This window comes from Cellulosimicrobium sp. I38E (assembly GCF_001647255.1).
GTDB lineage: Bacteria > Actinomycetota > Actinomycetes > Actinomycetales > Cellulomonadaceae > Cellulosimicrobium > Cellulosimicrobium cellulans_E.
Map to the genome: position 1 here is coordinate 1 of NZ_LUAZ01000083.1, position 57,671 is coordinate 57,671.

44 protein-coding genes and 3 rRNA genes (1 of these 47 running past the window's edge) are annotated in these 57,671 nt (G+C 72.0%); 39 read left to right on the forward strand and 8 right to left on the reverse strand.

The window, feature by feature from the left end:
• Nucleotides 1-245: 245 nt before the first annotated feature.
• The 10 genes from A0J59_RS19590 to pucL all read left to right on the forward strand — a co-directional run bounded on the left by A0J59_RS19590 (nucleotide 246) and on the right by pucL (nucleotide 12,285).
• Nucleotides 246-1,767: ribosomal RNA gene (locus A0J59_RS19590) — 16S ribosomal RNA — on the forward strand.
• Between the two features lie 454 nt (nucleotides 1,768-2,221).
• A 23S ribosomal RNA gene (locus A0J59_RS19595) occupies nucleotides 2,222-5,328 on the forward strand.
• 51 nt (nucleotides 5,329-5,379) lie between these two features.
• A 5S ribosomal RNA gene (gene rrf, locus A0J59_RS19600) occupies nucleotides 5,380-5,496 on the forward strand.
• Together the 16S, 23S and 5S rRNA genes form the textbook arrangement of a ribosomal RNA operon.
• A 716-nt stretch (nucleotides 5,497-6,212) precedes the next feature.
• Entirely contained in the window at nucleotides 6,213-6,509 is a 297-nt protein-coding gene (gene gatC, locus A0J59_RS19605; RefSeq protein ID WP_047232578.1) for an Asp-tRNA(Asn)/Glu-tRNA(Gln) amidotransferase subunit GatC, read from the forward strand.
• A gap of 1 nt (nucleotide 6,510) precedes the next feature.
• Nucleotides 6,511-8,052, forward strand: a complete 1,542-nt coding sequence (gene gatA / locus A0J59_RS19610) for an Asp-tRNA(Asn)/Glu-tRNA(Gln) amidotransferase subunit GatA (RefSeq protein WP_047232503.1) — start codon at nucleotides 6,511-6,513, stop codon at nucleotides 8,050-8,052.
• Nucleotides 8,049-9,554, forward strand: a complete 1,506-nt coding sequence (gene gatB / locus A0J59_RS19615; protein ID WP_053371398.1) for an Asp-tRNA(Asn)/Glu-tRNA(Gln) amidotransferase subunit GatB — start codon at nucleotides 8,049-8,051, stop codon at nucleotides 9,552-9,554. The genes gatA and gatB overlap by 4 nt, the downstream gene beginning before the upstream one ends.
• A gap of 4 nt (nucleotides 9,555-9,558) precedes the next feature.
• Entirely contained in the window at nucleotides 9,559-10,164 is a 606-nt protein-coding gene (locus tag A0J59_RS19620) for a GNAT family N-acetyltransferase (RefSeq protein WP_082380041.1), read from the forward strand.
• 318 nt (nucleotides 10,165-10,482) lie between these two features.
• Entirely contained in the window at nucleotides 10,483-10,980 is a 498-nt protein-coding gene (gene uraD, locus A0J59_RS19625; RefSeq protein ID WP_064317206.1) for a 2-oxo-4-hydroxy-4-carboxy-5-ureidoimidazoline decarboxylase, read from the forward strand.
• Nucleotides 10,977-11,345 carry a hydroxyisourate hydrolase gene (uraH, locus tag A0J59_RS19630; RefSeq protein WP_047232506.1) on the forward strand — a complete coding sequence of 123 codons (369 nt, stop codon included), beginning with the start codon at nucleotides 10,977-10,979 and terminating at the stop codon, nucleotides 11,343-11,345. Before uraD ends, uraH begins: the two co-directional genes overlap by 4 nt.
• A gap of 1 nt (nucleotide 11,346) precedes the next feature.
• Nucleotides 11,347-12,285: a factor-independent urate hydroxylase gene (gene pucL, locus A0J59_RS19635; protein WP_047232507.1), complete on the forward strand. Its 939-nt coding sequence runs from the start codon at nucleotides 11,347-11,349 to the stop codon at nucleotides 12,283-12,285.
• A gap of 91 nt (nucleotides 12,286-12,376) precedes the next feature.
• On the opposite strand, the gene A0J59_RS19640 is transcribed toward pucL, so the two are convergent.
• Entirely contained in the window at nucleotides 12,377-13,189 is an 813-nt protein-coding gene (locus A0J59_RS19640; RefSeq protein ID WP_053371401.1) for an IclR family transcriptional regulator, read from the reverse strand.
• Nucleotides 13,190-13,320: 131 nt separating this feature from the next.
• Here A0J59_RS19640 and A0J59_RS19645 point away from each other — a divergent pair, with 131 nt between their 5' ends.
• The 8 genes from A0J59_RS19645 to allB all read left to right on the forward strand — a co-directional run bounded on the left by A0J59_RS19645 (nucleotide 13,321) and on the right by allB (nucleotide 23,984).
• Nucleotides 13,321-14,817 carry an NAD-dependent malic enzyme gene (locus A0J59_RS19645; protein WP_082919209.1) on the forward strand — a complete coding sequence of 499 codons (1,497 nt, stop codon included), beginning with the start codon at nucleotides 13,321-13,323 and terminating at the stop codon, nucleotides 14,815-14,817.
• 42 nt (nucleotides 14,818-14,859) lie between these two features.
• Nucleotides 14,860-16,506 (forward strand): malate synthase A, encoded by a 1,647-nt coding sequence (gene aceB, locus A0J59_RS19650; protein WP_064317207.1) that lies wholly within the window; start codon nucleotides 14,860-14,862, stop codon nucleotides 16,504-16,506.
• Nucleotides 16,506-17,876 carry an aldolase/citrate lyase family protein gene (locus A0J59_RS19655; RefSeq protein WP_156533202.1) on the forward strand — a complete coding sequence of 457 codons (1,371 nt, stop codon included), beginning with the start codon at nucleotides 16,506-16,508 and terminating at the stop codon, nucleotides 17,874-17,876. Before aceB ends, A0J59_RS19655 begins: the two co-directional genes overlap by 1 nt.
• 95 nt (nucleotides 17,877-17,971) lie before the next feature.
• Nucleotides 17,972-18,802 (forward strand): bifunctional allantoicase/(S)-ureidoglycine aminohydrolase, encoded by an 831-nt coding sequence (locus A0J59_RS19660; protein WP_064317208.1) that lies wholly within the window; start codon nucleotides 17,972-17,974, stop codon nucleotides 18,800-18,802.
• Nucleotides 18,803-19,004: 202 nt separating this feature from the next.
• Nucleotides 19,005-19,811, forward strand: coding sequence for a hydroxypyruvate isomerase family protein (locus tag A0J59_RS19665; RefSeq protein ID WP_064317209.1), 807 nt, complete (start codon nucleotides 19,005-19,007; stop codon nucleotides 19,809-19,811).
• Between the two features lie 62 nt (nucleotides 19,812-19,873).
• Nucleotides 19,874-20,758, forward strand: coding sequence for a 2-hydroxy-3-oxopropionate reductase (locus A0J59_RS19670; RefSeq protein WP_064317210.1), 885 nt, complete (start codon nucleotides 19,874-19,876; stop codon nucleotides 20,756-20,758).
• Nucleotides 20,759-20,801: 43 nt separating this feature from the next.
• A complete protein-coding gene (gene gcl / locus A0J59_RS19675; protein ID WP_064317211.1) occupies nucleotides 20,802-22,577 on the forward strand; it encodes a glyoxylate carboligase in 1,776 nt (591 codons plus the stop codon).
• Between the two features lie 42 nt (nucleotides 22,578-22,619).
• Entirely contained in the window at nucleotides 22,620-23,984 is a 1,365-nt protein-coding gene (allB, locus tag A0J59_RS19680) for an allantoinase AllB (protein WP_064317250.1), read from the forward strand.
• A gap of 162 nt (nucleotides 23,985-24,146) precedes the next feature.
• On the opposite strand, the gene A0J59_RS19685 is transcribed toward allB, so the two are convergent.
• The 3 genes from A0J59_RS19685 to A0J59_RS19695 all read right to left on the reverse strand — a co-directional run bounded on the left by A0J59_RS19685 (nucleotide 24,147) and on the right by A0J59_RS19695 (nucleotide 26,488).
• Nucleotides 24,147-24,635: an SRPBCC family protein gene (locus A0J59_RS19685; protein ID WP_053371409.1), complete on the reverse strand. Its 489-nt coding sequence runs from the start codon at nucleotides 24,633-24,635 to the stop codon at nucleotides 24,147-24,149.
• Nucleotides 24,632-25,000: a helix-turn-helix transcriptional regulator gene (locus tag A0J59_RS19690; RefSeq protein WP_047232516.1), complete on the reverse strand. Its 369-nt coding sequence runs from the start codon at nucleotides 24,998-25,000 to the stop codon at nucleotides 24,632-24,634. Before A0J59_RS19690 ends, A0J59_RS19685 begins: the two co-directional genes overlap by 4 nt.
• Nucleotides 25,001-25,108: 108 nt before the next feature.
• The gene (locus A0J59_RS19695; protein WP_064317212.1) at nucleotides 25,109-26,488 is read right to left on the reverse strand and encodes a deoxyribodipyrimidine photo-lyase; all 1,380 of its coding nucleotides are present in this window, start codon (nucleotides 26,486-26,488) and stop codon (nucleotides 25,109-25,111) included.
• Between the two features lie 51 nt (nucleotides 26,489-26,539).
• On the opposite strand from A0J59_RS19695, the gene A0J59_RS19700 reads away from it, so the two are divergent.
• Complete coding sequence (locus A0J59_RS19700; protein WP_082141150.1) at nucleotides 26,540-28,171, forward strand: peptide MFS transporter; 1,632 nt, start codon at nucleotides 26,540-26,542, stop codon at nucleotides 28,169-28,171.
• Nucleotides 28,172-28,264: 93 nt separating this feature from the next.
• On the opposite strand, the gene A0J59_RS19705 is transcribed toward A0J59_RS19700, so the two are convergent.
• Nucleotides 28,265-28,870: a hypothetical protein gene (locus A0J59_RS19705; RefSeq protein ID WP_064317213.1), complete on the reverse strand. Its 606-nt coding sequence runs from the start codon at nucleotides 28,868-28,870 to the stop codon at nucleotides 28,265-28,267.
• A 319-nt stretch (nucleotides 28,871-29,189) separates the two neighbouring features.
• Between A0J59_RS19705 and ilvD (A0J59_RS19710) the strand changes: the two genes are divergently transcribed.
• The 4 genes from ilvD (A0J59_RS19710) (at nucleotide 29,190) to A0J59_RS19725 (ending at nucleotide 34,648) form a co-directional block, all read left to right on the forward strand.
• On the forward strand, nucleotides 29,190-31,055 hold the full coding sequence (ilvD, locus tag A0J59_RS19710; protein WP_047232519.1) for a dihydroxy-acid dehydratase: 1,866 nt from the start codon (nucleotides 29,190-29,192) through the stop codon (nucleotides 31,053-31,055).
• A gap of 216 nt (nucleotides 31,056-31,271) precedes the next feature.
• The gene (gene ilvD, locus A0J59_RS19715; protein ID WP_064317214.1) at nucleotides 31,272-32,990 is read left to right on the forward strand and encodes a dihydroxy-acid dehydratase; all 1,719 of its coding nucleotides are present in this window, start codon (nucleotides 31,272-31,274) and stop codon (nucleotides 32,988-32,990) included.
• Between the two features lie 80 nt (nucleotides 32,991-33,070).
• Nucleotides 33,071-33,745 carry a 4a-hydroxytetrahydrobiopterin dehydratase gene (locus tag A0J59_RS19720; protein ID WP_053371412.1) on the forward strand — a complete coding sequence of 225 codons (675 nt, stop codon included), beginning with the start codon at nucleotides 33,071-33,073 and terminating at the stop codon, nucleotides 33,743-33,745.
• Nucleotides 33,746-33,826: 81 nt separating this feature from the next.
• Nucleotides 33,827-34,648, forward strand: coding sequence for a hypothetical protein (locus A0J59_RS19725; RefSeq protein ID WP_156533204.1), 822 nt, complete (start codon nucleotides 33,827-33,829; stop codon nucleotides 34,646-34,648).
• A gap of 38 nt (nucleotides 34,649-34,686) precedes the next feature.
• Here the strand turns inward: A0J59_RS19725 and A0J59_RS19730 are convergent, their stop codons facing one another.
• On the reverse strand, nucleotides 34,687-36,006 hold the full coding sequence (locus A0J59_RS19730; RefSeq protein WP_255365374.1) for a cytochrome P450: 1,320 nt from the start codon (nucleotides 36,004-36,006) through the stop codon (nucleotides 34,687-34,689).
• A gap of 128 nt (nucleotides 36,007-36,134) precedes the next feature.
• Here A0J59_RS19730 and A0J59_RS19735 point away from each other — a divergent pair, with 128 nt between their 5' ends.
• The 13 genes from A0J59_RS19735 (at nucleotide 36,135) to A0J59_RS19795 (ending at nucleotide 51,648) form a co-directional block, all read left to right on the forward strand.
• The gene (locus A0J59_RS19735) at nucleotides 36,135-37,226 is read left to right on the forward strand and encodes a 3-oxoacyl-ACP synthase III family protein (RefSeq protein ID WP_255365375.1); all 1,092 of its coding nucleotides are present in this window, start codon (nucleotides 36,135-36,137) and stop codon (nucleotides 37,224-37,226) included.
• Nucleotides 37,223-38,014 (forward strand): glycosyltransferase family 2 protein, encoded by a 792-nt coding sequence (locus tag A0J59_RS19740; protein ID WP_053371414.1) that lies wholly within the window; start codon nucleotides 37,223-37,225, stop codon nucleotides 38,012-38,014. The genes A0J59_RS19735 and A0J59_RS19740 overlap by 4 nt, the downstream gene beginning before the upstream one ends.
• Nucleotides 38,011-39,315: a cytochrome P450 gene (locus A0J59_RS19745; RefSeq protein ID WP_255365376.1), complete on the forward strand. Its 1,305-nt coding sequence runs from the start codon at nucleotides 38,011-38,013 to the stop codon at nucleotides 39,313-39,315. The genes A0J59_RS19740 and A0J59_RS19745 overlap by 4 nt, the downstream gene beginning before the upstream one ends.
• Nucleotides 39,312-41,108, forward strand: coding sequence for a class I adenylate-forming enzyme family protein (locus A0J59_RS19750; protein WP_064317217.1), 1,797 nt, complete (start codon nucleotides 39,312-39,314; stop codon nucleotides 41,106-41,108). The genes A0J59_RS19745 and A0J59_RS19750 overlap by 4 nt, the downstream gene beginning before the upstream one ends.
• On the forward strand, nucleotides 41,105-42,085 hold the full coding sequence (locus tag A0J59_RS19755; RefSeq protein ID WP_064317218.1) for an NAD(P)-dependent oxidoreductase: 981 nt from the start codon (nucleotides 41,105-41,107) through the stop codon (nucleotides 42,083-42,085). The genes A0J59_RS19750 and A0J59_RS19755 overlap by 4 nt, the downstream gene beginning before the upstream one ends.
• A 47-nt stretch (nucleotides 42,086-42,132) precedes the next feature.
• Entirely contained in the window at nucleotides 42,133-42,684 is a 552-nt protein-coding gene (locus A0J59_RS19760; RefSeq protein WP_064317219.1) for a DUF4037 domain-containing protein, read from the forward strand.
• Nucleotides 42,685-42,703: 19 nt separating this feature from the next.
• A complete protein-coding gene (locus A0J59_RS19765) occupies nucleotides 42,704-44,557 on the forward strand; it encodes an alpha-glucosidase (protein ID WP_082919210.1) in 1,854 nt (617 codons plus the stop codon).
• Between the two features lie 120 nt (nucleotides 44,558-44,677).
• Nucleotides 44,678-45,661 carry an ABC transporter ATP-binding protein gene (locus A0J59_RS19770; RefSeq protein ID WP_064317220.1) on the forward strand — a complete coding sequence of 328 codons (984 nt, stop codon included), beginning with the start codon at nucleotides 44,678-44,680 and terminating at the stop codon, nucleotides 45,659-45,661.
• Entirely contained in the window at nucleotides 45,658-46,665 is a 1,008-nt protein-coding gene (locus A0J59_RS19775; protein WP_064317221.1) for an ABC transporter permease subunit, read from the forward strand. The genes A0J59_RS19770 and A0J59_RS19775 overlap by 4 nt, the downstream gene beginning before the upstream one ends.
• Nucleotides 46,666-47,102: 437 nt before the next feature.
• Nucleotides 47,103-49,016, forward strand: coding sequence for an acetolactate synthase large subunit (locus tag A0J59_RS19780; protein ID WP_064317222.1), 1,914 nt, complete (start codon nucleotides 47,103-47,105; stop codon nucleotides 49,014-49,016).
• Nucleotides 49,017-49,022: 6 nt separating this feature from the next.
• Nucleotides 49,023-49,547 (forward strand): acetolactate synthase small subunit, encoded by a 525-nt coding sequence (ilvN, locus tag A0J59_RS19785; protein WP_047232530.1) that lies wholly within the window; start codon nucleotides 49,023-49,025, stop codon nucleotides 49,545-49,547.
• Between the two features lie 120 nt (nucleotides 49,548-49,667).
• Nucleotides 49,668-50,693 carry a ketol-acid reductoisomerase gene (gene ilvC, locus A0J59_RS19790; RefSeq protein ID WP_064317223.1) on the forward strand — a complete coding sequence of 342 codons (1,026 nt, stop codon included), beginning with the start codon at nucleotides 49,668-49,670 and terminating at the stop codon, nucleotides 50,691-50,693.
• 415 nt (nucleotides 50,694-51,108) lie between these two features.
• Nucleotides 51,109-51,648 carry an ASCH domain-containing protein gene (locus tag A0J59_RS19795; RefSeq protein WP_064317224.1) on the forward strand — a complete coding sequence of 180 codons (540 nt, stop codon included), beginning with the start codon at nucleotides 51,109-51,111 and terminating at the stop codon, nucleotides 51,646-51,648.
• Nucleotides 51,649-51,717: 69 nt separating this feature from the next.
• Here the strand turns inward: A0J59_RS19795 and A0J59_RS19800 are convergent, their stop codons facing one another.
• The gene (locus tag A0J59_RS19800; RefSeq protein ID WP_064317225.1) at nucleotides 51,718-52,935 is read right to left on the reverse strand and encodes an ROK family transcriptional regulator; all 1,218 of its coding nucleotides are present in this window, start codon (nucleotides 52,933-52,935) and stop codon (nucleotides 51,718-51,720) included.
• A gap of 131 nt (nucleotides 52,936-53,066) precedes the next feature.
• Between A0J59_RS19800 and A0J59_RS19805 the strand changes: the two genes are divergently transcribed.
• Nucleotides 53,067-54,110, forward strand: coding sequence for a 3-isopropylmalate dehydrogenase (locus A0J59_RS19805; protein WP_047232534.1), 1,044 nt, complete (start codon nucleotides 53,067-53,069; stop codon nucleotides 54,108-54,110).
• A gap of 207 nt (nucleotides 54,111-54,317) precedes the next feature.
• The gene (locus A0J59_RS19810; RefSeq protein WP_047232589.1) at nucleotides 54,318-55,451 is read left to right on the forward strand and encodes a branched-chain amino acid aminotransferase; all 1,134 of its coding nucleotides are present in this window, start codon (nucleotides 54,318-54,320) and stop codon (nucleotides 55,449-55,451) included.
• Between the two features lie 100 nt (nucleotides 55,452-55,551).
• Here the strand turns inward: A0J59_RS19810 and A0J59_RS19815 are convergent, their stop codons facing one another.
• Nucleotides 55,552-56,064, reverse strand: a complete 513-nt coding sequence (locus A0J59_RS19815; RefSeq protein WP_064317252.1) for a hypothetical protein — start codon at nucleotides 56,062-56,064, stop codon at nucleotides 55,552-55,554.
• Between the two features lie 337 nt (nucleotides 56,065-56,401).
• Here A0J59_RS19815 and cimA point away from each other — a divergent pair, with 337 nt between their 5' ends.
• Nucleotides 56,402-57,671: the 5' portion of a citramalate synthase gene (cimA, locus tag A0J59_RS19820; protein ID WP_047232535.1), read on the forward strand. 389 nt of this gene lie beyond the right edge of the window; 1,270 of the gene's 1,659 nt are visible here — the first part of the coding sequence; it begins with the start codon at nucleotides 56,402-56,404; the stop codon falls past the right edge of the window.

The window sequence follows — 57,671 nt, forward strand, 5'->3', positions numbered from 1 at the left end:
GGTGTGTGTCGGTTGTTTGAGAACTCAACAGTGTGCTTGTTAGTCAATGCCAATTTTTTGTCCCTGTGGCATGGCTGATCGTCTTCGCCCGTCGGGTGGGGTGGTTGGTTGTGTCTGGGATTCCTTTGGTTGATTTCGGAAGATGATGTCATCTTTCGTGTTGATGCCAGTTTTGTGAACCCGGTTGGGTTCGCTTCGTATGGATTGTTCACTGCCGGGCTGTGCTTGGTGGTGGGCGTTGTTCATTTACGGAGAGTTTGATCCTGGCTCAGGACGAACGCTGGCGGCGTGCTTAACACATGCAAGTCGAACGATGATGCCCAGCTTGCTGGGTGGATTAGTGGCGAACGGGTGAGTAACACGTGAGTAACCTGCCCTTGACTTCGGGATAACTCCGGGAAACCGGGGCTAATACCGGATATGAGCTACCTTCGCATGGGGGTGGTTGGAAAGTTTTTCGGTCAGGGATGGGCTCGCGGCCTATCAGCTTGTTGGTGGGGTGATGGCCTACCAAGGCGACGACGGGTAGCCGGCCTGAGAGGGCGACCGGCCACACTGGGACTGAGACACGGCCCAGACTCCTACGGGAGGCAGCAGTGGGGAATATTGCACAATGGGCGAAAGCCTGATGCAGCGACGCCGCGTGAGGGATGAAGGCCTTCGGGTTGTAAACCTCTTTCAGCAGGGAAGAAGCGCAAGTGACGGTACCTGCAGAAGAAGCGCCGGCTAACTACGTGCCAGCAGCCGCGGTAATACGTAGGGCGCAAGCGTTGTCCGGAATTATTGGGCGTAAAGAGCTCGTAGGCGGTTTGTCGCGTCTGGTGTGAAAACTCGAGGCTCAACCTCGAGCTTGCATCGGGTACGGGCAGACTAGAGTGCGGTAGGGGAGACTGGAATTCCTGGTGTAGCGGTGGAATGCGCAGATATCAGGAGGAACACCGATGGCGAAGGCAGGTCTCTGGGCCGCAACTGACGCTGAGGAGCGAAAGCATGGGGAGCGAACAGGATTAGATACCCTGGTAGTCCATGCCGTAAACGTTGGGCACTAGGTGTGGGGCTCATTCCACGAGTTCCGTGCCGCAGCAAACGCATTAAGTGCCCCGCCTGGGGAGTACGGCCGCAAGGCTAAAACTCAAAGGAATTGACGGGGGCCCGCACAAGCGGCGGAGCATGCGGATTAATTCGATGCAACGCGAAGAACCTTACCAAGGCTTGACATGCACGGGAAGCCACCAGAGATGGTGGTCTCTTTGGACACTCGTGCACAGGTGGTGCATGGTTGTCGTCAGCTCGTGTCGTGAGATGTTGGGTTAAGTCCCGCAACGAGCGCAACCCTCGTCCCATGTTGCCAGCGGGTTATGCCGGGGACTCATGGGAGACTGCCGGGGTCAACTCGGAGGAAGGTGGGGATGACGTCAAATCATCATGCCCCTTATGTCTTGGGCTTCACGCATGCTACAATGGCCGGTACAAAGGGCTGCGATACCGTAAGGTGGAGCGAATCCCAAAAAGCCGGTCTCAGTTCGGATTGGGGTCTGCAACTCGACCCCATGAAGTCGGAGTCGCTAGTAATCGCAGATCAGCAACGCTGCGGTGAATACGTTCCCGGGCCTTGTACACACCGCCCGTCAAGTCACGAAAGTCGGTAACACCCGAAGCCCATGGCCCAACCGTTCGCGGGGGGAGTGGTCGAAGGTGGGACTGGCGATTGGGACTAAGTCGTAACAAGGTAGCCGTACCGGAAGGTGCGGCTGGATCACCTCCTTTCTAAGGAGCTACCAACACTCGCCTGGCCGGCTTTGCTGGTGGGTGGGTTGTTCAGGTGCCACGCCATCGCCGCACGTGTGGTGGGTGGTTGCTCATGGGTGGAACATTGACGAAAGAGTCTTCTGGTCTTGCTGGTGTCAGTACCTGCCGGCCCGTCCGGTCCTTCGGGGTCGGGTGGGGTGGTGGTGGAACATCACGGGTGAGGGTGGGGGGCTTGTCGAGCACACTGTTGGGTCCTCAGGTCACCGGCCACCGGTTGGTGGGGTGCCTGGTACGGGCCGGTCTCCGGACCACGAACCGCTCGATCTCCTCCTGGGAGGTTGGGTAGGCGGGTCCTGGTGGGGGTCGGGGTCGTTGGTTGTTTGAGAACTGCACAGTGGACGCGAGCATCTTTGTAAAGATCAAGACACACCTTCGGGTGTGGTTCTTGGTTCTCTGCAGTTTTGTTGTTTTTGTTGAAGTTTTTAAGGGCACAGGGTGGATGCCTTGGCACTAGGAGCCGAAGAAGGACGTGGTAGCCTGCGATAAGCCTCGGGGAGCTGGCAAACGAGCTGTGATCCGAGGGTTTCCGAATGGGGGAACCCCGCACGAGTCATGTCGTGTGACCCGCACCTGAATATATAGGGTGTGTGGAGGGAACGTCGGGAAGTGAAACATCTCAGTACCGACAGGAAGAGATATTCCGTGAGTAGTGGCGAGCGAAAGCGGATGAGGCCAAACCGGGCGCGTGTTAAAGCTGTCAGGCGTTGCGTGTTCGGGGTTGTGGGACCCTTCTGGTGGATCTGACAGTCCGCCGGGGAGTCAGAAAGTCGTGTCATAGTCGAACCGCATTGAAAGGCGGACCACAGACGGTGCGAGTCCGGTAGACGAAATGGTGCGGCCTCCCGAAGGGGATCCCAAGTAGCACGGGGCCCGAGAAATCTCGTGTGAATCTGGCAAGACCACTTGCTAAGCCTAAATACTACCTAGTGACCGATAGCGGACCAGTACCGTGAGGGAAAGGTGAAAAGTACCCCGGGAGGGGAGTGAAATAGTACCTGAAACCGTGTGCCTACAATCCGTTGGAGCCTCCTTGGTTGGGGTGACAGCGTGCCTTTTGAAGAATGAGCCTGCGAGTTAGTGCTCAGTGGCGAGGTTAACCCGTGTGGGGAAGCCGTAGCGAAAGCGAGTCCGAATAGGGCGCCCATAGTCGCTGGGTCTAGACCCGAAGCGAAGTGATCTAGCCATGGGCAGGTTGAAGCGCGGGTAAGACCGCGTGGAGGACCGAACCCACCAGGGTTGAAAACCTGGGGGATGACCTGTGGTTAGGGGTGAAAGGCCAATCAAACTTCGTGATAGCTGGTTCTCCCCGAAATGCATTTAGGTGCAGCGTCACGTGTTTCTTGCCGGAGGTAGAGCTACTGGATGGCCGATGGGCCCTACAAGGTTACTGACGTCAGCCAAACTCCGAATGCCGGTAAGTGGAAGCGTGGCAGTGAGACTGCGGGGGATAAGCTCCGTAGTCGAGAGGGAAACAGCCCAGACCACCGGCTAAGGCCCCTAAGCGTGTGCTAAGTGGGAAAGGATGTGGAGTTGCACAGACAACCAGGAGGTTGGCTTAGAAGCAGCCACCCTTGAAAGAGTGCGTAATAGCTCACTGGTCAAGTGATTCCGCGCCGACAATGTAGCGGGGCTCAAGTACACCGCCGAAGCCGTGGCATCTGCGCTCAACTCAGGCCTTCGTGGTCCAGAGGCGCAGGTGGGTAGGGGAGCGTCGTGTGGGCAGTGAAGCCGCGGGGGAACCCAGTGGTGGAGCCCACACGAGTGAGAATGCAGGCATGAGTAGCGAAAGACGGGTGAGAAACCCGTCCGCCGAATGACCAAGGGTTCCAGGGCCAGGTTAATCCGCCCTGGGTAAGTCGGGACCTAAGGCGAGGCCGACAGGCGTAGTCGATGGACAAGGAGTTGATATTCTCCTACCGGCGAAGAACCGCCCATACCGAGCCCGGTGATGCTGACCGCCCAAACCTGTCCACCGGCCCTTCGGGGCCACCGGACAGGGGCGCGCGGGACCCGAACCGGTAGTAGGTAAGCGTATTAACAGGGGTGACGCAGGAAGGTAGCCCGGCGTGGCGATGGTAGACCACGTCCAAGGCTGTAGGCCGTCTGGTAGGCAAATCCGCCAGACATGAGGCTGAGAGCTGACGGTGAGCGCACAAGCGCGAACTGGGTGATCCTATGCTGCCAAGAAAAGCCTCGGCGCGAGGTTCTAGCCGCCCGTACCCCAAACCGACTCAGGTGGTCAGGTAGAGAATACTAAGGCGATCGAGAGAATCGTGGTTAAGGAACTCGGCAAAATGCCCCCGTAACTTCGGGAGAAGGGGGGCCCGAAGCGTGAACACCCTCGCGGTGGGAGCGTGGACGGCCGCAGAGACCAGGGAGAAGCGACTGTTTACTAAAAACACAGGTCCGTGCGAAGTCGCAAGACGATGTATACGGACTGACGCCTGCCCGGTGCTGGAAGGTTAAGAGGACGGGTCAACCCCTCGGGGTGAAGCTCAGAATTTAAGCCCCAGTAAACGGCGGTGGTAACTATAACCATCCTAAGGTAGCGAAATTCCTTGTCGGGTAAGTTCCGACCTGCACGAATGGCGTAACGACTTCTCCGCTGTCTCAACCGCGAACTCGGCGAAATTGCACTACGAGTAAAGATGCTCGTTACGCGCAGCAGGACGGAAAGACCCCGGGACCTTTACTATAGCTTGGTATTGGTGTTCGGTGCGGCTTGTGTAGGATAGGTGGGAGACTGTGAAGCCCGTACGCCAGTGCGGGTGGAGTCAACGTTGAAATACCACTCTGGCCGCTTCGGATGTCTAACCTCGGTCCGTGATCCGGACCAGGGACAGTGCCTGGTGGGTAGTTTAACTGGGGCGGTTGCCTCCTAAAATGTAACGGAGGCGCTCAAAGGTTCCCTCAGCCTGGTTGGCAATCAGGTGTCGAGTGCAAGTGCACAAGGGAGCTTGACTGTGAGACTGACAGGTCGAGCAGGGACGAAAGTCGGAACTAGTGATCCGGCGGTGGCTTGTGGAAGCGCCGTCGCTCAACGGATAAAAGGTACCCCGGGGATAACAGGCTGATCTTGCCCAAGAGTCCATATCGACGGCATGGTTTGGCACCTCGATGTCGGCTCGTCGCATCCTGGGGCTGGAGTAGGTCCCAAGGGTTGGGCTGTTCGCCCATTAAAGCGGTACGCGAGCTGGGTTTAGAACGTCGTGAGACAGTTCGGTCCCTATCCGCTGCGCGCGCAGGAAACTTGAGAAGGGCTGTCCCTAGTACGAGAGGACCGGGACGGACGAACCTCTGGTGTGCCAGTTGTTCCGCCAGGAGCACCGCTGGTTGGCTACGTTCGGAAGGGATAACCGCTGAAAGCATCTAAGCGGGAAGCCTGCTTCAAGATGAGGTTTCCATACCCTACGGGGTGAGAGGCACCCAGCAGAACACTGGGTCGATAGGCCGGACGTGGAAGCGGGGACGAAAGACCCGTGCAGCTGACCGGTACTAATCAGCCGACAACTTCAACACCAACAACTTTTTGCTACGCGTCCACTGTGCGGTTCCCGAACCACCAAGAGTTACGGCGGTCACAGCGAAGGGGAAACGCCCGGTCCCATACCGAACCCGGAAGCTAAGCCCTTCAGCGCCGATGGTACTGCCCTGGAGACGGGGTGGGAGAGTAGGACGCCGCCGGACAACCCTTCACCGAAGGCCCACCCCACACGGGGTGGGCCTTCGGCATTTCCGGACTCTTTTCACCGATCTCACGGCCGGCCGAGACTGACACGCGCTCACGCGAGGTAGACCCGCGCCTACGCGAGGTAGAGCCGTGATCACCGTGCTCGACGGCGGTCCGGTCGCCCTGGGTGGCCGGGGTGGGTGGTGGTGCCGCGTCTACCATCCGCCGCTCGTTCCTCGCGGCTCCCGCCAGGCCCGCCACGACGCGGCACCACCACCCACCCCGTCCGGCGTCGTCTCACCCTGGTCTCCGCTCACCCGGGCGCCCGCCCGCGGTGTCGACTTCGCGAACGAAGCTCCGCCGCCACCTCCGGTCGCCGCATGTCGCTGCCCACCGCCTTCCGCACTGCTGCGACGTGCGCCGATGGCTGAGCGGTGGGGGTGAGCTCGGATGCGAAGGGGCGTCAGAGCGGCGCTCCTAGTACTTACGGCCGAAGGGCTGGGGTGACGGCGCCGCAGCCCCGAGCACCGAGACCACCCGCGCCGCGGACCCGACCCCGCGGGCTTGGGGCCCGACCGCGCCCACTTCGCCGAACCACGGTTCTACCTCGCGCTACCACGGTTCTTCCTCGCGGGGCTGGGGTTCCCTTCGGCGGCACGGTCTCGGTCGCCCGCGTGGTGGGAGGGCCGGCGGCGCGGTGGGCACGGCGTCGGTCCCCACTAGAATGGCGACCATGTCCACCATCTCCCGTGACGAGGTCGCGCGCGTCGCCGCGCTGGCCCGCATCGATCTGCGACCCGAGGAGCTGGACCGGCTCTCCGGCGAGCTCGACGTGATCGTCGACGCCATCGCCAAGGTCAGCGAGGTCGCGACGCCCGACGTCCCTGCGACGAGCCACCCGCTCCCGATGACCAACGTCTTCCGGGACGACATCCCCGAGCCGCCGCTGCCGGTCGAGGACGTGCTCGCCGCGGCGCCGTCGGCCGAGGACGGGCGCTTCGCCGTCCCGCAGATCCTCGGGGAGGAGTGAGATGAGCGAGGACCTGACCCGACTGTCCGCCGCGGAGCTGGCGGAGGGGCTGACCGCACGTGACTTCTCGAGCGTCGACGCCACCCAGGCGCACCTCGACCGGATCGTCGCCGTCGACGGCGCCGTGAACGCGTTCCTCCACGTGAATGCCGAGGAGGCGCTGGCGACCGCGCGCTCGGTCGACGAGCGACGCGTCGCGGGCGAGGAGCTGCACCCGCTGGCAGGTGTCCCGATCGCCGTCAAGGACGTCGTCGTGACCCGGGGCATGCCGACGACCGCCGGCTCCAAGATCCTCGAGGGCTGGATCCCGCCCTACGACGCCACGCTCGTCGAGAAGATCCGCGCCGCGGGGCTGCCGATCCTCGGCAAGACGAACATGGACGAGTTCGCGATGGGCTCGTCGACCGAGCACTCGGCGTTCGGCAACACGCGCAACCCGTGGGACCTCGACCGCATCCCGGGCGGGTCGGGTGGCGGTTCGGCCGCCGCGGTGGCCGCGTTCGAGGCGCCGCTCGCGATCGGTACGGACACGGGCGGCTCGATCCGCCAGCCCGGTGCCGTCACCGGCACCGTCGGCGTGAAGCCCACCTACGGCGGGGTCTCGCGCTACGGCCTCATCGCGATGGCGTCGTCGCTCGACCAGGCGGGTCCCGTCACGCGTACCGTGCTCGACTCGGCCCTGCTGCACGAGCTCATCGGGGGCTACGACCCGCGCGACTCGACGTCGATCCCCGGCCGCGCGCCGGCGCTCGTCGACGCGGCGGTCCAGGGCGCCACGGGCGACCTGTCGGGCGTGCGCGTCGGCGTCGTCAAGGAGCTCAACGGCGAGGGCTACCAGGAGGGCGTCAGCGCGCGGTTCGCGCAGTCGCTCGACCTCCTGCGCGGTCTGGGCGCGGAGATCGTCGAGGTCTCCTGCCCGCACTTCGAGTACGCGCTCGGCGCGTACTACCTCATCATGCCGTCGGAGGCGTCGAGCAACCTCGCGAAGTTCGACGGCATGCGCTTCGGCCTGCGCGTCGAGCCGGAGGAGGGCCCGGTGACCGCCGAGCGCGTCATGGCCGCGACCCGCGGCGCGGGCTTCGGCGACGAGGTGAAGCGCCGCATCATCCTCGGCACGTACGCGCTGTCGGCGGGCTACTACGACGCCTACTACGGGAGCGCGCAGAAGGTCCGCACGCTCATCCAGCGCGACTTCGCCGCTGCCTTCGAGCACGCGGACGTCCTCGTCTCCCCGACGGCGCCGACCACGGCGTTCCGGTTCGGCGAGAAGCTCGACGACCCGCTGGCGATGTACCTCAACGACGTCGCGACGATCCCCGCGAACCTCGCGGGCGTCCCCGGCATGTCGGTCCCGGCGGGCCTGTCGGACGACGGCCTGCCCGTCGGGTTCCAGATCCTCGCGCCGGCCAAGGCCGACGATCGCATGTACCGGGTGGGCGCCGCGCTCGAGTCCGCGCTCCTGAGCGCGTGGGGCGGCCCCCTGCTCGACCGCGCGCCGGCGCTGCCCACGGCCACCATCGAGAAGGAAGGCCAGGTCGGATGACCGCCACGACCGTCGACCTCGTCGACTACGCCGACGCCACGCGCCGCTACGACCCCGTCATCGGGATCGAGGTGCACGTCGAGCTCGGCACGCTGACCAAGATGTTCTGCCCCGCCGAGGTGAGCTTCGGCGCGGAGCCCAACACCCAGGTGACCCCGGTGTCCCTCGGGCTCCCGGGCGCGCTGCCGGTCGTCAACGGCAAGGCCGTCGAGTACGCGATCCGCATCGGCCTCGCGCTCAACTGCCAGATCGCCGAGACCTGCCGGTTCGCGCGCAAGAACTACTTCTACCCGGACGTCCCGAAGAACTTCCAGACGTCGCAGTACGACGAGCCCATCGCGTACGACGGGTGGCTCGACGTCGAGCTCGAGGACGGCACCGTGTTCCGCGTCGAGATCGAGCGCGCGCACATGGAGGAGGACGCCGGCAAGAACACCCACGTGGGTGGCGCGACCGGCCGCATCCACGGCGCGGAGTACTCGCTCGTCGACTACAACCGGGCCGGCATCCCGCTGGTGGAGATCGTCACGCGGCCGATCACGGGCGCGGGCGACCGCGCCCCCGAGGTCGCGCGTGCCTACGTCCAGACGCTGCGTGACATCTTCCGTGCGCTCGACGTGTCCGAGGCCCGCATGGAGCGCGGCAACGTCCGCGCCGACGTGAACCTCTCCCTGCGTCCGACGCCCGAGTCGCCGCTCGGCACCCGGACGGAGACGAAGAACGTCAACTCCTTCCGCTCCGTCGAGCGGGCCGTCCGGTACGAGGTCTCGCGCCAGGCCGCCGTGCTCGACGCGGGCGGCACCGTGATCCAGGAGACGCGGCACTGGCACGAGGACACCGGCATCACGACGTCCGGGCGCGTGAAGTCCGACGCCGAGGACTACCGGTACTTCCCGGAGCCGGACCTCGTGCCGATCGCGCCGCCGCGCGAGTGGATCGAGGAGATCCGTGCCGGGCTCCCGGAGCTCCCGGTCGCGCGCCGCCGTCGCCTCCAGGGCGAGTGGGGCTACGCGGACGCGGAGATGCGCGACGTCGTCAACGCGGGCGCGATCGACCTCATCGAGGCGACCGTCGCCGCAGGGACGAGCCCGGCCGGCGCGCGCAAGTGGTGGATGGGCGAGCTCGCCCGTCGCGCGAAGCAGGACGAGGTCGCGCTCGAGGAGCTGCCCGTGACGCCCGCCCAGGTCGCGGCGCTCCAGGGGCTGGTCGACGCGGGCCGGATCAACGACAAGCTCGCGCGCCAGGTCCTCGACGGCGTGCTCGCCGGCGAGGGGGACCCGGAGGCGGTCGTGACCGCCCGGGGGCTCGAGGTCGTGTCCGACGACGGCGCGCTGCTCGCCGCGATCGACGAGGCGCTGGCCGCGCAGCCGGACGTCGTCGAGAAGGTCCGGGGCGGCAACCTCGGTCCGGTCGGCGCGATCATCGGCGCCGTCATGAAGGCGACGCGCGGTCAGGCGGACGCCGGTCGGGTGCGCGAGCTCATCCTCGAGCGGATCGGCTGACGCCGTGACGCGCGGACCGGTCCTGCTCGGGGAGATGGTGCGCCTGCGCCCGATCGAGGCGCGGGACGCCGACCGCATGTGGGAGTCGCTCCAGGACCCGGAGTCGAACCGGCTCACGGGGACGACCGCGACGTTCACGCGCGACCAGATCGACGAGTGGTCGGCGACGATCAGCGACCGCGAGGGTCGTTACGACTGGGCGATCACCGCGGGCGCCGTGCGCGACGGCCAGCTGGTGAGCGACGAGATGATCGGCGAGATCGTGCTCAACGACCTCGACGAGGACGCCCGTTCGGCGAACCTCCGCCTCGCGCTGCTCCCGAACTACCGGGGCCGCGGCTACGGTCGTGAGGCGATCTTCGAGGTGCTGCGGTTCGCGTTCGAGGGCGCGACCGACGTCGAGGGGGAGCACCACGAGGGGCCGCACCTGCACCGCGTGAGCCTCGACGTGCTGAGCATCAACCCGCGGGCGCGGATGCTCTACGAGTCCCTCGGCTTCCGTGAGGAGGGCCGGCTGCGCGACGTCTACCGCGACGGCGACGGGTGGGCGGACGCGACGGTCATGAGCATCCTCGAGGACGAGTTCAGGGCGGGCCTCGGCGCACCCTGAGCCGTCGGACGACGCTTTCGCGCGCACGGACGAGACGGGAGGGCCCGGCAGCATCGGCTGCCGGGCCCTTCGCCGTCCCCCGAGGCGTGCGGTTCTCGCGGGCGTGCGGTCCTTGCGGCGTGCTGCGGGAGCGCCCGGGTCCCGTGGCGCTCGGGCTCGTGACGTGCGGTGGTGCCCGCAGCGGGAGACCGTGGTTGACATGACCGAGCGATCCGACGTACATTCATAAGACGGAAACAAACTTCCGAGATGTGGAATCTAGGTCCGGGCGGTGTCGCACACGCCGACCGGGCCGGACGTCGAGAGGGACACGCGGCGATGACGCTGGACGAGTTCAACCGGTTGTCACCGGAGGAGGCGCGCGATGCGCTCCTGGCGTGCGCGCACGTCGGGCGGTGGGCCGACGCGGTCGCCGCCGGCCGCCCGTACGCGAGCGTCGAGGACGCGGCCGACGCCGCCCTCGCCGCGGCGGACCCCTGGACGGACGCCGAGATCGACTCGGCGCTGTCCCGGCACCCCCGGATCGGGGAGCGCGCACAGGGCGACGCGGCGGACGCGAGCATGTCGCGGTCCGAGCAGTCCGGCGTCGACACGTCCGACGACGACGTCCAGCGCCGGCTGACCGAGGGCAACCGCGCGTACGAGGAGCGGTTCGGGCACGTGTTCCTCATCCGCGCCGCCGGCCGCAGCGCCGAGGAGATCCTCGAGCAGCTCACCGAGCGGCTCGGCAACGACGCCGACACCGAGCGGGCGAACGCCGCCCGCAACCTGCGCGAGATCGCCGCGCTGCGGCTGAAGGGAATGCTGACCCCATGAGCACCCACGCCAGCCACATCACCACGCACGTACTCGACGCGGCCAGCGGTAGGCCCGCCGAGGGGATCGCCGTCCGCCTGGAGGCGGCTCCGGAGATCGCGGACAGGACGACGGGGCAGGGCTGGTCCCTGGTGGCGTCCTCCCGCACGAACGACGACGGCCGCGTGCCCCAGCTCGGGCCCGAGACCCTCGTCCCCGGTACGTACCGGCTCGTGTTCGACACGGCCGAGTACTTCGACCGGCGAGACACCGTGTCCTTCTACCCGGAGGTCGTCATCGTCTTCCGGGTGGCGAGCGCTGAGCAGCACTACCACGTCCCCGTCCTGCTCAGCCCGTTCGCCTACTCGACCTATCGAGGGAGCTGACATGAGCACCACCACGACCGCCGAGCAGCCGGCGGCCACGCAGAGCAGCGGGGCCATCGTCCTGGGCGACAACCAGTGGGGCAAGGCGGAGGTGCGCCTCGTGCGCGTCGACCGCGCCACGCCTCGCCACGAGATCACGGATCTCAACGTCTCCTCGCAGCTGCGGGGCGGGCAGGAGGCCACGCACCTGGAGGGCGACAACTCCAGGTGCGTCGCCACCGACACCCAGAAGAACACGATCTACGCGTTCGCCCGCGACGGCGTCGGCGCGATCGAGGACTTCGCGATCCGCCTCGGCCAGCACTTCGTCGAGGACTTCGAGTGGATCGAGGGTGGTCGCTGGGAGATCGAGCAGTACACCTGGAACCGCATCGAGACCGCGGACGGCGAGCACGACCACGCGTTCGTCCGGAACAACCAGGAGACGCGCACGACGGTCGTCCAGCGCGACGGCGACGAGGTCTTCGTCGTCTCGGGCCTCACGGACCTCGTCGTGCTCAAGTCGACGGGCTCGGAGTTCCACGGGTTCCCGCGCGACCGCTACACGACGCTCGTGGAGACGAACGACCGCATCCTCGCGACGTCGGTCACCTCGCGGTGGCGCTACACGACGACGGACGTCGACTTCGACGCCGTGTACGCGAAGGTCCGCGCGATCCAGCTCGAGGCGTTCGCGACGACCCACTCGCTCGCGCTCCAGCAGACGCTGTTCGCGATGGGCAAGGCGGTCCTCGAGGCCATCCCGGAGATCGCCGAGATCAAGTTCTCGATGCCGAACAAGCACCACTTCCTCGTGGACCTCGCGCCGTTCGGCCTCGACAACCCGAACGAGGTCTTCTACGCGGCGGACCGCCCGTACGGCCTCATCGAGGCCACGGTCCAGCGCGAGGGCGAGCCGGCCGAGCCGCGCGCCTGGGCGACCGTCACCGGGTTCTGCTGAGCCGACCGTGACGGACGGACGCGCCCTGCCCGACCGCGGAGCACCCGCGGTCCGGCAGGGCGCGCCCGCACCGTCGCACCCCGGCGCCGCCTCAGGGCGCGGCGGTGATGAGCTCGCGCGTGAGCTCGCTCGCGACGCGGTGCAGCACCGGCACGGCACGCTCCCCGAACTCGTACGTCACCCGGGCCGCGGGGCCCGAGACGGACAGGGCCGTGGGGGTCGGGGCGTCGGGCACCGCGACAGCGAAGCAGCGCACGCCGAGCTCCTGCTCGCCGTCGTCGATCGCGTACCCGCGCTCGCGCGTCGCCGCGAGCTCCGTGAGGAGCGCGTCGACGTCGGTGATCGACTGGTCGGTCGCGGGCGGCATGCCGACCCGGCCCATGATCTCGCGCACCGTCTGGTCGGGGAGCTGGGCGAGCACGGCCTTGCCGACGCCCGTGCAGTGGGTGAAGACGCGCCGGCCCACCTCGGTGAACATCCGCATCGAGTGGCTCGACGACGCCTGGGCGACGTAGACCGCCATGTCGCGGTCGATCATCGCGAGGTTCGCCGACTCGCCGAGGTCGCGGGCGAGCTGCTCGAGGTAGGGGCGGGCGCCGGCGCCGAGCTGGCGGCCCGCCGACTCGCCGAGCCGGATGAGGCGCGGGCCGAGGGTGTACCGCCGCGACGGCGTCTGGCGCACGTAGCCCTGGGCGAGCAGCGTCCGGAGCAGCCGGTGGATCGTCGGCAGGGGCAGCCCGGCGTGCTGCGCGAGCTCGCTGAGCCCCGACTCGCCGCCGAAGTCGGCGAGCAGCTCGAGCAGCTCGATCGCCCGGTCCACGGACTGCACGCCCCCGGCGGGCTTCGCGGGCCGTGCGCCCGGCTGGCTCTCCGTCGGCTCCGTCGCCGCCGAGATCTCGGCCATCTCACGATCTCCTGTCCACCTGGTGCCGCCCGACGCAGGGTGCGTACCTCGTCAGAGCAGTGCGGGACCGTCCCGCGCTCCCTTCCGCATCACGGAAGACACGCCTCAGCATACGAGAAGAAGGAACGAACATGACGTCCGAGACGAAGGCCCCGGAGACGCAGGCCCCGACGGCGAAGGCCGCCGCGACCAGCCCGAGCTACTCCATCACGCTGCGGGTCGAGGCCCCGAGCGGGCACCGCACCGCGAGCGACCTCGTCGCCGCGGTGAGCGCGACCGGCGCCGCGATCACGGGTGTCGACGTGTCGGAGTCGGGCGCGGACCGCCTCGTCGTCGACGTCACGGCGGACACCGTCGACGCAGCGCACGTGGAGCGCATCCGCGACGCGCTGAGCGCGCTCGACGGCATCACCGTGCGCCACGTGAGCGACGCGACGTTCCTCATGCACCTCGGCGGCAAGCTCGAGGTCAACCCCAAGGTGCCGCTGCGCCACCGCGCCGACCTCGCCCGCGCCTACACGCCCGGCGTGGCGCGCGTGTGCCTCGCCATCGCCGAGCGCCCCGAGGACGCACGCCGGCTGACGGTCAAGCGCAACACCGTCGCGGTCGTGACCGACGGGACCGCCGTCCTCGGCCTGGGCGACATCGGCCCGGCCGCCGCGCTCCCCGTCATGGAGGGCAAGGCCGCGCTGTTCAAGCAGTTCGCGGGCGTCGACGCCTGGCCCGTGTGCCTCGACACGACCGACACCGAGGAGATCATCCGCACGGTCAAGGCGATCGCCCCCGTGTACGGCGGGATCAACCTCGAGGACATCTCGGCGCCGCGCTGCTTCGAGATCGAGCGCCGGCTGCGCGAGGAGCTCGACATCCCCGTGTTCCACGACGACCAGCACGGCACGGCTATCGTCGTCCTCGCGGCGCTGACCAACGCGCTGCGGGTGGTCGGCAAGACGATCGAGGACGTGCGCATCGTCGTCTCCGGCGTGGGCGCGGCGGGCAACGCGATCATCTCCCTGCTCCAGGGGCAGGGTGCGCGGCACATCGTCGCGTTCGACCGCCACGGCGCGATCCACCCGGGCGCGAACCTCACGGACGACCACCGCCGTCGCCTCGCCGAGACGACCAACGCCGAGGGCTTCACCGGCACGCTCCGCGAGGGTCTCGCCGGGGCCGACGTGTTCATCGGCGTCTCCGGTCCCAACATCCTCACGGGCGACGACGTCGCGACGATGACCGACGACGCGATCGTCTTCGCGCTCGCGAACCCGACGCCCGAGGTCGACCCCATCGCCGCGGCGCAGCACGCGACCGTCGTCGCGACGGGCCGCAGCGACTACCCGAACCAGATCAACAACGTGCTCGCCTTCCCGGGGCTGTTCCGCGGCCTGCTCGACGTCGGCGCGAGCGAGATCACCGACGAGATGCTGCGCGCTGCGGCCGTCGCGATCGCGGACGCCGTCGCGCCCGAGGAGCTCAGCGCGAGCTACATCGTGCCGAGCGTGTTCGAGCCCGCGGTCTCCAAGGCCGTCGCGCGCGCCGTCGCCGAGGTCGCGGAGCGCGGCCGCGCGGAGCAGGCTCAGGGGAGCACCACGTCGGGCCACCACGTCGGGTCGGCGTCCCGGTCCTGACGCACCGTCGTCAGCCCGGCCGCCCCGCAGAAAGGACACACCATGACCACCACCACGGCCGTCGCCGTCCACGGACCCGCCGTCGAGCGGTCCGACGAGATCCTCACCCCGGACGCGCTCGACTTCGTCGCGGGGCTCCAGCGCCGGTTCGGCGGACGCCGCGACGAGCTCCTCGCCGCTCGCGCCGCGCGGCGCGAGGAGGTCGCCCGCACCGGTCGTCTCGACTTCCTGCCCGAGACCGCCGACGTGCGCGCGGGGGAGTGGACGGTCGCCGGCGCGCCCGCCGACCTCCGGGACCGCCGCGTCGAGATCACCGGGCCTCCGACGCCGAAGATGGCGATCAACGCGCTCAACTCGGGCGCGAAGGTATGGCTCGCGGACCTCGAGGACGCGTCGACGCCGCACTGGGCCAACGTCGTCGGGGGCCAGGTCGCCCTGCACGACGCCACGCGCCGCACGCTCGCGTTCACCTCGCCGGAGGGCAAGCAGTACGCGCTGCGCCCCGAGGCCGACGGCGACGCGCTCGCCGTCATGGTCGTGCGACCGCGCGGGTGGCACTTCGACGAGGTGCACCTGACGGTGGACGGGACGCCCGCCGTCGGCGCGCTCGTCGACTTCGGCCTGCACTTCTTCCACAACGCCGCGGAGCTCCTCGCGCGCGGCTCGGGCCCGTACTACTACCTGCCGAAGATGGAGTCGCACCTCGAGGCGCGCCTGTGGGACGAGGTCTTCACGTACGCGCAGGAGGCGCTCGGGATCCCGCACGGGACGATCCGCGCGACGGTGCTCATCGAGACCATCCCGGCCGCGTTCGAGATGGACGAGATCCTCTACGAGCTCCGCGACCACGCGTCGGGGCTCAACGCGGGCCGCTGGGACTACCTGTTCTCCGTCATCAAGTACTTCCGCGACTCGGGCCCGTCGTTCACGCTGCCCGACCGCGGCGCGATCACCATGACCGCGCCCTTCATGCGCGCGTACACCGAGCTGCTCGTCCAGACGTGCCACAAGCGTGGGGCGTTCGCGATGGGCGGCATGGCCGCGGTCATCCCGAACCGTCGCGAGCCCGAGGTCACGGCCCAGGCGTTCGACAAGGTGCGCGCCGACAAGCAGCGCGAGGCCGGGGACGGGTTCGACGGCTCGTGGGTCGCGCACCCGGACCTCGTGCCCGTGTGCCGCGAGGTGTTCGACGGCGTGCTCGGCGACCGGCCCAACCAGCTCGACCGACAGCGCCCCGAGGTCCACGTCACGGCCGACCAGCTCCTCGACGTGTCGTCGGCGCAGGGCGACGTCACCGAGGCCGGGCTGCGCAACAACCTCTACGTGTCCGTCGCGTACGTCGCGGCGTGGCTCGCGGGCAACGGCGCGGTCGCGATCCACAACCTCATGGAGGACGCCGCGACCGCGGAGATCTCGCGGTCGCAGGTGTGGCAGTGGGTGCGCTCGGGCGCGTCGTTCACCGCGGGCGAGAGCGCGGGCACGACGGTCACCGCGGACCTGGTCCGCACGCTCCTGCGCGAGGAGACCGCGCGGCTGCGCGACGACGTCGGGCACGAGGCGTACGACGCCGGTCCCTACGACCGGGCCGCCGCGCTCGTCGAGGACATCGCGCTCAACGAGCACTACGTCGACTTCCTCACGCTCCCGGCGTACGAGGACGTCGTCGCGCACGAGCAGGACGCCTCCTGATGCCGGCGGGGTTTCCCGAGGGTTCGGGCTCGGCGTCGCGGCGGGCCTTCAGCGAGCAGGGCGTCGCCGCGCTGCACGCGACGCTCGACGGTCTGCTCGCGCCGTGGGACGCGGAGCTCGAGGCGCGGTACCCGGGCGACGACGGCTCGCGCCAGCCCGTGCACACCGTCTACGTGCCGGGGGACCGGTACACCGCGGGCCTCGTGCCCGAGTGGGCGGCCCGGGCGCGCGAGGCGGTCGACGCGGCGGGCGGCGGGGCCGAGGGGGTACGCCGCCTCGTCGACCTGCTCGGGATCGGTGCGGAGGCCGGGGGCGACCTCGCCGACGCCGTGGCCGAGCGCGTGCGCGCCAAGCTCGCCGTCGAGGCGATCGAGGACCTGCGGATCGACTTCGAGGACGGGTTCGGTGACCGCGGCGACGCGGCCGAGGACGCCGCGGTCGCGGCGGCCGCGCGCGAGCTCGCTCGCGCCGAGGCGCAGGGCACGGCGACGCCGTTGAGCGGGATCCGCATCAAGTGCCTCGAGGCCGCGACGCGCCGGCGCGGCGTGCGCACGCTCGCGCTGTTCGTCGCGGAGCTCGTCGCGGCCCGCGCCGCCCAGGGCCAGACGGGCCTGCCCGACGGCTTCGTCGTCACGCTCGCCAAGGTCACCGCGCCGCAGCAGGTCGAGGCGATGGCGGTCGCGTGCGAGCGCGTCGAGCAGGCGAACGACCTGGAGCCGGGCAGCCTGCGGTTCGAGGTGCAGGTCGAGACGCCGCAGGCGCTGCTCGCGGCGGACGGCACGGCGACCGTGGCGCGGCTCGTGCACGCGGCGCCCGGGCGGGTCACCGCGCTGCACTACGGCACGTACGACTTCTCGGCGTCGCTCGGCATCGCGGCGGCGTACCAGTCGATGGAGCACCCCGCGGCCGACCACGCGAAGTCGGTCATGCAGCTCGCCGTCGCGGGCACGGGCGTGCGCCTGTCGGACGGCTCGACGAACGTGCTCCCCGTCGGCGACCCGCAGGCCGTCGACGCGGCGTGGCGCCTGCACGGGCGGCTCGTGCGCCGCTCGCTCGAGCGCGGCTACTACCAGGGCTGGGACCTGCACCCCGCGCAGCTCCCGAGCCGGTTCGCGGCGACGTACGCGTTCTACCGCGAGGGCGCGGCGTCGGCGCTCGCGCGCCTCGCGGCGTACGTCGGGTTCGTGCCCGACGCCGGCGGCGTGCTCGACGAGCCCGCCACGGCCAAGGCGATGGCCTGGTTCCTCGGGCGCGGCGTCGACTGCGGCGCGCTCACCGAGGCCGAGGTCCGCGCCGCGACCGGTCTCGACCGCGCCGGGCTCGACGCCGTCCGCGTCTCGGGGCACGCCCCGCAGCCCGTCGCGGGCTGACCGACGCCCTCCGCACCGTCCCGTCCACCCCGCCCCGTCCAGCCCGCCGCGACCGACCGTCGTCGGCCCGGGCCATCATCTCGAGGAGTGAACCCATGACCCAGACCACCCCCTACTACACCCCGCAGGGTGGCCTGCCCGGGCAGACCGAGCTGCTCACCGACCGCGCGATCGTCACCGAGGCCTACACGGTGATCCCGCGCGGCGTGCTGCGCGACATCGTCACGAGCAACCTGCCGGGCTGGGAGACGACCCGGCTGTGGGTGCTCGCCCGGCCGATCGAGGGTTTCGCGACGACGTTCGCGCAGTACGTCATGGAGGTCTCGCCCGGCGGCGGGTCGGACCAGGGCGAGGACGAGGAGACGGTGCAGTCCGTCGTCTTCGTCACCGAGGGCACGCTCGTGCTCACGCTCGCCGGGGTCGAGCACGTGCTCGAGCCGGGCGGGTACGCGTACCTGGCGGCGGGGGAGCGGTGGGCGCTGCACAACCGGTCGGACGCCAAGGCGGCGTTCCAGTGGATCCGCAAGGTGTACGAGCCGATCCCGGGTCACACCGCGACGTCGTTCGTCACGCGGGAGCAGGACGTCGAGCCGCGCGCGATGCCGGACACCGACGGCGTCTGGGTGACCACGCGGTTCGTCGACCCCGACGACCTCGCGCACGACATGCACGTCAACATCGTGACGTTCCAGCCCGGCGGGTCCATCCCGTTCGCGGAGACGCACATCATGGAGCACGGCCTGTACGTCCTCGAGGGCAAGGCCGTCTACCGCCTCAACGGCGACTGGGTCGAGGTCCAGGAGGGCGACTTCATGTGGCTCCGGGCGTTCTGCCCGCAGGCCTGCTACGCGGGCGGCCCCAAGCCGTTCCGCTACCTGCTCTACAAGGACGTGAACCGGCAGGTCAAGCTCGACCGCCGCCGCTGACGCAGCACCCGGTTGTGGGCATGGAAAGGGCCCGGTTCCGCACGCGGAACCGGGCCCTCTCCATGCCCACAACCGGACGGAGTGCCGCGCCGGCTGTTGACGCTCCGCCGTGGGCGTGCCTACACTTCCATACAGCAGAAGAAAAGTTCCGCAGAATGGAATCGCAAGGTAGCGAGACGCGGACGGACCCAGGGAGACGACGATGAGCCCCGCACCGACGTACACCGTCAACTGCTCGATCCTGCTCACGGACCTGCCGCTGCTCGAGCGGCCGGCCGCCGCGGCGGCCGCGGGCTTTCGCGGCGTCGAGTTCTGGTGGCCGTTCGCGTCGCCCACGCCGGCGCAGGACGAGGTCGACGCGTTCGTCGGTGCGATCGAGGCGGCGGGCGTCCAGCTCACGGGCCTCAACTTCGACGCCGGCAACATGCCCGGCGGCGACCGCGGCCTCGTGTCGTGGCCCGCGCGCTCGGCCGACCTGCGCGCGAACCTGGACGTCGTCACCACGATCGGCGAGCGCACCGGCTGTCGCGCGTTCAACGCCCTCTACGGCAACCGCCAGGAGGGCGAGACGCCCGAGGCGCAGGACGCGCTGGGGGCCGAGAACCTCGCGCTCGCCGCCCGGGCCGTCGGGCGCATCGGGGGCACGGTGCTCGTCGAGCCCGTGAGCGGCGCCCCGGCCTACCCGCTCAAGACCGCCGCCGACGCCGTGCGCGTCATCGACCGGGTCGCGGCCGACCACGGCGAGACGAACCTGGGTCTCCTGTTCGACGTCTACCACCTGTCCGTCAACGGCGACGACGTCGACGCGGCGCTCTCGACCTACCGCGGGCGCATCGCCCACGTGCAGATCGCCGACGCCCCCGGGCGCGGCGAGCCCGGCACGGGCGACCTGCCGATCGACCGCTGGACCAAGGAGCTGCGGACCGGCGGCTACGACGGCTGGATCGGCCTCGAGTACAAGACGGAGGCCGCCGACCCGTTCGCGTGGCTCCCGGCTGCCGAGCGCTGACCTTCCGCGGTCGTCCGCCCCCGACACAGACCCCCGACCCGAACCACCCAGAGGAGCACACCATGGCCTCCATCGCCTTCATCGGACTCGGCATCATGGGCAGCCCCATGGCCGTCCACCTGCAGGACGCCGGGCACGACGTCGCGGGCTACAACCGCAGCCCCGAGAAGACCGCGCCGCTCGTCGCGGCCGGCGGTCGCGCGGCGGAGTCGGTCGCCGACGCCGTCTCCGGCGCCGACGTCGTCGCGATCATGGTCCCCGACTCGCCCGACGTCGAGGCCGTCCTCACCGGCGACGACGGCGTCCTCGCGAACGCCAAGCCCGGCGCGCTCGTCATCGACTTCTCCTCGATCCGTCCCGACGTCACGGTCGCGCTCGCGCGGCAGGCGACGGACGCGGGACTGCGCATCGTGGACGCGCCCGTCTCGGGCGGTGAGCCCGGCGCGATCAACGCCGCGCTGTCGATCATGGTCGGCGGCACGCCCGAGGACTTCGAGGCGGCCAAGCCGTTCCTCGACGTCGTCGGCAAGACGGTCGTGCACGTGGGCCCGAACGGTTCCGGGCAGACCGTCAAGGCCGCGAACCAGCTCATCGTCGCCGCGAACATCCAGGCACTGGCCGAGGCGATCGTGTTCCTCGAGGCGTACGGCGTCGACACCGAGGCCGCGATCGAGGTCCTCGGCGGCGGGCTCGCGGGCTCGGCCGTGCTGAACCAGAAGGCGCGCAAGATGCGCGACCGCGACTTCGGCCCCGGCTTCCGGATCGAGCTCCACCACAAGGACCTCGGCATCGTCACCGCCGCGGCCCGCGAGGCGGGCGTCGTCGCGCCGCTCGGCGGCCTCGTCGCCCAGCTCATGGCCTCCGCCCGCGCGAACGGCGACGGCGGCCTCGACCACTCCGGCCTGTTCTGCGGCGTCGAGCGCCTGTCCGGCCGCGACGGCTCCTGACCTTCCCCTGACGACGACGTCACCTCCAGCAAGGAGAGAAACCATGCCTCGTATGCGTGCGGTGGACGCCGCAGTGGCGATCCTCGAGATCGAGGGCGCGACCCAGGCGTTCGGCCTGCCCGGCGCCGCCATCAACCCCTTCTACTCCGCGATGCGCGCGCACGGCGGCATCGACCACGTGCTCGCCCGCCACGTCGAGGGCGCGTCGCACATGGCCGACGGCTACTCCCGCGCGAAGCCGGGGAACATCGGCATCTGCATCGGCACGTCGGGCCCCGCGGGCACCGACATGATCACCGGCCTCTACGCTGCGTGGGCCGACTCGATCCCGATGCTCTGCATCACGGGCCAGGCGCCGGTCGCCAAGCTCGACAAGGAGGACTTCCAGGCCGTCGACATCGCGAGCATCGCCGCTCCGGTGACCAAGCTGGCCAAGACCGTCCTCGAGGCCGGGCAGGTGCCGCAGGTCTTCCAGCAGGCGTTCCACCTCATGCGCTCGGGCCGCCCGGGCCCGGTGCTCATCGACCTGCCGATCGACGTGCAGCTCGCGGAGATCGAGTTCGACCCGGCGACGTACCAGCCGTTGCCCGTGCACCGCCCGACGGCGACGCGCGCGCAGGCGGAGAAGGCGATCGACCTGCTGCTCGCGGCCGGGCGCCCCCTGCTGATCGCGGGCGGCGGCATCGTCAACGCGGGCGGCGAGGACCTGCTCGTCGAGCTCGCCGAGACGCTGGGCGTGCCGGTGATCCCGACGCTCATGGGCTGGGGCGTCATCCCCGACGACCACGCGCTCATGGCGGGCATGGCCGGGCTCCAGACGTCGCACCGCTACGGCAACGCGAACCTGCTCGCCTCGGACTTCGTGCTCGGGATCGGCAACCGCTGGGCCAACCGTCACACGGGCGGCCTCGACACGTACCGCGCGGGCCGCACCTTCGTCCACGTCGACATCGAGCCGACGCAGATCGGGCGCGTGTTCGCGCCCGACTACGGCATCGTCTCCGACGCGAGGGCCGCCCTCGAGCTGTTCGTCGAGGTCGCACGCGAGCGCCGCGACGCCGGGCAGGCGCGCGACTACTCCGGCTGGGCCGCCGAGTGCGCCGAGCGCAAGCGCACGCTCCAGCGCAAGACGCACTTCACCGAGATCCCCATCAAGCCGCAGCGCGTGTACGAGGAGATGAACAAGGCGTTCGGCCCCGAGACCCGCTACGTCACGACGATCGGCCTCTCGCAGATCGCCGGCGCGCAGTTCCTCCACGTGTACAAGCCGCGGCACTGGATCAACGCCGGCCAGGCGGGCCCGCTCGGCTGGACCGGGCCGGCGGCGCTCGGCGTCGCGAAGGCCGTGCCGGACGAGCCGGTCGTCGCGCTCTCGGGCGACTACGACTTCCAGTTCATGATCGAGGAGCTCGCCGTCGGCGCGCAGTTCAACCTGCCGTACGTGCACGTCGTCGTGAACAACTCCTACCTCGGCCTCATCCGGCAGTCGCAGCGCGCGTTCGACATGGACTACCACGTCCAGCTGTCGTTCGAGAACATCAACTCGCCCGAGGTGGGCGGCTACGGCGTCGACCACGTCAAGGTGGCCGAGGGCCTGGGCTGCAAGGCGATCCGCGTGACCGACCCCGACGAGCTCGGCGACGCGTTCGCCAAGGCGCAGGGCATGGCCGCCGAGTTCCGCGTGCCGGTCGTGGTCGAGGTCATCCTCGAGCGCGTGACGAACATCGCGATGGGCGTCGAGCTCACGGGGGTCAACGAGTTCGAGGACCTCGCGATCTCGGCCGACGACGCGCCGACCGCCGTCGCGCTGCTCGACTGAGCGTGCCGCACCGGAGGAGCAGACGACATGGAGGAGGACGCGATGAGCGCGGGTGAGGTGAGCGGTCGCGAGCACGAGTACGACCTCGTCGTGCGGGGCGAGCGCGTGCTCGTCGCGTCGGGCGAGCAGCCGCGCGAGGTCGGGGTCAGCGGGGGAGTGGTCCGGGCGATCGAGCCCCTGGGCGCGGGGCTCGACGGCGCACGCGTCGTCGAGCTGGAGCCGCACCAGGTGCTGGTCCCCGGCCTCGTGGACACGCACGTGCACGTCAACGAGCCCGGGCGCACCGAGTGGGAGGGGTTCGCGTCCGCGACGCGGGCCGCCGCCGCGGGCGGCGTGACGACGATCGTCGACATGCCGCTCAACTCGATCCCGCCGACGGTCGACGTAGAGGCGCTCGAGACCAAGCAGAAGGTCGCGCGCGACCAGGCGTTCGTCGACGTCGGGTTCTGGGGCGGCGCCGTGCCCGGCAACGCGGACGAGCTGCGGCCCCTGTGGGACGCGGGCGTGTTCGGCTTCAAGTGCTTCCTGCTGCACTCGGGCGTCGAGGAGTTCGGGTACCTCGAGCCCGACGAGCTCGAGGCCGACCTGCGCCTGCTGGCCGACTTCGACGGGCTCATGCTCGTGCACGCCGAGGACTCGCGCGCGATCGAGCGGGCGCCCACCCCGCACGGCGACCACTACGACACCTTCCTCGCGTCGCGCCCGCGCGGCGCGGAGAACGTCGCGATCGCCGCGGTGATCGAGGCGGCGCGCTGGACCGGGGCGCGCGCGCACGTGCTGCACCTGTCGAGCTCGGACGCGCTGCCGATGATCCGGAGCGCGAAGCGCGAGGGCGTGCGGCTCACGGTCGAGACGTGCCCGCACTACCTGGCGCTCGCGGCCGAGGAGATCCCGGACGGCGCGACGCAGTTCAAGTGCTGCCCGCCCATCCGGGAGATCGACAACCGCGAGCTCCTCTGGGAGGGCCTGCTCGACGGGACGATCGACTGCATCGTCTCCGACCACTCCCCGAGCACGCCCGACCTCAAGGACCTCGAAACCGGGGACTTCGGGACGGCCTGGGGCGGCGTCTCGTCGCTCCAGCTCGGGCTCGCGATCGTGTGGACCGAGGCCCGGACACGGGGCGTGCCGTTCGCGCGCGTCGTCGAGTGGATGTCGTCCCGCCCGGCCGGCATCGCGGGGCTCCAGCGCAAGGGCTCGATCGCGCTCGGGTTCGACGCCGACCTCGCGGTCGTCGAGCCGGACACGGCGTTCGTCGTCGACCCGAAGGCGTTGCACCACAAGAACCCCATCACGCCGTACGCCGACCGCGCGCTCTCGGGCGCCGTCGTCGCGACGTACCTGCGGGGCGAGGAGATCGCGTTCGACCGCCCCACGGGCCGCCTCCTCGCGCGCGGCGAGGCGTGAGGGGCTGAAGACTCCCGTGCCCGACCGCGGGGGTCGGGCACGGGAAGCTCACGAGGCGCGCCGCGGTCCGGGTCGACGAGGGCACGGGCCGGTGGCACGCCTGGGGCGGCACCGCTGGTGGGTGCCGCCCCGATCTCGCTCGGCTGGATGCGGGTGTGCGGGTCAGGACTCCGCGAGGAGCTCGTCGAGCTGCTCGTAGCCCTCGCGGACGCCGACCTCCATGCCGCTCGCGACGAAGCTGTCGCGACCCTCGATCGAGTCGACGAGCGACGTCGCGGTGAGGCGGCTGCGGCCGTCGGGCAGGTCCTCGAACACGAGGCGGTCCAGCGAGACGCCGTCGGGGAACCCCTCGTAGGTGAACGTCTGGACGATGAGCTCGTCCGGGCGCACCTCGTGGACGCTGCCGAAGAACGCGTACTCGTTGCCGTCGGGGTCCACCTGGACGTAGCGGTAGGCGCCGCCCGTGCGCACGTCCCAGTGCTCGTTGCGCTGGGAGAGGTAGCGCGGGCCGTTCCAGCGCGCGAACAGCTCCGGGTCGAGGTGGGCGCGGAAGACCTTCGCCGCGGGCGCGTCGAACTCGCGCACGATGCGGACGATCGGGAGGTCCTTCGGGACGACGATCTCGGTCTCGTGGGTGCCGGTGGTGGTCATGGTGCTGCTCCTGTCGTCGGGTCGTTCTCGGGTGCGGCCGCCGGGTCGGGCAGGTCGCGCAGGACGTCGTCGAGGCGGCGGTAGCGGTCCTCCGCCTCGCGCCGGTAGCGCTCGATCCACTTCGTCATGAGGTCGAAGACCTCCGCCTCGAGGTGCACGGGGGCGCGTCGGGCGTCCGTCGTGCGGGTCACCAGGCCGGAGTCCTCGAGCACGCGCAGGTGCTTGGACACCGCCTGGACGGACATGTCGTACGGCCGGGCGAGCTCGCCCACGCTGGCGTCACCCGACGCGAGCCGGGCCACCATGTCGCGGCGCGTGGGGTCGGCCAGCGCCGAGAACACGCGGGAGAGCGGGTCGGCCGTCACGGGACCTCCTCGTCGGACGCCGTGAGCGGCGCCCCGTCGTCAACTGTTTGGTTGACTATGACGTTACGCCGGTGCTCGTTCGTCGTCAACCATCAGGTTGAGAAAATCTCAACGGCGCCGTGCGCGCTCGAAGTCGTCCAGCGCGACCGTCCGCTCGACGGCGTGGTCGACGATCCGCTCGGGGTACCCCACAGGCTGCTCGCGCAGCTTCCACGGCTCGTGGACCGCCCGGCCCTCGACGCCCCGCAGCTCCGGCACCCAGCGGCGCACGTAGGCGCCGTCGGGGTCGAACTTCTTGCCCTGCGTGACGGGGTTGAAGATGCGGAAGTACGGCGCGGCGTCCCGGCCCGTCCCGGCCACCCACTGCCAGTTGAGCTGGTTCTGCGAGACGTCGCCGTCCGCGAGGTGCGCCATGAAGTGCGCCGCGCCGCGCTGCCACCGCACGTGCAGGTCCTTGACGAGGAACGACGCGACCACCATCCGCACGCGGTTGTGCATCCACCCCTCGCCGAGGAGCTGGCGCATGCCGGCGTCGACGAGCGGGTAGCCGGTACGCCCGGCCGCCCAGGCCGCGAGGTACCGGTCCTCGTCCGCCCCGGTCGCCCACGCGTCGTCGGGCACGACCGTGCGCAGCGACCGCCGCGCGGCCCCCGGGTGGTGGAACAGGACGTCCGCGTGGAACTCGCGCCACGCGAGCTCCGACCGGTAGGCGAGGGCGTCGTCGGACGGCGTAAGCCCGCCGTGCAGCGCGTTCCGCACGTCGGCGAGGAGGGTCCGCGGGTGGAGCTCGCCCCACTTGAGCGGGACGGACATGCCCGACGTCGCGGGCCGGTCCGGCCGGTCGCGCTCGGTCGCGTAGCCCGCGAGGTGGTCCGTCAGGAAGTCCCGCCACCGGCGGCGTGCGGCCGCCTCGCCCGCGGGAGGGAGCCGGGCGTCGGTCCCCGGGTCGTCCGGGACGCCGTCGGACCGCAGCGACGCCCACGGCGCGTCGCGCGGGCGCGGCACCGGGTCGCGCCACCCGTGCGTGACCCACGCGTCGCGGAACGGCGTGAAGACCTGGAACGGGGTCCCGGTGCGCGTGAGCACGCGCCCCGGTGCGACGGCGTAGGGCGAGCCGGTGCGCACGAGGCGCGCGCCGCCGTCGGTCAGCGCCTGCTCGACCGCCTCGTCCCGCGCGACACCGTAGGGCTCGTACGCCCCCGCGACGTGCACCTCCTCGGCGCTCACCTCGCGTGCGAGCGCGGGCACGACCGCGCGCGGGTCGCCGTGCCGGACGACGAGCCTGCCGCCCGTCGCCTCGTCGAGCGCGGCGAGGCTCCGCGCGAGATAGGCGCGGCGCGGGCCGCCTGCGGCGCCCCAGAGGCGCGGGTCGAGCACGTAGAGCGCGACGACGTCGTCGCCGGCCTCCCGGGCGGTCTCGACGGCCGCTGCGAGGGCCGGGTTGTCGGCGAGGCGCAGGTCGCGGCGGCACCACCAGAGCGTCGGCATCCGGCCACGCTAACGGTCGCCTGCCGCGCACGCCGGTGGGAGCATCGCAGGATGGACGGTGACGACCCGCAGGGGAAGGACGACGCCCGGCGCCGCGCGCTCGGTCGCGAGGCGCGCACCGAGCCGGACCCGGGCGCACCACCCCTCGGTTCGGGTACCGCGGCCGGTGTCGGGGCGGCCGAGGGGCCGGCGGCCGGGGCGATCGAGGGGGACCACGCGTTCTTCGGGCACCCGCGCGGCCTGCTGACGCTCTTCACCACGGAGCTGTGGGAGCGGTTCAGCTACTACGGGATGCGCGCGATCCTGCTGTTCTACCTCACGGACACCGTGGCGAACGGCGGTCTCGGCATCGACGAGACGACCGGGCTCGCGCTCGTCTCGATCTACGGCACGAGCGTGTACCTGCTCTCGGTCGTCGGCGGCTGGCTCGCGGACCGCGTGATCGGCTCGCGGCGCTCGGTCCTGTACGGCGGGATCATCATCGCGGCCGGGCACGTGAGCCTGACGGTCCCCGGCACGGGCTTCTCGATGGCCGGCATCGCGATGGTCGCGCTCGGGACCGGCCTGCTCAAGCCCAACGTGTCCTCGATGGTCGGCGAGCTCTACGCGCGCGACGACCCGCGCCGCGACTCGGGGTTCTCCATCTTCTACATGGGCATCAACCTCGGGTCGTTCATCGCGCCGTTCCTCGTCGGGGCGGCGCGCGCCTGGGGCGGCTACCACGCCGGGTTCGCCGTGGCGGCGGTCGGCATGGCCGTCGCGCTCGTGTTCTTCGTCGCCGGCCGCCGCTACCTCGGCGAGGCGGGCGCGCACGTGCCCAACCCCGTGCGCCCCGAGGAGCGGGCGAAGATCGCGCGCATCTTCCTGCTCATCGCCGCGGGCGTCGTGCTCGTGGGGCTGATCGCGGTCCTGGTGGCCGGCGGCTTCGACATCTCGACGTTCATCGACACGATGTCCTACCTGGCGTTCCTCGCGCCGATCGCGTACTTCATCGTCATGTACCGCTCGCCGCGCGTGACCGACGCCGAGCGGCCCCGCGTCATCGCGTACATCCCGCTGTTCGTCGCGGCGATGCTCTTCTGGATGATCTTCGAGCAGGCCGCGACGACGCTCTCGGCGTTCGCCAAGGACCGGACGGACCTCACGTTCTTCGGGGTCGGCATCAGCCCCGAGTTCTTCCAGTCGGTCAACCCGCTGTCGATCATCGTCCTCGCGCCGGTGTTCGCGTGGATCTGGCTCAAGACCGGCGACCGCCCGACGACGGCCAACAAGTTCGCGATCGGCCTCACGCTCGCGTCGGTCTCGTTCCTCTTCCTCGCCGTCGCGTCCGCGGTCGTCGGCGACGGCAAGGCGCCGTCGTGGGTGCTCGTGCTCGTCTACGTGATCCAGACGCTCGGCGAGCTGTGCCTCTCGCCGGTCGGCCTCGCCGCGACGACGTTGCTCGCGCCCAAGGCGTTCCGCTCCCAGGCGATGGCCCTGTGGTTCCTCGCGCCCGCGGCCGGGCAGGCCATCACGGCGCAGGTCGTGCAGGTCACCGAGGGGGCGTCGGACACCGCGTACTTCGGCAGCATCGGCGCCGTGACGCTCGTGTTCGCGCTCGCGCTGTTCGCGCTCGCGCCATGGGTCACGCGGCACATCCGGCACGCCGACGAGCTCGAGGGCGCGCACACCGCCGGGGCCTGACGGGGCAGCGGTTCCGACGTGCGCACCGCGACCCGGGGCGCGCGAGGCCGCGCCGTTGCGACCTCGCGCGGTTCCGGGCCCGGCGTCCTGCTGTCAGCGCAGCCAGGGCGCCCGGCGGACCAGGGGCAGCGCGGCCCAGCGACGTCCGAGCCCCCAGGTGTCGCCCGCGAGCGTCGTCGCGAGGACGACGAGGAGCAGCACCACGAGGACGTGCTGGTCGACGACCGGGTTGTTCGACCCGGCCGTGAGCGGCCACTGCGAGAGCCAGAGCATCCCGAAGAGCAGCGCGCCGCTCACCGCGGCCACGCGCAGGCCGATCCCGAGCAGGAGCGCGAGCCCCACGCCGAGCAGCCCGAGCATGAAGAGCCAGTCGGTGACCGGGCCGGCCATCGCGGTGAACGTCCCCGCGAGCGGGCCCTGGACCCCGTGCTCGAGGTAGCCCTGCGCCGGGGCGGCGCCCGCGAGCCACGCGCGCTCGCGCGGCGTCGCGTAGCCGAGGCCGACGAGCTTGTCGGCGAAGGGCCAGAGGAAGACGACGGCGCCGCCGAGACGGGCGAGCGCGAGGGCGTGCCGGGCGGAGGAGCGCGTGACGACGGCGTCCTGGGTGACGAGGCCGGGCGCCGCCGGGGCGGTGGCGCCGGGAGCGGCCCCGGATGACGCGTCGGGCGGTGAGGTCGTGCGCGTGGTGGACGTGAACATGAGGTGCCCCCTCGGGAACGGGATCTGAGGATCGGTCGGTGCCGGGACCAGGCCTGCTGCACCTGCGCGGTGTCGCTCTCCGTCGAGGCGTCGCCGAGCGCCCTGGCCGTGCCGTGCTCGTCCACGGTGGCAGGACGACCTGCGGCGGTTCAACCCTTACGTAACGTTTAGGTGGAGATCCCTCAGTGGGTAGGGACTCCGCGTACGTAGCCCGACGACCACGAGACGGACGCCCGGTTCGTCCGGTCGCCGGCAGGCGTAATGTGACCCGGCGGCCGGAGGATCGGCCGCGGCCACCCGTCGAAGGAGCTGAACCGACATGAGCCGCCCCCTGCGCTCCCGGACGTCCACCCACGGCCGCAACATGGCCGGCGCCCGCGCCCTCTGGCGCGCGACCGGCATGGGCTCGGAGGACTTCGGCAAGCCGATCATCGCGATCGCGAACTCGTACACGCAGTTCGTCCCCGGCCACGTCCACCTCAAGGACATGGGCGACCTCGTCGCGTCGGCGATCCGCGAGGCCGGTGGCGTCTCCAAGGAGTTCAACACGATCGCCGTCGACGACGGCATCGCGATGGGCCACGGCGGCATGCTCTACTCGCTGCCGAGCCGCGACCTCATCGCCGACTCGGTCGAGTACATGGTCAACGCGCACTGCGCCGACGCGCTCGTGTGCATCTCGAACTGCGACAAGATCACGCCCGGCATGCTCAACGCGGCCCTGCGGCTCAACATCCCGGTGATCTTCGTGTCCGGCGGCCCCATGGAGGCCGGCAAGGCGGTCATCGCCGACGGCGTCGCCAAGACCCCCCTCAACCTCGTCAACGCGATCAACTACTCGGCGGACGACGACGTGTCCGACGCCGCGCTCGCGCAGGTCGAGGAGAACGCGTGCCCCACGTGCGGGTCGTGCTCGGGCATGTTCACCGCGAACTCCATGAACTGCCTCACCGAGGCGCTCGGCCTGTCGCTGCCGGGCAACGGCTCGACCCTCGCCACGCACGCCGCGCGCAAGGAGCTCTTCCTCGAGGCCGGCCGCACGATCGTCGACCTCGCCAAGCGCTACTACGAGGACGAGGACGACTCCGTCGCGCCGCGCTCGATCGCGACCAAGGCCGCGTTCTCCAACGCCATGGCGCTCGACGTCGCCATGGGCGGCTCGACCAACACCGTGCTGCACATCCTCGCCGCGGCGCAGGAGGGCGAGGTCGACTTCGACCTCACCGACATCGAGCGCATCAGCCGCCAGGTGCCGTGCCTGTCCAAGGTCGCGCCGAACCACCCGAACTTCCACATGGAGGACGTGCACCGCGCCGGCGGCATCCCCGCCCTCCTCGGCGAGCTCGACCGCGCGGGCCTGCTCGACCACGACGTCACGAGCGTCCACACGCCGACGCTGCGCGCCTGGCTCGACGACTGGGACGTCCGGGGCGGCAAGGCGACCGAGCGGGCGATCGAGCTGTTCCACGCGGCGCCCGGGGGAGTGCGCACCACGCAGGCGTTCTCGACGTCGAACCGCTGGGAGTCGCTCGACACCGACGCCGCGAACGGCTGCATCCGCGACCTCGAGCACGCGTACACCGTCGAGGGCGGCCTCGCCGTGCTGCGCGGCAACCTCGCCGAGGACGGTGCCGTGTTCAAGACGGCCGGGGTCGACCCGGACGTCTTCCACTTCGTCGGCAAGGCGCTCGTCTGCGAGTCGCAGGACGAGGCGGTCGAGAAGATCCTCACCAAGCAGGTCGAGCCGGGGCACGTCGTCGTCGTGCGCTACGAGGGTCCCGCGGGCGGCCCGGGCATGCAGGAGATGCTGTACCCGACGTCGTTCATCAAGGGTCGCGGGCTCGGCAAGGTGACCGCGCTCATCACCGACGGCCGCTTCTCCGGCGGGTCGTCGGGCATCTCCGTCGGCCACGTCTCGCCCGAGGCCGCCGCGGGCGGCGTCATCGGCCTCGTCGAGGACGGTGACGAGATCGAGATCGACGTCGACACGCGCCTCATCCGCCTCAACGTCCCGGACGACGTGCTCGCCGAGCGTCGCGCCAAGATGGAGGCGCGCGAGAACCCGTGGCAGCCGGTCGACCGCGACCGGTACGTCTCGCCGGCCCTCCAGGCGTACGCCGCCATGGCGACGTCCGCCGACCGCGGCGCCGTCCGCGACGTGTCGCTCATCAAGCGCAGCCGCTGACCCCGACGACGACGGGCCCGCACCTCGTGAGGTGCGGGCCCGTCGTCGTGCTCGGGTCTCATGCCCGCGTGGTCGGGTCCGCGGCGGGGGCACCACCACCCACCCCGACCACCCAGGGCGACCAGACCGGCGTCGGGCAGGAAACGACCACGGTTCTACCTCGGCCGACCGCGGTTCTACCTCGCCGGGGCGCGGGTGGGTTCCTAGAGTGGGGGCATGACTGGGCAGACCCCGCGCACGGACGCCGGACCCGACCTCAAGCCTCGTTCCCGCCAGGTCACGGACGGCCTGGAGGCGACGGCGTCGCGCGGGATGCTGCGCGCCGTCGGCATGGGAGACGAGGACTTCGCCAAGCCGCAGATCGGCATCGCGAGCTCGTGGAACGAGATCACGCCGTGCAACCTGTCGCTCGACCGGCTCGCGCAGGGCGCCAAGGAGGGCGTGCACGCGGGCGGCGGGTACCCGCTCCAATTCGGGACGATCTCCGTCTCGGACGGGATCTCCATGGGCCACGAGGGGATGCACTTCTCGCTCGTGAGCCGCGACATCATCGCGGACTCGGTCGAGACGGTCGTCCAGGCGGAGCGCCTCGACGGGACGGTCCTGCTCGCCGGGTGCGACAAGTCCCTCCCGGGGATGCTCATGGCCGCCGCACGGCTCGACCTCGCGAGCGTGTTCCTCTACGCGGGCTCGATCATGCCGGGCTGGGTCAAGTTCTCCGACGGCACGGAGAAGGACGTCACGCTCATCGACGCGTTCGAGGCGGTCGGCGCGTGCGCGCGCGGGCTCATGAGCCGCGAGGACGTGGACCGCATCGAGCGCGCGATCTGTCCCGGCGAGGGCGCGTGCGGCGGCATGTACACGGCGAACACGATGGCGTCGGTCGCGGAGGCGATGGGCATGTCGCTGCCGGGGTCGGCGGCACCGCCGTCGGCGGACCGACGCCGGGACGCGTTCGCGCACCGCTCGGGCGAGGCCGTCGTCAACCTGCTGCGGCTCGGGATCACCGCGCGCGACATCATGACCAAGGAGGCGTTCGAGAACGCGATCGCCGTCGTCATGGCGTTCGGCGGGTCCACCAACGCGGTGCTGCACCTGCTCGCCATCGCGCACGAGGCCGAGGTCGACCTCACGCTCGCCGACTTCGACCGCGTCGCGAGCCGCGTGCCGCACCTCGGCGACCTCAAGCCGTTCGGGCGCTACGTGATGAACGACGTCGACCGCATCGGCGGCGTGCCGGTCGTCATGAAGGCCCTGCTCGACGCCGGGCTGCTGCACGGCGACGCGCTCACCGTCACGGGCCGCACGGTCGCGGAGAACCTCGCCGACATCGACCCGCCCGACCCGGACGGCAAGATCCTGCGGGCCCTCGACAACCCGATCCACCACACGGGCGGCATCACGATCCTGCACGGGTCGCTCGCGCCCGAGGGAGCCGTCGTGAAGTCCGCCGGGTTCGACGAGGACGTGTTCGAGGGCACCGCGCGCGTCTTCGAGCGCGAGCGCGCGGCGCTCGACGCCCTGGAGGACGGCACGATCACCGACGGGGACGTCGTCGTCATCCGGTACGAGGGCCCCAAGGGCGGTCCGGGGATGCGCGAGATGCTCGCGATCACGGGCGCCATCAAGGGCGCCGGGCTCGGCAAGACCGTCCTGCTGCTGACCGACGGCCGGTTCTCCGGCGGGACGACCGGCCTGTGCGTGGGGCACGTCGCGCCTGAGGCGGTCGACGGCGGCCCCATCGCGTTCGTGCGCGACGGCGACCCGATCCGGCTGGACGTCGCGAACAAGACGCTCGACCTGCTCGTCGACGCCGACACGCTCGCCGCCCGCCGCGACGGGTGGGCGCCGCTGCCCCCGACGTTCACGCGCGGGGTGCTCGCGAAGTACGCGAAGCTCGTCCAGTCCGCGTCGCGCGGCGCGATCCTCGAGTGACCCCGGGGCGCGCGGGCGGGGGAGGGGCGCACTAGCGTGGTGTCGCACCCCGCCGCAGCGACGCCGACCGGAGGACCGCCATGACCGAGACCGCCGACGACCGCATCACCGCGCGGCAGTTCCACGACAGCGACGGCGTCGAGGACTGGCGGGTCATCCTCAGGACGGTGCAGACGCTGTTCCGCACGGGCTCGTTCACCGCGGGGGTGGAGCTGGTCGACGCGATCGGCGAGCTCGCCGAGGCGGCGAACCACCACCCGGACGTGGACCTGCGCTACGGGACCGTGACGGTCCGGCTGACCTCGCACGACGTCGGAGGCGTCAGCGCGCGCGACGTCGCGCTCGCCCGGCAGATCTCCGCCGCGGCGCGGGAGCTCGACCTCGTCGCGGACCCGACGGCGGTGCAGGACCTCGAGATCGCGATCGACACGCTCGTCGGGACGGCGGTGCAGCCGTTCTGGCGGGCGGTCCTCGGGTTCGACGAGGGCTCCCCGGAGCTGCCCGCACCCGAGCTCCGGGACCCGACGACCCATGCCCCCGCGTTCTGGTTCCAGCAGATGGACGCGCCGCGCGAGCAGCGCAACCGGATCCACGTGGACGTGACGGTGCCGCACGACGTCGCCGAGGCGCGCGTGACGGCCGCCATCGCCGCGGGCGGGCACCTCGTGTCCGACCGCCGCGCGCCCGCCTTCTGGGTCCTGGCCGACGCCGAGGGCAACGAGGCGTGCGTGTGCACGTGGCAGTCGCGCGACTGACGACTTGCTGAGGCGCGACCGGGTCTCGACTGGTGTGAGACGGGTGAGGGCGGTGCGCTCGTGGCCTGCGACGCTGGTCCCATGACAGCCCGTCCCGCGAGGTCCCCGCGTCGTCGTCGCCCGATCGCGCCGTCGGTCGTGCCTGTGCTCGTCGCCGCTGCCTGTGTCGTCGCGCTCGGAGCGTGCTCGACCGCCACGGAGCCGGGGCCCGGGTCGACGACGTCGGCCGACGCGCCGAGCCCGTCGGTCACCGACGACGCGACGGACGTGGCCGACGAGCCGTCGGAGGACCCGACCGACGAGGCCGCCGACCCGCTCGCCGACCGACCGACCGAGCCTCCGGCGCAGGCGGTCGAGGCGGGCACGGTCGCGGCAGGCTCGCCTGCCGCGGCGACCGGCACGGGGAGCGCGACGGTGTCGTTCGTGCGCGACGGCGACTTCGCCGTCGTCGTGCACCTCGACTGCGGCGAGTGCGCCGACACTCGGGCGTTCATGGCGCCCACGGGCGTCACCCCGTACCCCGGCACGCTCGGCGAGGCGACCGGCTCGTACCTCATGGACGTGTTCGAGGACTCCGCGCCGCAGCAGTCGATCTGGCTCGAGACGCCGGGTGAGTGGTCGGTGCGGTTCGAGAGCTGGAACGACCTCCCGCCCGTCACCGGAGCGCGGTCGGGCACGGGGTCGACGGTCCTGCGGCTGGACGGCACGGCGTCGAGCTCTGAGGTGTCGTGGGCCCCTGCCGGGCCGGAGGACTCGTTCCAGGGCCGGTACTTCGGCGTCACGCGCGAGGCGTCGCGCGTGTTCGGCGACACCGAGGCGTTCACCGAGACGTTCGACCTCGTGCTGCCCGGCGTCCTGGCCGTGAAGACCGCGGGCACCTGGAGCGTGACCCCGCAGGGCTGACGACCAGCGCCGGGCGTCGCGGCTCGGGCCGCGCCGCGTCAGGCGCGTGCGACGACGAGCTCGTCGTACCCCGGTACGAGCACGCGCCGCTTGGCCCGGCGGGACACGATCTGCAGGGGTACGCCGTCGTCCCACAGCGCGTGCAGCAGCGCGGCGATCTCGGCGCGCGCGAGCGCCGCCCCGAGGCACAGGTGACGACCCGCGCCGAACCAGAGCTGCCGGGTCTCGCGCACGTAGGGGCGGTCGGCGCGGAACGGTCCGGCGGCGACGTTCGCGGCCCACGTGAGGATCATGACGCGCTCCCCGGCGCGCAGCGTGCGGCCGGCGACCTCGACTTCCGCGGAGACCCCGCGGCCGATGACCGACGCCGGGCTGGTCACGCGCAGCCCCTCGCGCACGGCGTTCTCGACGACGTCGGGCTCGCCCGCGGCGCGCTCGACGGGGTGCGCGCGCTCGTCGGCCATGAGCCGCAGCAGGCGGTGCTGCTCGCCCGTGTCGATCAGGAGCGCCGTGGTGCGGGCCATCGCGGACGCCGACGTCTCGGTGCCCGCCACCATGAGCAGGCTCGCGAGCCCTGTGGTCTCCTCCAGCCCGAGGCCGAGCTCGCGGCACCGGCCGAGCAGACGGTCGGCGGGGGCGTGCCGCCACCCGTCGGGCACGCCCCGGGTCAGCTCGGCGACGATCTCCTGCGCCGCCGCGACCTGCTCCGGCGAGAGGTACGTCGAGCCCGCGCTGCCGAGCGCGATCGACGCGAGGCGCTCGCCCGTCGCGAAGGCCACGAGCGCGTCGTCGTCGCCGGGGACGACGGCGCTCGCGCCGTCGGGAGCGGCGCTCCCGCCGAGGGTCGGGATGCCGAGCAGGGAGATCATCATCCGCCCCACGAGCACGCGGGCGAGCCGGCCCACGTCGACCGTCCCGCCCGCCGCGAGGGTCCGGCGAGCGTCGTCGAGCGCCACGGACCACGCGCCGTCGACGAGCGCCGCCGCGCTCGCCTCCGTGAAGAGCTCGCGCGAGCGCGTGCGCAGGTCGTGGTGGCCCGGGCCGTCGAACAGGTCGAGGACCCAGTCGCCGAGGATCTGCGCCCACAGGTGCCCGACCCCGCCTTCGCCGACGATCGTGAAGTGCCGGTGGTCGGTGAGGATGCGCCGCCCGACGGTCGGGTCCGCGGTCACCCAGCCCAGCCCGGGCACCTTCCGCAGGCCGCCGCCCTCGCGCGCTCCGGCGAGCGCTCCGCCCGCGAGCAGGACGCCGGCCATCGCGGGCCGCGCAGCGGCGAGCACCTGCAGCTCGCGCCGGGTCGTGGGCAGGGCGCGGCGTCGCTCGCGGGTGGTCACCGGCGCGGTCGTGGTCGCAGTCACCGGGTCAGTGTGGCGCACGCCGAGCCCGCCCGGGGGCGCGCACCGCGATCTGCGGATGGGCAGTTCACCCCATCGGATCCTGTGGACGACCGCCGTCGGAGCGGGTCTGCTTGGCTACTGTGTCGCGCGTGCCAGACAACCCCGCCGGGACGGCGTCCCGCCCGCTCCTCGCGCCCCCGACGGCCGTGCTCGCCGCCGTCGGGGTCCACCTGCCCGAGCGCACGGTCGACGTGCGCGAGGCGGAGCGCGCCCTCGCGGCGCGCAACCCGGGCGCGGCGCCGCGCGTGCCGATGGTCTCCCGCCTCACGGGCGTGCGGCAGGTCCATGTGCTCCCGGACGACTGGGACGCGTCCGACCTCGCGGTCGCGGCCGCGGAGAAGCTGCTCGCGACCGAGGGGCTGGCGACCGACGACGTCGACCTGCTGCTCTTCGCGTCGGCGAGCCAGGACATGGTCGAGCCGGCGACGAGCCACATCGTCGCGGCGAAGCTCGGCGTCCGCGCACCGGTGATGGACGTCAAGAACGCGTGCAACTCGGTGCTCAACGCGATCGAGGTCGCGGAGGCGCTCATCGGCACAGGGCGCTACGCGACCGTCCTGATCGCGTCGGGCGAGGCGCCGTCGCGCGCGGTGCGCTGGGACGTCCCGGACCGCGCGACGTACCTGCTCTCCGCGCCGGGCTACACGATGTCCGACGCCGGCGCGGCCGTCCTCGTGCGCCGCGCCACCGCCGTCGAGGCCGAGGCGCGCGACGCGGACGGCGTGCCCGCGCCGCGCGGAATCCTCGCGAGCGCGTTCGGTGCGGAGTCGGCGCACTGGGACGTCGGCATGCTCCCGGGCGGCGGCACGGCGCACCCGCGCGACCTCGAGCGGACGTACTTCGAGATCGACGGGTCGCGCCTGCGCGACGCGTTCCTCGCCCTGGGACCGGGCGTCGTCCTCGACGCGCTGGGTCGCGCGGGCCTGGGGTGGGACGACGTCGCGCTCGTCGCGGTCCACCAGGTCGCCGTCGCGTACCTCGACGACGTGCACGCCGCGCTCGGCCTCCCGACCGGCCGCACGCTCGTCACCGTCGCCGACCACGGCAACGTCGCCTCCGCGACGCTCCCGTTGCAGCTCGCCACGGCGCTGGAGACCGGCCGGGTCGGGCCGGGGGACGTCGTCGTGCTCGTCGGGCTCGCCGGCGGGATCAGCATCGGCGCGACGGTGGTGCGGCTGTGACGGCGCGCCGGTTCACGCGGCACGTCGCGAGCCCGCAGCGGCTCGCGGTCGTCGTCCCCGCGCGCGACGAGGCGCACGGGATCGTCGCGACGCTGGAGGCGCTGCGCGACCAGCAGGACACCGACTTCGACCTCGTCGTCGTGGACAACGGGTCGTCGGACGGCACGGGCGACCTCGTCCGGGAGACGGCCGCGGCGTGGGGCATGACGCGCTGGCGCGTCGTCGACGAGCCGCAGAAGGGGACGGGCGCCGCGGCCGACACGGGGATGCGGGCGGCGATCGAGCAGGGGGCGACGCACCTCGCGCGCACGGACGCCGACTGCCTCCCGCTGCCGGACTGGACGCGGCGCGTGCGGGCCGCGTTCGCGAGCGGGCACGACCTCGTCGCGGGCCGGCTCGTGGCGCGGACGGACGACCGGCCGGTCTCGCGCGTCCAGCAGGGGGTGCTGTCGGCGGCGGTGAGCGTCGCGAGCACGTTCGGGCGCTTCCGGCCCGGCAACCAGGACCCGTCCTACCTCGGTCCCTACGTCATGGCGCCGGGCTGCAACATGGCGATCACGGCCGAGCTCTACGAGGCCGCAGGCGGGTTTCCGCGCACGGCGATCGAGGACGTCCACGAGGATCGGGCGCTCGTCAACGCGGTGCGCCGCCTCACGCGGCGGTACGGGGCGCACCGCGAGGTCGTCGTGCTCGCGTCGGCGCGCCGGGCGCACGCCTGGGGCCTGGTCCGCACGCTCGGTTGGTACGCCGACCACCGCTATCGGCCCGACGTCGTGGACATCCGGTGACCGGGACGACGCTCGCGCCCGCGCCCACCGGGCTCGCCGCGGCGATGCGCTGGGAGGAGCGCGTCCAGCGCGGGGCGCACCCGCTCGTCTACCCCGCGATCCGGGCCCTGCGCCACCGCGGTCCGGTCGTGCGCGTCCCCGGCATCGGGGTGGTCGTGTCCGACGCCGCTACCGCGCGGGCCGTGCTGCTCGACACCGAGCGCTTCACCAAGGTGGGCCCGGGGTCGCCGTCGGACCTCTGGACGCCCGTGCTCGGCCCGTCCGTGCTGCTCAACATGGAGGGCGCCGACCACGCGCGCCTGCGCCGGGCGCTGTCCGGACTGTTCACGCCCCGTGCGGTGCGCGAGCTCGTCGCGGTGAGCGTCCCCGACGTCCTCGCGGGGCTCGCCCCGCGCCTGCTCGCGGGCGAGCGCGTCGACCTCGTCGCGGAGACCGCGACCATGGCGGGCACCGTCATCTGTGCCATGACCGGGCTGCCGCCCACCGACGCCGCCGTGCGCGAGGCGATGACGGCCGCGCAGTCCGTGGTCGGGCTCGTGCGGCTGCACCGGCGCAGCCTCACGCCCGCGCAGGTGCGGCACGCGCGCGCCGTCCTCGCGCGGCTGTCCGCCCCGGCCCGCGACGCCTACCGCGCGGGCGACCCCGCGACCGTCCCCGGTCGCATGCGCGAGCTCGGGCTCTCGGAGGACGAGGCGATGGGCGCGGTCGGCGCGTTCGTCCTCACGGGGACCGAGACCATCCAGTCCTTCGTGCCACGCCTCGTCGCGCTCACCGCGGACACCGGCTGGCTCGACCGGCTCCTCGCGGCCGACCCCGGCGCCGGACCGGAGGCCGCGGCGCTGCGCGGGCGCGTCGTCGAGGAGGCGCTGCGCGTCACGGCGCCGACGCCCGCGATGCTGCGCTCGGTGCGCACCGACGCGACCGTGGGCGACGTCCGCGTCCGCGCGGGGGACCGGGTCGTGATCGCGACGATCTCCTGCTGCAAGGACGCAGGCCCATTCGACCCGGACGCCCCCGTCGACCCGGCCGTGCGGCACCTGTGGTTCGGCGCCGGCCCGCACTTCTGCCTCGGCATGCCGCTCGCCATGGCTCAGGTCGACGCGGTGCTGGACGCGCTGCGCCCCGTCGCGGCCGCGGGGCGCAGCGTCGAGGTCGTCGACCGTGCCGTCGCGCGCGGCGTGCTCATCCCCGCGTACCGTTCGCTCGTCGTGCGAGCGACCGACGGCAGGGCGCGCGCGTCGGGTTCGGCCACGCGCCCGGTCGCGGGATCGGCCGTGTCGCAAGCAGGGGAGGCGGCGTGACCGCGCCCGACGACGTGACCGGCCACCTGCTCGGCCCGATCCTCGAGCGGGGCGCCCCCGGCCACGCGTCCGAAGGGGCCGTCGCGCTCCGACGCTGGACGCGGCCCGGACGCCGCGGCGCACGCGTGCGCGAGGAGGTCACGTACGCCGACCTCGCGCACCGCGTCGAGGCGACCGCGACGGCGCTCGCGGCCGACGGTCTCGCGCCCGGCGACCGGGCGCTGTTCTCGGTGCGCCCTCGGCCGGCGGGCGTCGTGCTCGCGTTCGGCGTCGTCCGTGCGGGCGGCACGATCGTGTTCGTCGACCCCGGCTCGACCCCCGAGCTGTTCACGGCGCGCGTGGGCACGGCCGGGCCGTCGCTCGCGACCACCGAGTCGCTGCTGTACGCGGTGTCGCGGGGACCGTTGCGCCGACTGGCCCGCTCGCGCGGCCTGCTGCTGCCGGACTACGCGAGCCTGCCGCTGCGGCACGTGCACGCGGGTCCGTGGCTCCCCGGGGTGCCGCGCGGCTCGCGCGCCGCGCGCCGCCTCGCCGCGGGTCCTGTCGACCACGCGGCGCTGCCGTCGCTCGACCCGGACCGTGAGGCCCTGACCGTCTTCACGTCCGGTACGACGGCGCAGCCCAAGGCCGTCGTGCACACGGCGGGGTCCCTGCTCGCCGGGTGCGACCTGCTGCGCGACGTGTTCGCGCTCGCGCCGGGCGACGTCGTGCACACCGACCAGATGCTGCTCGGCGTCCCGGCGCTGCTCGCGGGCGCCACGTGGTCCGTGCCCGCCGACCCGCCGGGCCGCGACATCGCGACCTTCGCGCGTCAGCTCGACCGCGCTGCGGGCACCTACCTCGTGCCGGCGGACGTCACGGCGCTGCTCGACGCGGTCGAGGCCGGGACGGTGCCCCCGCGCGGGCCGCGCGTCGCGCTCGTCGGTGGTGCGCCCGTGACCCGGGCGCTCCTGGAGCGCGCGACGCGCGTGCTGCCCGGCACGCGGTGGGTCGCGGTGTACGGGATGACGGAGATCCTGCCGGTCGCGGTGGTCGAGGCGCGCGAGAAGCTCGCGTACGCGGGGGACGGCGACCTGGTCGGCGCACCGCTGCCCGGTACCGTCGCGCGACTCGACCCGGTCGAGGGCGAGGGGCCCGAGGACGGCCAGGACGCCCCCGGCGGGCCCGGGCACGACATCGTCGTCGGGGAGCTCGTGCTGTCCGGGCCGTCGCTCATGGCGGGCTACCTGCACGACCTCGACGCGCCCGCGCGTGGCCTGGGCGCACGGGCCGCGGAGCACCGTACCGGCGACCTCGCGCGCGTCGACGACACCGGGCGGCTCGTGCTCGTCGGCCGCACGCGAGACATGATCATCCGCGGCACGACGAACATCTACCCCGGCCTGTACGAGCCGCGCGTCGCGGCGCTCGACGGCGTCGGCGAGGCGCTGCTCGTGGGCGTGCCCCAGGTGGACGGCGACGAGCGGGTCGCGCTGGTCGTCACGGCGGGGACGGGCGACCCGGCGACGGGTGACCCTCGGCCGGATGGGGCCACCGGGCGCGGTCCACGGTCCGACGGCGGGTCGGCGGTCCGCCTCGACCCGCACCACCCGCTCGTCGACCGGGTGCGGGCCGCGCTGCCGGGCGTGCTCGACCACGACGCGCTGCCCGACGTCGTGCTGCACGCCGACCGCGTCCCGCTCGCCGGTCGCTCGCGCAAGCCCGACCGTGCGGCGCTCTCCCGCGCCGCCGCGCCGTTCGTGCACGCCGAGCCGACCGCCGTCGGCCGGGACACCCACGGCGCCCGCGCGTGAGGATCGTCGTCACCGGGGCGTCGGGGTTCGTCGGGGGAGCGGTCGCACGCGGTCTCGTCGCCGACGGCCACGAGGTCTGGACGTCCTCCCGCCGCGACCCGGGGATCCCGGGCGCCCGGCACCTCGCGTGGGACCTCACCGCCGGTCCGCTCGCCGACCCGCCCGCGGTGGACGCCGTCGTGCACTCGGGTGCCGCCGTGTCCGACTGGTGCGCGCTCGAGGTCGCGCGCGCGACCAACGTCGGCGGGACGCTCGCGGTGCGCGACACGTTCCCGGGCGCGCGGTTCGTGCACGTGTCGTCCGGCAGCGTGTACGACCCGTACGCCCCGAGCGTGCGCGCCCGCGAGCAGGAGGCTCCTGTCGCCCGGTACCTCGACGCCTACGGGACGACCAAGGCGGAGGCCGAGCGCGCGCTGGCCCGCGACGCCTCGGACCACCCCGACCGGGGCGCCGTCGTCGTGCTGCGCCCGCACGCCGTCTACGGCCCAGGAGACACGACGCTGCTCCCGCGGATCGAGGCGGCCGTGCGGCGCGGACGCCTCGTCCTGCCCGGAGGGGGCGGTGTGCTCCAGTCGCTGACGCACGTCGACACGCTGCTCGCCGCGGTGCGCGCCGCCGTCGCGCTGCCCGACGACGCCGCCCGTGCGCCTGGCCGCGGAGAAGTGCCGACCCGGGGGCTGCTCGTCGCGAACGTCGCCGACGCCGAGCCGGTCGTGCTGCGCGACGCGCTCACCGAGGCGCTGCGCCGCCGCGGCACCGCCGTCCGTGTCGTCGCCGTCCCGGTCCGCCCCGCGTGGGCGATGGCGGGCGCGGTCGAGACGGTCGCGCGCTGGCTGCGACGGCCCGAGCCGCCGCGCCTCACGAGGTACGCGCTGAGCCACCTCGCGATGGAACGCACCTACGACCTCACGGTCCTGCGCGACGTGCTCGGGGTCGAGCCGGCTCCCACGAGCTTTGTCGGGGCCGAGCGGTGGTAGCGGCGAAAGCCCTGGGTGTCGTGACGCCGACCCGCTAGGTTGCCCGGGTGGAGACCGGGACCGACCTCGCGCGGCGCTACTACGACGAGGTCGTCGAGCCGATCGTGCTCGGCCGCTGGCCCGGTCTGCCGCACGCGGCGGGACGCCTCGGGAGCGGGTCCGACGTCCTGGGGCTCGACGACGCGACGTCGCGCGACCACGACTGGGGCCTGCGTCTGACGCTGCTGGTCGACGAGCCGATGGTCGACGAGGTCGACGCGCTGCTCGATGCGGCGCTCCCTGGCACGTTCGCCGGTCACCCGACCCGGTTCCCGACCACGTGGAGCCCGCACGGTCCGCACCAGGTCGAGGTCGCGTCGCCGTCGGGCTTCACCACGTCCCGCCTGGGACTCGAGGCGACGCGCCCGCTCAGCCTGGACGACTGGCTCGCGCTCACCGGTCAGGCGGTGCTCGAGGTCACCGCGGGTCCCGTCTTCGCGGACACCGACGGTCGGGTCGCCGCGGCACGCGACCGCCTCGCCTGGTACCCGACCGACCTGTGGCGGTACGCGGTCGCCGCGGCGCGCGGTGTCCGGCAGGCTGGGACGACCACCCCGTGACCCGAGAGGAAGCCATGCGATGACCTCGTCCGCACCCACCCCGGACCCCCTGCCCCGCGGCGGGTGGCCCGGCGCCGAGACGCCCGGTGACGCGCCCTGGTGGACGCGCTCGGTCGTGTACCAGGTGTACCCGCGCTCGTTCCAGGACACCGACGGCGACGGCGTCGGCGACCTCCCCGGGATCACCCGGCGGCTCGACCACCTGGAGCGGCTGGGGGTGGATGTCGTCTGGTTGTCCCCGGTGTACCGGTCGCCGCAGGCGGACAACGGCTACGACATCAGCGACTACGAGGACGTCGACCCGCTCTTCGGGTCGCTCGCGGACCTCGACGCCCTGATCGAGGGTCTGCACGCGCGCGGGATGAAGCTCGTCATGGACCTCGTCGTCAACCACACGAGCGACGAGCACCCGTGGTTCGTCCAGTCGCGGTCGTCCGCCGAGAGCCCGCGGCGCGACTGGTACTGGTGGCGCCCCGCACGCGCCGGCATGGAGCCCGGGGCGCCGGGAGCCGAGCCGACCAACTGGCGCTCGTTCTTCGGCGGGAGCGCGTGGCGGTTCGACGAGGCGTCGGGGGAATACTACCTGCACCTGTTCGACACCAAGCAGCCCGACCTCAACTGGGAGAACCCCGAGGTCCGCCGGGCGGTCTACGCCATGATGCGGCGGTGGCTCGACCGCGGCGTCGACGGGTTCCGGATGGACGTCATCAACCTGATCTCCAAGGACGTCGCGCCCGACGGCTCGCTGCCCGACGGCGAGGTGCACTGGGGGACGTTCGGCGACGGGAGCCCGCACTACACGGACGGGCCGCGCGTGCACGAGTTCCTCGCCGAGATGCACCGCGAGGTGTTCGCGCCGTACCTCGCGCAGGGCCGCGAGATCCTCACCGTGGGGGAGACGCCGGGCGTGACCGTCGAGCACGGCGTCCGCTACACCGACCCCGACCGTCGCGAGGTCGACATGGTGTTCCAGTTCGAGCACATGGGCATCGACCACGGCGCGACGCGCTACGACCCGGTCCGGTGGGACCTCGCCGACCTCAAGGCGACGCTCGGCCGGTGGCAGGCCGGTCTCGCCGACCGGGGCTGGAACGCCCTGTACTGGGACAACCACGACCAGCCGCGCGTCGTCTCGCGCTTCGGCGACGACTCTCCCGCGCACCGCGTCGCGTCGGCCAAGGCGCTCGCTCTCCTGCTGCACCTGCACCGCGGCACGCCGTACGTCTACCAGGGCGAGGAGCTCGGCATGACGAACGCGCCGTTCACGCGGGTCGAGCAATACCAGGACGTCGAGTCGCTCGGGTACTTCCGCGAGCTCACCGGGCGCACGGGCGGCCCGCGGCTGCGCACCGACGGCGAGATGCTCGCCGTGCTCGCGCACGCGAGCCGCGACCACGCCCGCACCCCCGTGCAGTGGGACGCGACCCCGAACGCCGGGTTCACGACGGGGAGGCCGTGGCTCGAGGTCAACCCGAACCACACCACGATCAACGCGGAGGCCGCGTGGGCCGACGAGGACTCGGTCCTGCACTTCTACCGGCGGCTCGTCGCCCTGCGTCGCGACGAGCCGGTCGTCGCGCTCGGCGACTTCCAGATGCTCCTCCCGGACCACGCGGCGCTCTACGCGTTCACCCGGACCCTCGACACCCCGGTCCGTGACGGCAGGACCAGGCGGGACGAGCTCCTCGTCCTCGTGAACGTGAGCGGGCAGCCGCAGGACGTCCCCGACGGCGTGCTCGCCGGCTGGGAGGACGCGGCGACCGTGGTGGCCACGCACACCGCGGCGACCGCCGGCGGGCGCCCGGGCAGCGCCCGTCTGGAGCCCTGGGAGGCCGTCGTGCGCCGCCGCTCGACCGAGATCCTCCCCGAGTAGGAGGCAGGTCATGCGACGGTAGGAGGTCTGTTCCGTCTGGACCAAGAGTGCCCTATGCTCACCCCAGCCGGCGGGGCTGCCGGGCAGGGGGCCGCGGCGCGGCCGGGGAGGGGCGCACGGGTGCAGACCACGGGAGCCCCCGCGATCGAGACGCGGGGGCTGCGCAAGACGTACCGGAGCCGCAGGGGGCGGTCGGTGGGCGTCGAGGGGCTCGACCTCGTCGTGCCCGTCGGCGGGGTCCACGGGTTCCTCGGGCCGAACGGCTCCGGGAAGACCACGACGATCCGCATGCTCCTCGGGCTCGTGCGCGCCGACGCGGGGAGCGCGCACATCTTCGGCCGCGAGGTGCCGCGGCACCTGCCCGACGTCGTCGGTCGCGTCGGTGCGATCGTGGAATCCCCGAAGTTCTTCCCCGCCTTCAGCGCGCGCAAGAACCTCGACCTGCTCGCGGCGGCGATCGGCGCTCCTGCGGGCCGGGTGGGCGAGGTGCTCGCCGAGGTCGGGCTGTCCGACCGCGCCGGCGACCGGTACCGCGGCTACTCGCTGGGGATGAAGCAGCGGCTCGCGATCGCCGCGACGCTGCTCAAGGACCCCGACCTGCTCATCTTCGACGAGCCGACGAACGGGCTCGACCCCGCCGGGATCCGAGAGATCCGGGACACCATGCGCTCGCTCGCGGACCGCGGGAAGACCGTGCTGGTGAGCAGCCACATCCTCGCCGAGGTCGAGCAGGTCGCGGACACGGTCTCGATCATCGCGCGCGGGCGCCTCATCGCGTCGGGGAGCGTGCGCGAGCTCATCGGTGCCGGCGGCGCGACGCTCCAGGTCGGGGTCGCCGACCCGGCGCGCGCCGCCGCGGTGCTGCGTGCCGACGGCTTCACGGTCCGCGAGGACGGCGCCCGCCTGCTCGTGGACGGCGTCGCCGACGCCGCGCAGGTCACCCGGGCGCTCGCCGCCCACGACCTCTGGCTCACCGAGCTCGTCCCGGTGCACGCCGGCCTCGAGGCGGTGTTCCTCGAGCTCGTCGGCAAGGACGAGGCCACGGGCACGCGGCACGACCGTCGTGGTGACCACGCCGTCGCGACGCAGGGGGTCGTCGCATGAGCCGCCTGCTGAGGGTCGAGCTCCGCCGCCTCCGCGCGCGTCGTCTCGTGCGCTGGGCGAGCGCGGGGACCCTCGTCCTCGCGGCGCTGAGCGTGCTGCTCGCCTACACCCAGAGCCTGCCGCCGTCGCAGCTCCAGGTGGAGCAGGCGGAGCACGCGTACGAGCAGCAGCTCGACGACTGGGAGCAGAACGGAGACGAGTACGTCGCGCAGTGCGAGTCGGACCAGGAGGTCGCTCGCGAGACCGACCCCGCCGCCGACTACGGGTGCGACGACATGGCGCCCCGGCTCGAGTGGTTCCTCTCCGAGACCCCGACGTTCGACGGCGACGAGGAGTCCTGGCCGGCCCCGGGCGCGACGACGGTCACCCAGCTCGCACCGCTCCTGCTCCTCTTCGCGCTCGTCGTCGGGGTGTCGTTCCTCACCGCCGAGATCTCGTCGGGGGCGATCGGGCTGTGGCTCACCTTCGAGCCGCGCCGTCAGCGCGTCTACTGGTCCAAGGCCGCCGCCGCCGCGCTCGGTGTGCTGCCCGTCGTCGTGCTCGCCTATCTCGTCATGGCGGGCGGTGCGTACGGGGCCTACGCGATCAACGGACAGCTCGGGGCGGTCACCGCCGAGACGTGGACGCGGCTCGCGGGCGTCGGCGGACGGGCGGTGCTCGCTGCCGCCCTCGTCGCGGCCACGGGTGCTGCGCTCGGGGTGCTGCTGAAGAACGCGGCGGGGGCGCTCGGTCTGGTCGTGGTCTGGGTCGCCGTCGTGGAGACGGTCGTCACGCTCGCCGTGCAGGACGCGCAGGTCTGGCTCGTGCGGACCAACGTCGCGGCCTGGGTCCAGGGCGGCACGACCGTCTGGGTGCAGGAGTGCACCACGGACGCGACCGGGACGACGTGCCAGGGCGTGGAACGGGTCGTCACCCAGGCGCAGGGCGGCCTCTACCTGCTGGCGGTCGCCGCCGTGCTGTCGCTGGTGGCAGCCGTCGTGTTCCGGCGGCGCGACGTCTCCTGACACCTCGTGCGGCGGCGGCGACCGCTCCTCGTGCCGAGGCGCTCGTCCCATCTCGTGAGACGGGCGCCTCGACACGTGACATCCCCGAAACATGGGCGTACAGTCCCATGACGTGCAGACGATCCTCCTTGTAGTACTTCCTGAGCGCGCCGGCTGAGGCCACGCCACCAGGCTTCGTCAGCGCGCTCACCCCTCGTCCAGCCCGGCATCCCGGGTCCGAGGGGTTTTTTGTTGCCACCACACCGGCACGACAACACCACACAGGACCGCGGACGGCCCACCCCGGCCACCGCGAGCGCCGCACCCGCGAGACCCGCGAGCACCGGCACCGCACACCGCGACCAGCACGACCGCACCACCACGGTCGGCTCCGGTACCCGGCGGAGCGCCCCCATAGGGCGCCCGCCGGGCCGAGGCCACGACACGCAGGAGACACCATGGCCCAGGGTCCCACCCCGGCACCTCCGCGACCGGGGGCCCCGACGCCCGCGGCGCCGGCGCCGAAGCCCGCCCCGACACCCGCGTCGGTCGCCCCGCGCGGCGACGTCCGGCGCGCTGCCACGGCTCGCCCGGCCGGCAGCACGCAGGGCACCTCGACGGGTGAGGAGATGACCGGCGCGCAGTCGATCGTCCGCTCGCTCGAGGAGGTCGGCGCCGACGTCGTCTTCGGCATCCCGGGTGGTGCGATCCTCCCGACGTACGACCCGCTCATGGACTCGCAGCGACTGCGCCACATCCTCGTGCGCCACGAGCAGGGCGGCGGCCACGCCGCGCAGGGCTACGCGCACGCGACCGGCAGGGTCGGCGTGACCATGGCGACCTCGGGCCCCGGCGCGACGAACCTCGTCACCCCCATCGCCGACGCGAACATGGACTCGATCCCGCTCGTCGCGATCACCGGCCAGGTCGCCGCGGGCGCGATCGGCACGGACGCCTTCCAGGAGGCGGACATCGTCGGCATCACGCTGCCGATCACCAAGCACAACTTCCTCGTCACCGACCCGGACGACATCCCGCTCACCATCGCGGAGGCGTTCCACATCGCCTCGACGGGCCGTCCCGGTCCGGTGCTCGTGGACATCGCGAAGTCGGCCATGCAGTCGCGCACGACGTTCTCGTGGCCCCAGGACGTACAGCTCCCGGGCTACCACCCGGTGACGAAGCCGCACAGCAAGCAGATCAAGGAGGCCGCGCGACTGCTCGCGTCGGCCCGCCGGCCCGTGCTCTACGTGGGTGGCGGCGTGGTCCGCGCGAACGCGTCGGCCGAGCTGCGGCGCCTCGTCGACCTGTCGGGCGCGCCGGTCGTCACGACGCTCATGGCGCGCGGCGCCGTGCCCGACACGCACCCCCAGAACCTCGGGATGCCCGGCATGCACGGCACCGTCCCGGCCGTGGCGGCGCTCCAGAAGGCGGACCTCGTCGTGTCCCTCGGCGCGCGCTTCGACGACCGTGTGACGGGCAAGCTCTCGAGCTTCGCTCCGCACGCGCAGGTCGTGCACGCGGACATCGACCCGGCGGAGATCGGCAAGAACCGCGACGTGGACGTCCCGATCGTCGGCGACCTCAAGGAGGTCATCTCCGACCTGCTCCCCGAGCTCGAGCGCGAGCACGAGGCCAAGGGGAAGCCGGACGTCGAGGCCTGGTGGCGCCAGATCGACGACTGGCGCGAGACCTACCCCCTCGGGTACACCGAGCCCGACGACGGCCACCTCGCCCCGCAGCACGTCATCTCGCGCCTGGGCGAGATCTCCGGCCCTGAGTCGATCTACGTCGCGGGCGTCGGCCAGCACCAGATGTGGGCCGCGCAGTTCATCCGCTACGAGCACCCGCGGACCTGGATCAACTCCGGCGGCCTCGGCACCATGGGCTTCTCGATCCCCGCGGCGATGGGCGCGAAGGTCGGCCGCCCGGACGCCACGGTGTGGGCGATCGACGGCGACGGCTGCTTCCAGATGACCAACCAGGAGCTCGCCACCTGCACGATCAACGAGATCCCGATCAAGGTCGCGCTGATCAACAACTCCTCGCTCGGCATGGTGCGCCAGTGGCAGACCCTGTTCTACGACAAGCGCTACTCCAACACCGACCTGCACACCGGGCACGGCACGGCGCGCGTCCCCGACTTCGTCAAGCTCGCCGACGCCTACGGGTGCGAGGGCATCCGCGTCGAGTCGATGGGCGACGTCGACGCCGCGATCAAGCGCGCGATGGAGATCGACGACCGCCCCGTGGTCATCGACTTCAACGTCTCGCGCGACGCGATGGTGTGGCCGATGGTCGCCGCCGGCGTGAGCAACGACGACATCCAGTACGCGCGGGGCATCTCGCCCGCGTGGGACCGAGAGGACTGACCCGCCATGTCCCGCCACACCCTCTCCGTGCTCGTCGAGAACAAGCCCGGCGTGCTGACGCGCGTCGCGGGCCTGTTCGCTCGCCGCGCCTTCAACATCCACTCGCTCGCGGTCGGCCCGACCGAGCACGAGGAGATCTCGCGCATCACCGTGGTCGTCGACGTCGAGGAACGTCCGCTCGAGCAGGTGACCAAGCAGCTCAACAAGCTGGTCAACGTCATCAAGATCGTCGAGCTCGACGCGGCCGCGTCCGTGCAGCGCGAGCTCCTGCTCGTCAAGGTGCGCGCCGACGGCGCGAACCGCACCGGCGTGCTCGAGGTCGTCAACCTCTTCCGCGCGAAGGTCGTCGACGTCGTGCCCGACGCCGTGACCATCGAGGCGACGGGCACGGGCGAGAAGCTGAACGCCCTGCTCGGAGCGCTCGAGCCCTACGGCGTGCGCGAGATCGTGAAGTCGGGGACCGTCGCCGTCGGGCGCGGCTCCCGCTCGATCACCGACCGCGCGCTGGAACGCGTGGTCCGCTCCGCCTGACGATCGCCTACCCTCGCACCAAGACCCGCACGGGCGTCGGTGCGCACCCGATCGTCGTTCCACCGCGAGACATCGCAACAGACCCCCTGCACCGCAAACGAAGAACCGAGGAGAACCATCGTGGCTGAGCTGTTCTACGACGACGACGCCGACCTGTCCATCATCCAGGCCAAGAAGGTCGCGATCGTCGGCTACGGGAGCCAGGGCCACGCGCACGCCCAGAACCTGCGCGACTCCGGCGTCGAGGTCGTCGTCGCCCTCCGCGAGGGCTCGAAGTCGACCGCCAAGGCCCAGGACGAGGGCTTCGAGGTGAAGTCCGTCGCCGACGCCGCGGCGTGGGCCGACCTGATCATGATCCTCGCGCCGGACCAGCACCAGCGCTCGATCTACAACGACGAGATCAAGCCGAACCTCGCCGCCGGCAAGACGCTCGCCTTCGCGCACGGCTTCAACATCCGCTTCGGCTACATCGAGGCCCCCGACGGCGTCGACGTCATCCTCATCGCGCCCAAGGCCCCGGGCCACACCGTGCGCCGCGAGTTCGTCGCGGGCCGCGGCATCCCCGACATCATCGCCGTCGAGAAGGACGCGTCGGGCCAGGCGTGGGACGTCGCGCTGTCGTACGCGAAGGCGATCGGCGGCACGCGCGCCGGCGTCATCAAGACGACGTTCACCGAGGAGACCGAGACCGACCTCTTCGGCGAGCAGGCCGTCCTGTGCGGTGGCGTGTCGCAGCTCGTCCAGTACGGCTTCGAGACCCTCGCCGAGGCCGGCTACCAGCCGGAGATCGCCTACTTCGAGGTGCTCCACGAGCTGAAGCTCATCGTCGACCTCATGTGGGAGGGCGGCATCGCCAAGCAGCGCTGGTCCGTCTCCGACACCGCCGAGTACGGCGACTACGTCTCCGGCCCGCGCGTCATCGACCCGCACGTCAAGGAGAACATGCAGGGCGTCCTCGCGGACATCCAGTCCGGCGCGTTCGCCAAGCGCTTCATCGACGACCAGGACGCCGGCGCGCCGGAGTTCACGGAGCTCCGCGAGAAGGCCGCGCAGCACCCGATCGAGAAGGTCGGCAAGGAGCTGCGCTCGCTGTTCGCGTGGAAGCAGCAGGACGCCGACTACACCGAGGGCAGCGCCGCACGCTGACGCAGGCAGGGCGACGAAGGAGCCCTTGCCGGAGTCGGCGGGAGGTGTCTGCCCGACCGACTGCACCGAGGGCAGCGCCGCACGCTGACGCAGGCAGGGCGACGAAGGAGCCCTTGCCGGAGTCGGCGGGAGGTGTCTGCCCGACCATGAACACCGAGGGCTCTGCGGCTCGCTGAGCCTGACGCTCGTCGCTCACCTCGAGGAGGGGGCGGCGTCGTGCGCGATCTACCATCCGGCCTCGTGCCTCGGCCTCCCGCCAGGCCCGCCACGATCGCGCACGACGCCGCCCCCTCCTCGTGCTGTCGGGTCACCTCCACGTTGCCTCCGGGCGTCGAACGTCCGGATCCTTGCGACACGGGTGGGACGAATGGCGGGAGACCGGGCAGATCGACCCTCGGTGCGCCACGATAGGGGCATGACCCGACAGGCGGACGAGGGGGAACCGGTGACGGACGACGTGGTGGTGGACGAGAGGGCGGCGGAGATCCTCGCGTTCTGGGAGCTGGCGCGGCCGAGCGCCGGGATGGCACGGGTGGGCGTGGTCACCGGCACCACGGTCTCCGAGACGGTGCCGCCGCCCGCATGGTCGTTCGGCGACAACCCCGCGCTGGCCGACGCCCTGCTCGCGGCGGTGCTCAGCGGGGAGAAGACCGCGACGTCGTCCGCCCTGTGGGAGTACGAGGACTCGGGGGAGCCCGTCCCGCGCGTCGGCGAGCTGTCGATCCTGCTCGACGGTGCGGGCCACCCGCGGGCCCTCGTCCGCACGACGTCGGTCGAGGTCGTCGCGTTCGAGGACGTCGACGCGGACTTCGCCCTGGCGGAGGGCGAGGACGACGGCTCGCTCGAGGCGTGGCGCGACGGTCACGAGACGTACTTCCGGCGCGTGCTGGAGCGAGAGTTCGCTCCCGACATGCCGCTCGTGTGCGAGCGGTTCGAGCTACGCTACCCGCGCTGAGCAGGGGATGAGCGGTGGCCCGCCGTGCCACGTTCGGCCGGCCACCGCTCGCGGGGCAGGTGAAGAGGACTACCCCGGGACTGGTGACGCGCCGACCCGGTGGTCCGGTCGGCCCGCCGCGGTGAGCAGGAGCGTGCGCACGTCCTGCGCGACGACGGAGCGCGCGCCGCGCAGGACCGCGAGCTCGGGGACGGCGCTCGCGACGACCGCGCCCGTCCGCTGGTCGGTGCCCCGGAGCACGGCGGCCGTGGCCTCGGCGAGCTCGTCGCCGCACGCGACTCCCGTCGGTCCGCCGAGCACGACGGCGTCGGGCTCGAGGATCGCCACGACGGGCTGGAGCACGATCGTGACGCGACGGGCGAGGTCGTGCACGAGCTCGTGGACGGCGTCGGTGTCGCGGTGCTCACGGACGGCGGCGACGGCCGCGGCGTAGGGGGTGCCCTCCGTGACGCCGGGGACGCCCGCCCGGGCGCAGAGCTCGACGAGCCGGAGGCCGCCGACGAGGTCCTGCACGTTGACGGAGTCGTCGATCCCGGCGGCGGGCACGGGGAGGTAGCCGATCTCGCCGGCGCCGCCCGAGGTGCCGTGGTGGACGCGGCCGTCGAGCCACGCCCCCATGCCGATGCCCTCGCCGAGCCACAGCAGGGCGAAGCTCTGCTCGTCGCGACCGGCGTCACGCTCGGCGATCGCGGCGAGGTTCACGTCGTTCTCGACGCGCACGTCGATGCCGAGAGCGTCCTCGAGATGCCCCCGGAGCCCTTCGCGCGGCCAGCCGGGCAGCTCGCCGACGAGGGCGATGTCGCCCGTGCGCGGGGCGACGGCCGCCTGGACGCCGACGACGGCGGTCGCCACGCGCGCGACCGGGATGCACGCCTCCGCGCAGGCCTCGTCACGCGCCGTGCGGACGTCGGTCGCGGCGGCGCGGTTCGGGCCGGCGGCGACGGTGGTCTCTCCGAGCGTCCGGCCGAGCGCGTCGACGACGCTCGCCCGCACGCCGTCGGGCACGACGTCGAGCGCGAGCCCGACGAGGACGTCGGTGCGTGCGGCGTACTGTGTCGCCTGCGGCCCGCGCGCCCCCTGCACGGAGCCGGTCGGTTCGATGAGACCGGACTGCTCGAGCCGTGCGACGATCTGCGAGGCCGTCGGACGGGACACGCCCGTGCTGTCGCCGATCTGGGACCGGGTGAGCGGTCCGGCGTCGAGGAGGAGCTCGAGCGCCGCGCGATCGTTGATCGTGCGGAGCAGCCCCGGCGTGCCGGGGATCCTCGACGAGGGGGGCGCGGTCATGATGTTCCTTCGAACGGGCTTTAAGAAAGTTTCCTAATAGTGCACGGTCTCGGCCTGTCGCGCAACTCGAACGCCGTCCGAGACGTGAGACCGTCGTCCCGAGGGGTGGCGCGGCGGCGTAGGCTCGCCGCATGACGCGCACCATTGATCTGGCAGTCGTGGCCGGGGACGGCATCGGTACCGAGGTTGTCGAGCAGGGCCTCGCCGTGCTCGAGGCCGCCGTGGCCGGCTCGGATGTGAAGGTCTCCACGACGCCGTTCGACCTGGGTGCGCGCCGCTGGCACGCGACGGGCGAGACGCTCACCGACGCGGACCTCGAGGCGATCCGCGGCCACGACGCGATCCTCCTGGGCGCGATCGGCGACCCCAGCGTCCCGTCGGGCGTCCTCGAGCGCGGCCTGCTGCTCAAGCTGCGCTTCGCGCTCGACCACTACGTGAACCTGCGACCGGGCAAGCTGTACCCGGGTGTCACCTCGCCCCTCGCCGAGCCGGGCGAGATCGACTTCGTCGTGGTGCGCGAGGGGACCGAGGGCCCGTACGTCGGCAACGGCGGATCGCTGCGCACCGGCACGCCCCACGAGATCGCGACCGAGGTCTCCCTCAACACGGCGTTCGGCGTCGAGCGCGTGGTGCGCGACGCCTTCGCCCGGGCCCAGGCGCGTCCGCGCAAGCACCTCACGCTCGTGCACAAGCACAACGTCCTCGTGCACGCGGGCCACCTGTGGCGCCGGACGGTCGAGGCCGTCAACGCCGAGTTCCCCGACGTCACGACGGACTACCTGCACGTCGACGCAGCGACCATCTTCCTCACGACGAAGCCGTCGCGCTTCGACGTCATCGTCACGGACAACCTGTTCGGCGACATCCTCACCGACCAGGCCGCCGCGATCACGGGCGGGATCGGCCTCGCCGCGTCCGCGAACATCAACCCCGACCGCACGGCGCCGTCGATGTTCGAGCCGGTGCACGGCTCGGCCCCGGACATCGCCGGACAGGGCAAGGCCGACCCGACCGCCACGGTCCTGTCGGTCGCGTTGCTCCTCGACCACCTGGGCCTCGGCGACGAGGCGAAGCGCGTGGAGGCGGCCGTCGCCGCCGACCTCGCCGGGCGGGGGAGCCGAGTACGCTCGACGGCCGAGGTGGGCCGCGAGCTCGCCGCTCGCGTCGCCGGCTGACACGCCGCCCGGGTCCTGCGCGGACCCGGGCACCGGTTCGCCCGCAGTCCCCGCACCTCGGTCGTCATCGCCCCAGGACCGGATCCCTCCCGTTCTGACCCGGTGATGCCTGCCGTCGTCGTGCTCTCGCGCGGATCGCCGCACGAGCCGTACGGTCGTGGAAAACTAGGCGGAGACCACCCGGGTCGCCAGGTGAAAGGCCTCATGATGAGCACCCTCGCAGCGCAGCACCAGCCGTCCTCCTCGGAGGAGGACCTCATCGCCCTGTTCGACGTCCGCCCCACGGACGCCCCGACGCCGCCCGCCGAGCGCGAGGCCGCGATCGCGGCCCCGAAGTTCGGCACGGTCTTCACGGACCACATGGCGCGGATCAGCTGGAACTCGACCGACGGGTGGGTCGACCGCCGCATCGAGAAGTACGGACCCCTCCTGCTGGACCCGGCGACCGCCGTCCTGCACTACGCGCAGGAGATCTTCGAGGGCATGAAGGCGTACCGCCACGCCGACGGGTCGGTGTGGACGTTCCGCCCCGAGGCGAACGCCGCGCGCTTCGCCCGCTCGGCCCACCGCCTCGCGCTCCCGGCGCTGTCGGTCGACGACTTCGTCGGGTCGATCACGGCGCTCGTGCGCACGGACGTCGACTGGGTGCCCAGCGGCGACGAGGCGAGCCTCTACCTGCGCCCGTTCATGTACGCGTCGGAGGCCTTCCTCGGCGTGCGCCCGTCGCTCGAGGCCGAGTACCTGGTGATCGCCTCGCCGGTCGGGCCCTACTTCTCGGGCGGCGTCAAGCCCGTGTCGATCTGGGTCGACCGCGAGTACAGCCGCGCGGGCGCCGGTGGCACGGGCGACGCGAAGTGCGGCGGCAACTACGCCTCCAGCCTGCTGCCGCAGGTGGTCGCGCAGCAGCACGGGTGCGAGCAGGTGTGCTTCCTGGACTCCGGGACGCGCACGTTCCTCGAGGAGCTCGGCGGCATGAACGTGTTCGTCGTCAAGGCGGACGGCTCGGTCGAGACGCCCGAGCTCAGCGGCTCGATCCTCGAGGGCGTCACGCGCTCGTCGATCATCCGCCTCCTCACCGACCGCGGGCACGACGTGGTCGAGCGCCGCATCCCGCTCACCGACGTCCTCGCCGGGATCCGGGACGGCTCCGTGACCGAGGTGTTCGCGTGCGGCACGGCCGCCGTCATCACCCCGATCGGGCGGCTCGCGGGCTCCGACTTCGACCACACCATCGGCGGCGGCGAGGCCGGGTCGCTCACCATGGCGATCCGCGCCGAGCTCACCGACATCCAGACCGGGCGCGCGGCCGACCGCCACGGCTGGCTCCGCCGCCTCGCCTGAGGCACGTTCTCCGCACCCTGCACGACGACGGGGCCGCCTCCCGCGGGAGGCGGCCCCGTCGTCGTGCGGGCCGGTCAGCGTGGACGCGCCGGCCGGTGGGTCAGAGGGCGGTCGCCGGCCGCACGACGATCGTCCGCCCGGCGACGCCCGCGAGCAGCGACCAGACCGCGATGCCGATGAGCAGGTTGATGAGCCCGGACAGGGCCGCCGCCGTGACGTCGCTCGACCACGCGAACGGGAGCACGGCGATCACCACGACGACCAGTGCCATGATCCAGCCGAAGAACGCGCGCGGGCGCGGCGTGCTGAGGATGAGCAGGTGCAGGACGCCTGCCGCGAGGACCGCGAGGATCGCCCCGTCGATCGCCCACGCCGCCTGGCGCGACCCCGTGCCGAACAGGTCCGGCGGCGGGACCAGGGTGATCGAGAAGATCCGCTCGAAGATGATCACGCCGAGCAGCCCGATGAGGGCCGCGACGAGGGCGGTCGCCGCGGCGCCCGCCCAGAACCGGCCGGCCTCGACCGCGAGGCGCGGGTCCGCGGGGTTGACGGGCGGCCTCTGGTCGGGGAAGCCGGCCTGCGGGTCGTAGCCGCCCGGCGTCGGGTCGCTCATCGTCACTCCTCGGTCGGTCGCCGCCGCGCCCGAGGGCGGTGGGCGGCTCAGTGGATGGACGCTCGTGTCCATCCTCGCGGAACCTGTGGCACCATGTGCCCTGTGACACACCTCGTCTCCCAGCTCATTATCGAGTAGCGCGCCCGGTAGTACTCACCGGACGCGCAGACCTCCCGCACCCTCGGGGGGTTTTTTTGTTGCTGGGCACCACCCCCGCCCGGCGGCACGGATGCCGGGCCTCCCGCCTCACGAGGGCCCCGCCCGGCGTCCTGGGAGACGGACCAGAGGGACGGACGCTGCGGCGTCCGCGACACGACGAACGGCAGGAAGAGGCACCATGACCTCGGCGACGACCCCCGTGACCGGCCCCCGCGAGCCCCGGGTCTTCCACGTCTACGACACGACCCTGCGCGACGGCGCGCAGCAGGAGGGCATGAACCTCTCCGTCGCCGACAAGCTCGCCATCGCCCCGCTGCTCGACGAGCTCGGCGTCGGGTTCATCGAGGGCGGCTGGCCGGGCGCGGTGCCCAAGGACACGGAGTTCTTCCGCCGCGCCGCCAAGGAGCTCGACCTCCGGCACGCCGTGCTCGCCGCGTTCGGCTCGACGCGCAAGGCGGGTTTGCGCGCGTGGGACGACCCGCAGGTGCGGGCGCTCGTCGACTCCGAGGCGCCGGTCGTGACGCTCGTCGCCAAGTCCGACGTCCGGCACGTCGAGCGCGCGCTGCGCACGACGCCCGACGAGGGCCTCGCGATGATCACCGACACCGTGTCGTTCCTCGTGGGCGAGGGACGCCGGGTCGTCGTCGACGCCGAGCACTTCTTCGACGGCTACCGGTACGACGCCGCCTTCACGCGGTCCGCCGTGCAGGCCGCGTTCGAGGCGGGGGCCGAGGTCGTCGCGCTCTGCGACACCAACGGCGGGATGCTGCCCACCTGGGTGGTCGAGGTCGTCGAGGAGCTGCGCGACGCCGTCGGGCTCCCGCACGGGCGCGACGCGCTCCCGGGCGACGCGCTGCTCGGCATGCACGCGCACAACGACTCGGGCTGCGCCGTCGCGAACACGCTCGCCGCCGTCGAGGCGGGCGCCGCCCACGTGCAGGGGACGGTCAACGGGTACGGGGAGCGCACGGGCAACGTCGACCTCCTCACGGTCGTCGCGAACCTCGAGCTCAAGCACGGGCTGCGGACCCTGACCGGGGAGGGCCTCGAGGAGGCCACGCGCATCTCGCACGCGATCAGCGAGATCACCAACATCTCGCCGTACGCGCGTCAGCCGTACGTCGGCGCGAGCGCGTTCGCGCACAAGGCCGGCCTCCACGCGAGCGCGATCAAGGTCGACCCCGACCTCTACCAGCACATCGACCCGACGGCGGTCGGCAACGACATCCGCATGCTCGTCTCCGACATGGCCGGCCGCGCCTCGATCGAGCTCAAGGGCCGTGAGCTCGGGTTCGACCTGTCGGGCCAGGGCGAGCTGCTCACCCGCGTGACCAACCGGGTGAAGGACGACGAGGCCAACGGCTACACGTACGAGGCGGCGGACGCGTCGTTCGAGCTGCTGCTCCGCGAGGAGATCACGGGCGAGCGGCCGCCGTACTTCCGGGTCG

Coding starts and splice junctions, on each gene's coding strand:
- A0J59_RS19810 (WP_047232589.1), top strand. CDS start 54,318: ATGAGCACCCTCGCAGCGCAGCACCAGCCGTCCTCCTCGGAGGAGGAC.
- gcl (WP_064317211.1), top strand. CDS start 20,802: ATGCCTCGTATGCGTGCGGTGGACGCCGCAGTGGCGATCCTCGAGATC.
- A0J59_RS19665 (WP_064317209.1), top strand. CDS start 19,005: ATGAGCCCCGCACCGACGTACACCGTCAACTGCTCGATCCTGCTCACG.
- A0J59_RS19765 (WP_082919210.1), top strand. CDS start 42,704: ATGACCTCGTCCGCACCCACCCCGGACCCCCTGCCCCGCGGCGGGTGG.
- A0J59_RS19645 (WP_082919209.1), top strand. CDS start 13,321: ATGACGTCCGAGACGAAGGCCCCGGAGACGCAGGCCCCGACGGCGAAG.
- aceB (WP_064317207.1), top strand. CDS start 14,860: ATGACCACCACCACGGCCGTCGCCGTCCACGGACCCGCCGTCGAGCGG.
- A0J59_RS19695 (WP_064317212.1), bottom strand. CDS start 26,488: ATGCCGACGCTCTGGTGGTGCCGCCGCGACCTGCGCCTCGCCGACAAC.
- gatB (WP_053371398.1), top strand. CDS start 8,049: ATGACCGCCACGACCGTCGACCTCGTCGACTACGCCGACGCCACGCGC.
- A0J59_RS19705 (WP_064317213.1), bottom strand. CDS start 28,870: ATGTTCACGTCCACCACGCGCACGACCTCACCGCCCGACGCGTCATCC.
- A0J59_RS19700 (WP_082141150.1), top strand. CDS start 26,540: ATGGACGGTGACGACCCGCAGGGGAAGGACGACGCCCGGCGCCGCGCG.
- ilvN (WP_047232530.1), top strand. CDS start 49,023: ATGTCCCGCCACACCCTCTCCGTGCTCGTCGAGAACAAGCCCGGCGTG.
- A0J59_RS19780 (WP_064317222.1), top strand. CDS start 47,103: ATGGCCCAGGGTCCCACCCCGGCACCTCCGCGACCGGGGGCCCCGACG.
- gatC (WP_047232578.1), top strand. CDS start 6,213: ATGTCCACCATCTCCCGTGACGAGGTCGCGCGCGTCGCCGCGCTGGCC.
- gatA (WP_047232503.1), top strand. CDS start 6,511: ATGAGCGAGGACCTGACCCGACTGTCCGCCGCGGAGCTGGCGGAGGGG.
- uraH (WP_047232506.1), top strand. CDS start 10,977: ATGAGCACCCACGCCAGCCACATCACCACGCACGTACTCGACGCGGCC.
- ilvD (WP_047232519.1), top strand. CDS start 29,190: ATGAGCCGCCCCCTGCGCTCCCGGACGTCCACCCACGGCCGCAACATG.
- pucL (WP_047232507.1), top strand. CDS start 11,347: ATGAGCACCACCACGACCGCCGAGCAGCCGGCGGCCACGCAGAGCAGC.
- A0J59_RS19720 (WP_053371412.1), top strand. CDS start 33,071: ATGACCGAGACCGCCGACGACCGCATCACCGCGCGGCAGTTCCACGAC.
- uraD (WP_064317206.1), top strand. CDS start 10,483: ATGACGCTGGACGAGTTCAACCGGTTGTCACCGGAGGAGGCGCGCGAT.
- ilvD (WP_064317214.1), top strand. CDS start 31,272: ATGACTGGGCAGACCCCGCGCACGGACGCCGGACCCGACCTCAAGCCT.
- A0J59_RS19660 (WP_064317208.1), top strand. CDS start 17,972: ATGACCCAGACCACCCCCTACTACACCCCGCAGGGTGGCCTGCCCGGG.
- A0J59_RS19725 (WP_156533204.1), top strand. CDS start 33,827: ATGACAGCCCGTCCCGCGAGGTCCCCGCGTCGTCGTCGCCCGATCGCG.
- A0J59_RS19775 (WP_064317221.1), top strand. CDS start 45,658: ATGAGCCGCCTGCTGAGGGTCGAGCTCCGCCGCCTCCGCGCGCGTCGT.
- A0J59_RS19805 (WP_047232534.1), top strand. CDS start 53,067: ATGACGCGCACCATTGATCTGGCAGTCGTGGCCGGGGACGGCATCGGT.
- A0J59_RS19795 (WP_064317224.1), top strand. CDS start 51,109: ATGACCCGACAGGCGGACGAGGGGGAACCGGTGACGGACGACGTGGTG.
- A0J59_RS19655 (WP_156533202.1), top strand. CDS start 16,506: ATGCCGGCGGGGTTTCCCGAGGGTTCGGGCTCGGCGTCGCGGCGGGCC.
- allB (WP_064317250.1), top strand. CDS start 22,620: ATGAGCGCGGGTGAGGTGAGCGGTCGCGAGCACGAGTACGACCTCGTC.
- A0J59_RS19685 (WP_053371409.1), bottom strand. CDS start 24,635: ATGACCACCACCGGCACCCACGAGACCGAGATCGTCGTCCCGAAGGAC.
- A0J59_RS19640 (WP_053371401.1), bottom strand. CDS start 13,189: ATGGCCGAGATCTCGGCGGCGACGGAGCCGACGGAGAGCCAGCCGGGC.
- A0J59_RS19670 (WP_064317210.1), top strand. CDS start 19,874: ATGGCCTCCATCGCCTTCATCGGACTCGGCATCATGGGCAGCCCCATG.
- A0J59_RS19815 (WP_064317252.1), bottom strand. CDS start 56,064: ATGAGCGACCCGACGCCGGGCGGCTACGACCCGCAGGCCGGCTTCCCC.
- A0J59_RS19800 (WP_064317225.1), bottom strand. CDS start 52,935: ATGACCGCGCCCCCCTCGTCGAGGATCCCCGGCACGCCGGGGCTGCTC.